At 32.5% G+C, this 57,671-nt stretch carries 47 protein-coding genes (1 of these 47 running past the window's edge); 29 read left to right on the plus strand and 18 right to left on the minus strand.

Going from position 1 to position 57,671, the window contains the following annotated elements:
* Window positions 1-328 precede the first annotated feature (328 nt).
* Complete coding sequence (locus C1X07_RS24005) at window positions 329-1,045, minus strand: DUF4294 domain-containing protein (protein ID WP_103072601.1); 717 nt, start codon at window positions 1,043-1,045, stop codon at window positions 329-331.
* A 109-nt stretch (window positions 1,046-1,154) separates the two neighbouring features.
* Between C1X07_RS24005 and C1X07_RS24010 the strand changes: the two genes are divergently transcribed.
* Entirely contained in the window at window positions 1,155-2,246 is a 1,092-nt protein-coding gene (locus tag C1X07_RS24010; RefSeq protein WP_103072659.1) for a M42 family metallopeptidase, read from the plus strand.
* A 61-nt stretch (window positions 2,247-2,307) separates the two neighbouring features.
* Here the strand turns inward: C1X07_RS24010 and acs are convergent, their stop codons facing one another.
* From acs to C1X07_RS24050, 7 genes are all read right to left on the minus strand, one after another.
* Window positions 2,308-4,260, minus strand: coding sequence for an acetate--CoA ligase (acs, locus tag C1X07_RS24015; protein ID WP_103072602.1), 1,953 nt, complete (start codon window positions 4,258-4,260; stop codon window positions 2,308-2,310).
* Between the two features lie 146 nt (window positions 4,261-4,406).
* The gene (locus C1X07_RS24020; RefSeq protein WP_262494932.1) at window positions 4,407-4,775 is read right to left on the minus strand and encodes a response regulator transcription factor; all 369 of its coding nucleotides are present in this window, start codon (window positions 4,773-4,775) and stop codon (window positions 4,407-4,409) included.
* A 37-nt stretch (window positions 4,776-4,812) separates the two neighbouring features.
* Window positions 4,813-7,500, minus strand: coding sequence for a sensor histidine kinase (locus C1X07_RS24025; protein ID WP_103072603.1), 2,688 nt, complete (start codon window positions 7,498-7,500; stop codon window positions 4,813-4,815).
* A gap of 290 nt (window positions 7,501-7,790) precedes the next feature.
* The gene (locus tag C1X07_RS24035; RefSeq protein WP_103072605.1) at window positions 7,791-9,578 is read right to left on the minus strand and encodes a sodium:solute symporter family protein; all 1,788 of its coding nucleotides are present in this window, start codon (window positions 9,576-9,578) and stop codon (window positions 7,791-7,793) included.
* 90 nt (window positions 9,579-9,668) lie between these two features.
* Window positions 9,669-9,932: a DUF4212 domain-containing protein gene (locus C1X07_RS24040; protein WP_103072606.1), complete on the minus strand. Its 264-nt coding sequence runs from the start codon at window positions 9,930-9,932 to the stop codon at window positions 9,669-9,671.
* 12 nt (window positions 9,933-9,944) lie between these two features.
* Window positions 9,945-11,177 (minus strand): hypothetical protein, encoded by a 1,233-nt coding sequence (locus C1X07_RS24045; RefSeq protein ID WP_103072607.1) that lies wholly within the window; start codon window positions 11,175-11,177, stop codon window positions 9,945-9,947.
* A gap of 123 nt (window positions 11,178-11,300) precedes the next feature.
* On the minus strand, window positions 11,301-11,720 hold the full coding sequence (locus tag C1X07_RS24050) for an IS1/IS1595 family N-terminal zinc-binding domain-containing protein (RefSeq protein WP_103072608.1): 420 nt from the start codon (window positions 11,718-11,720) through the stop codon (window positions 11,301-11,303).
* 149 nt (window positions 11,721-11,869) lie between these two features.
* On the opposite strand from C1X07_RS24050, the gene C1X07_RS24055 reads away from it, so the two are divergent.
* The 4 genes from C1X07_RS24055 to C1X07_RS24070 all read left to right on the plus strand — a co-directional run bounded on the left by C1X07_RS24055 (window position 11,870) and on the right by C1X07_RS24070 (window position 14,682).
* Window positions 11,870-12,421 carry an NUDIX hydrolase gene (locus tag C1X07_RS24055; RefSeq protein WP_103072609.1) on the plus strand — a complete coding sequence of 184 codons (552 nt, stop codon included), beginning with the start codon at window positions 11,870-11,872 and terminating at the stop codon, window positions 12,419-12,421.
* A 96-nt stretch (window positions 12,422-12,517) separates the two neighbouring features.
* A complete protein-coding gene (locus C1X07_RS24060; RefSeq protein WP_103072610.1) occupies window positions 12,518-12,970 on the plus strand; it encodes a Dps family protein in 453 nt (150 codons plus the stop codon).
* Window positions 12,948-13,823, plus strand: coding sequence for an NHL repeat-containing protein (locus C1X07_RS24065; protein WP_103072611.1), 876 nt, complete (start codon window positions 12,948-12,950; stop codon window positions 13,821-13,823). Before C1X07_RS24060 ends, C1X07_RS24065 begins: the two co-directional genes overlap by 23 nt.
* 394 nt (window positions 13,824-14,217) lie before the next feature.
* Window positions 14,218-14,682 carry a hypothetical protein gene (locus tag C1X07_RS24070; protein WP_103072612.1) on the plus strand — a complete coding sequence of 155 codons (465 nt, stop codon included), beginning with the start codon at window positions 14,218-14,220 and terminating at the stop codon, window positions 14,680-14,682.
* Between the two features lie 70 nt (window positions 14,683-14,752).
* On the opposite strand, the gene C1X07_RS24075 is transcribed toward C1X07_RS24070, so the two are convergent.
* The gene (locus tag C1X07_RS24075; RefSeq protein WP_103072613.1) at window positions 14,753-18,463 is read right to left on the minus strand and encodes a metallophosphoesterase; all 3,711 of its coding nucleotides are present in this window, start codon (window positions 18,461-18,463) and stop codon (window positions 14,753-14,755) included.
* 57 nt (window positions 18,464-18,520) lie between these two features.
* Here C1X07_RS24075 and C1X07_RS24080 point away from each other — a divergent pair, with 57 nt between their 5' ends.
* Entirely contained in the window at window positions 18,521-19,702 is a 1,182-nt protein-coding gene (locus C1X07_RS24080) for a Pycsar system effector family protein (protein WP_103072614.1), read from the plus strand.
* Window positions 19,703-19,746: 44 nt separating this feature from the next.
* Here C1X07_RS24080 and C1X07_RS24085 read toward each other — a convergent pair whose 3' ends face one another.
* Window positions 19,747-22,110: a GAF domain-containing protein gene (locus tag C1X07_RS24085; protein WP_103072615.1), complete on the minus strand. Its 2,364-nt coding sequence runs from the start codon at window positions 22,108-22,110 to the stop codon at window positions 19,747-19,749.
* A gap of 358 nt (window positions 22,111-22,468) precedes the next feature.
* Here C1X07_RS24085 and C1X07_RS24090 point away from each other — a divergent pair, with 358 nt between their 5' ends.
* Entirely contained in the window at window positions 22,469-23,605 is a 1,137-nt protein-coding gene (locus C1X07_RS24090; RefSeq protein ID WP_103072616.1) for a redoxin domain-containing protein, read from the plus strand.
* Window positions 23,606-23,658: 53 nt separating this feature from the next.
* Here the strand turns inward: C1X07_RS24090 and C1X07_RS24095 are convergent, their stop codons facing one another.
* Entirely contained in the window at window positions 23,659-24,309 is a 651-nt protein-coding gene (locus C1X07_RS24095; protein WP_103072661.1) for a rhomboid family intramembrane serine protease, read from the minus strand.
* 138 nt (window positions 24,310-24,447) lie between these two features.
* Here C1X07_RS24095 and C1X07_RS24100 point away from each other — a divergent pair, with 138 nt between their 5' ends.
* The 5 genes from C1X07_RS24100 (at window position 24,448) to C1X07_RS24120 (ending at window position 29,126) form a co-directional block, all read left to right on the plus strand.
* Window positions 24,448-25,347 carry a lysophospholipid acyltransferase family protein gene (locus tag C1X07_RS24100; RefSeq protein WP_103072617.1) on the plus strand — a complete coding sequence of 300 codons (900 nt, stop codon included), beginning with the start codon at window positions 24,448-24,450 and terminating at the stop codon, window positions 25,345-25,347.
* Between the two features lie 133 nt (window positions 25,348-25,480).
* Window positions 25,481-26,380 carry a lysophospholipid acyltransferase family protein gene (locus C1X07_RS24105; protein WP_103072618.1) on the plus strand — a complete coding sequence of 300 codons (900 nt, stop codon included), beginning with the start codon at window positions 25,481-25,483 and terminating at the stop codon, window positions 26,378-26,380.
* A 62-nt stretch (window positions 26,381-26,442) separates the two neighbouring features.
* Window positions 26,443-27,342, plus strand: a complete 900-nt coding sequence (locus tag C1X07_RS24110; protein WP_103072619.1) for a lysophospholipid acyltransferase family protein — start codon at window positions 26,443-26,445, stop codon at window positions 27,340-27,342.
* A gap of 175 nt (window positions 27,343-27,517) precedes the next feature.
* On the plus strand, window positions 27,518-28,624 hold the full coding sequence (locus C1X07_RS24115) for a DUF6688 domain-containing protein (protein ID WP_103072620.1): 1,107 nt from the start codon (window positions 27,518-27,520) through the stop codon (window positions 28,622-28,624).
* Between the two features lie 4 nt (window positions 28,625-28,628).
* The gene (locus tag C1X07_RS24120; RefSeq protein WP_103072621.1) at window positions 28,629-29,126 is read left to right on the plus strand and encodes a hypothetical protein; all 498 of its coding nucleotides are present in this window, start codon (window positions 28,629-28,631) and stop codon (window positions 29,124-29,126) included.
* Window positions 29,127-29,191: 65 nt separating this feature from the next.
* Here C1X07_RS24120 and glmM read toward each other — a convergent pair whose 3' ends face one another.
* On the minus strand, window positions 29,192-30,580 hold the full coding sequence (gene glmM, locus C1X07_RS24125) for a phosphoglucosamine mutase (RefSeq protein WP_103072622.1): 1,389 nt from the start codon (window positions 30,578-30,580) through the stop codon (window positions 29,192-29,194).
* Between the two features lie 143 nt (window positions 30,581-30,723).
* Entirely contained in the window at window positions 30,724-31,584 is an 861-nt protein-coding gene (locus C1X07_RS24130) for an SMP-30/gluconolactonase/LRE family protein (RefSeq protein WP_103072623.1), read from the minus strand.
* 140 nt (window positions 31,585-31,724) lie between these two features.
* Between C1X07_RS24130 and C1X07_RS24135 the strand changes: the two genes are divergently transcribed.
* Genes C1X07_RS24135 through C1X07_RS24145 form a run of 3 tightly spaced genes read left to right on the plus strand, consistent with a single transcriptional unit; the run spans window position 31,725 to window position 34,720 of the window.
* The gene (locus tag C1X07_RS24135) at window positions 31,725-32,309 is read left to right on the plus strand and encodes an acyl carrier protein phosphodiesterase (RefSeq protein ID WP_103072624.1); all 585 of its coding nucleotides are present in this window, start codon (window positions 31,725-31,727) and stop codon (window positions 32,307-32,309) included.
* Window positions 32,306-34,033 (plus strand): gamma-glutamyltransferase, encoded by a 1,728-nt coding sequence (ggt, locus tag C1X07_RS24140; RefSeq protein WP_103072625.1) that lies wholly within the window; start codon window positions 32,306-32,308, stop codon window positions 34,031-34,033. Before C1X07_RS24135 ends, ggt begins: the two co-directional genes overlap by 4 nt.
* Window positions 34,034-34,042: 9 nt before the next feature.
* Window positions 34,043-34,720, plus strand: coding sequence for a DNA alkylation repair protein (locus C1X07_RS24145; RefSeq protein ID WP_103072626.1), 678 nt, complete (start codon window positions 34,043-34,045; stop codon window positions 34,718-34,720).
* 78 nt (window positions 34,721-34,798) lie between these two features.
* Here C1X07_RS24145 and dnaK read toward each other — a convergent pair whose 3' ends face one another.
* Complete coding sequence (gene dnaK / locus C1X07_RS24150; RefSeq protein ID WP_103072627.1) at window positions 34,799-36,715, minus strand: molecular chaperone DnaK; 1,917 nt, start codon at window positions 36,713-36,715, stop codon at window positions 34,799-34,801.
* A gap of 227 nt (window positions 36,716-36,942) precedes the next feature.
* On the opposite strand from dnaK, the gene C1X07_RS24155 reads away from it, so the two are divergent.
* Window positions 36,943-38,367 carry an L-serine ammonia-lyase gene (locus C1X07_RS24155; RefSeq protein ID WP_103072628.1) on the plus strand — a complete coding sequence of 475 codons (1,425 nt, stop codon included), beginning with the start codon at window positions 36,943-36,945 and terminating at the stop codon, window positions 38,365-38,367.
* Between the two features lie 18 nt (window positions 38,368-38,385).
* On the opposite strand, the gene C1X07_RS24160 is transcribed toward C1X07_RS24155, so the two are convergent.
* Window positions 38,386-39,021: a nuclear transport factor 2 family protein gene (locus C1X07_RS24160; protein WP_103072629.1), complete on the minus strand. Its 636-nt coding sequence runs from the start codon at window positions 39,019-39,021 to the stop codon at window positions 38,386-38,388.
* Window positions 39,022-39,026: 5 nt separating this feature from the next.
* On the opposite strand from C1X07_RS24160, the gene panB reads away from it, so the two are divergent.
* The 3 genes from panB to C1X07_RS24175 are packed head-to-tail and all read left to right on the plus strand — an operon-like array spanning window position 39,027 to window position 42,762.
* Window positions 39,027-39,845 (plus strand): 3-methyl-2-oxobutanoate hydroxymethyltransferase, encoded by an 819-nt coding sequence (panB, locus tag C1X07_RS24165; RefSeq protein ID WP_103072630.1) that lies wholly within the window; start codon window positions 39,027-39,029, stop codon window positions 39,843-39,845.
* Between the two features lie 3 nt (window positions 39,846-39,848).
* Window positions 39,849-42,092: a hypothetical protein gene (locus tag C1X07_RS24170; RefSeq protein WP_103072631.1), complete on the plus strand. Its 2,244-nt coding sequence runs from the start codon at window positions 39,849-39,851 to the stop codon at window positions 42,090-42,092.
* A complete protein-coding gene (locus tag C1X07_RS24175) occupies window positions 42,067-42,762 on the plus strand; it encodes an RluA family pseudouridine synthase (RefSeq protein ID WP_103072632.1) in 696 nt (231 codons plus the stop codon). The genes C1X07_RS24170 and C1X07_RS24175 overlap by 26 nt, the downstream gene beginning before the upstream one ends.
* 32 nt (window positions 42,763-42,794) lie before the next feature.
* On the opposite strand, the gene C1X07_RS24180 is transcribed toward C1X07_RS24175, so the two are convergent.
* Both C1X07_RS24180 and C1X07_RS24185 read right to left on the minus strand, forming a co-directional pair.
* Entirely contained in the window at window positions 42,795-43,652 is an 858-nt protein-coding gene (locus C1X07_RS24180; protein WP_103072633.1) for a DMT family transporter, read from the minus strand.
* Between the two features lie 51 nt (window positions 43,653-43,703).
* Window positions 43,704-45,248, minus strand: a complete 1,545-nt coding sequence (locus C1X07_RS24185; protein ID WP_103072634.1) for a hypothetical protein — start codon at window positions 45,246-45,248, stop codon at window positions 43,704-43,706.
* Between the two features lie 207 nt (window positions 45,249-45,455).
* Here C1X07_RS24185 and C1X07_RS24190 point away from each other — a divergent pair, with 207 nt between their 5' ends.
* From C1X07_RS24190 to C1X07_RS24235, 10 genes are all read left to right on the plus strand, one after another.
* Complete coding sequence (locus C1X07_RS24190; protein WP_103072635.1) at window positions 45,456-46,628, plus strand: 2-isopropylmalate synthase; 1,173 nt, start codon at window positions 45,456-45,458, stop codon at window positions 46,626-46,628.
* A gap of 81 nt (window positions 46,629-46,709) precedes the next feature.
* Window positions 46,710-48,092, plus strand: a complete 1,383-nt coding sequence (gene leuC / locus C1X07_RS24195) for a 3-isopropylmalate dehydratase large subunit (RefSeq protein WP_103072636.1) — start codon at window positions 46,710-46,712, stop codon at window positions 48,090-48,092.
* Between the two features lie 2 nt (window positions 48,093-48,094).
* Window positions 48,095-48,682 (plus strand): 3-isopropylmalate dehydratase small subunit, encoded by a 588-nt coding sequence (leuD, locus tag C1X07_RS24200; RefSeq protein WP_103072637.1) that lies wholly within the window; start codon window positions 48,095-48,097, stop codon window positions 48,680-48,682.
* 86 nt (window positions 48,683-48,768) lie between these two features.
* Window positions 48,769-49,884 (plus strand): 3-isopropylmalate dehydrogenase, encoded by a 1,116-nt coding sequence (gene leuB, locus C1X07_RS24205; protein ID WP_103072638.1) that lies wholly within the window; start codon window positions 48,769-48,771, stop codon window positions 49,882-49,884.
* Window positions 49,885-50,146: 262 nt separating this feature from the next.
* Window positions 50,147-50,992, plus strand: a complete 846-nt coding sequence (locus C1X07_RS24210; RefSeq protein WP_103072639.1) for an N-acetylmuramoyl-L-alanine amidase-like domain-containing protein — start codon at window positions 50,147-50,149, stop codon at window positions 50,990-50,992.
* Between the two features lie 181 nt (window positions 50,993-51,173).
* Window positions 51,174-52,286 (plus strand): helix-turn-helix domain-containing protein, encoded by a 1,113-nt coding sequence (locus tag C1X07_RS24215; RefSeq protein WP_128755391.1) that lies wholly within the window; start codon window positions 51,174-51,176, stop codon window positions 52,284-52,286.
* A 79-nt stretch (window positions 52,287-52,365) separates the two neighbouring features.
* Window positions 52,366-53,085: a hypothetical protein gene (locus C1X07_RS24220; protein WP_103072641.1), complete on the plus strand. Its 720-nt coding sequence runs from the start codon at window positions 52,366-52,368 to the stop codon at window positions 53,083-53,085.
* 11 nt (window positions 53,086-53,096) lie between these two features.
* Window positions 53,097-53,324 (plus strand): putative signal transducing protein, encoded by a 228-nt coding sequence (locus C1X07_RS24225; RefSeq protein ID WP_103072642.1) that lies wholly within the window; start codon window positions 53,097-53,099, stop codon window positions 53,322-53,324.
* 5 nt (window positions 53,325-53,329) lie between these two features.
* Window positions 53,330-53,530: a hypothetical protein gene (locus C1X07_RS24230; RefSeq protein WP_103072643.1), complete on the plus strand. Its 201-nt coding sequence runs from the start codon at window positions 53,330-53,332 to the stop codon at window positions 53,528-53,530.
* Window positions 53,531-53,782: 252 nt separating this feature from the next.
* Window positions 53,783-54,382: a TetR/AcrR family transcriptional regulator gene (locus tag C1X07_RS24235; RefSeq protein ID WP_103072644.1), complete on the plus strand. Its 600-nt coding sequence runs from the start codon at window positions 53,783-53,785 to the stop codon at window positions 54,380-54,382.
* 121 nt (window positions 54,383-54,503) lie between these two features.
* On the opposite strand, the gene C1X07_RS24240 is transcribed toward C1X07_RS24235, so the two are convergent.
* Window positions 54,504-57,671: the 3' portion of a T9SS type A sorting domain-containing protein gene (locus C1X07_RS24240; protein WP_103072645.1), read on the minus strand. Its footprint extends 369 nt past the window's final position; 3,168 of the gene's 3,537 nt are visible here — the last part of the coding sequence; its start codon lies beyond the right edge, outside the window — the gene reads right to left on this strand; the stop codon is at window positions 54,504-54,506.

The following is a 57,671-nucleotide window of genomic DNA, read 5'->3' on the forward strand; positions in this document are numbered from 1 at the left end:
TATTCTGACAAGAACTTTTTTTTATAAATATTTTAAAAAAATATCAAACTCTTTTAGCAATAAATATCCTCAATGAACAAAGCAAAACAATAGCCCGTTTTGCGGGTGCAAACATACAACTCTTTACCTCATACACAACACCTTTTTTACAGTTTTTTTACATTAAAATAACAATGCGCTGATTTTAAAAAAGATAGAAAGCGAAGATACTAAAATTAATCAAAAAAATAATAGATTTATTCTACTTTTTGTTCCTTCTAAAACCTCAATGTTGATTTTATCTTATTTCAATTATGAGTCCCTCAACATATTTATGCTAAACCTGATCTCAATTCTTTACTGAAGAAGCATCTTTTTCACTTGTCCACTTATCTCTTAAATCATAAAAACTAAAATCCAATGCAGTCTTTTGTTCCTCCAGAATACTAGATTGAAAACTACGCTGTAATATATCTTCAATCCAGTAATCTTCTTCTACATTAATAGGGTCATATTCTTCCTTTAGTGAGATATTAAAAAGTTTAGCAGTGTTATTATACCAAAATGCTCTCCAGCCACTTCTATACTCTTTAACAAGTTTAAACATGGTTCTTCCTGTTTGACGATGAATTAACTTCACTAATATTTGTCCTTCAGTACGAGTAAGCTTCTTTAATTCTGCAGTAAACTCCTCTTCCATATATTTTTGAAGTATTTTGATATACTTTTTTTTTGATCTCTTAGTCCCTATCCCTTCTAATCTTTTATTCAAAGTAATCAATCTATCAGATGCCAATTTTGCATAAGGGTACACTTTTCTAGTCTTACGCCTTAGAATAAGATATTTTCTTCTAGCTAATTTATTTTTAAATTTTAGTTTTCTTAAAATAATCACTTCATCAAGATCTATAGCTTCATGAGGGATAGTATCCCCCTCTATAATATAATACTGCACATACCCAGCAGTATCTACTATGGTTGTATCCACAGGCTTTTCTTTTCCTTTTTGAGCGCTAACCACAGAAGTAAGCATGATCAATATTATATGTAATACGTGTTTTAGCATAATAGATTACGAGACTTTCTAAAATTGTTCCAAAATTAACAATTAACCAATTGTAAACTGTAAAATGAATGTGAATATTGTTATTTTCGCAATAAAACCAGATAATACTATGGCAAAAAAAAGCATTCTAAATAAAAAGTCTTTGACTTTTCTTGAAAAATACCTTAATAACCCTGCTCCAACGGGATATGAATGGGAAGGGCAAAAAATATGGATGAACTACTTAAAACCATATGTAGATGAATTTATCACTGACACATACGGAACCGCAGTTGGTGTTATCAATCCCAAAGCAAAATACAAAGTTGTTATAGAGGGGCATGCAGATGAGATTTCATGGTATGTAAACTATATTACAGACAATGGTCTTATCTATGTAATAAGGAATGGAGGGAGTGATCATCAAATAGCGACTTCTAAACGAGTTAATATCCATACCAAAAAAGGTATTGTGAAAGGTGTTTTTGGCTGGCCCGCCATACACACCAGAAAAGGTTCTAAAGAACAAGCTCCAACTCTTGAAAACATTTGTATTGATGTAGGGTGTAACACTAAAGAAGAAGTTCTAAAACTAGGAGTCCACGTAGGTTGCGTAATTACTTATCCAGACGAGTTCTTTATTTTGAATAAAGATAAATTTGTTTGTAGAGCTCTTGATAATCGTATGGGAGGCTTTATGATTGCTGAAGTAGCTCGTTTACTTAGTGAGAATAAAGATAAGCTTCCTTTTGGATTATATATTACTAATTCTGTACAAGAGGAAATCGGCTTACGAGGGGCAGAAATGATTACACAAACTATCAAACCTAATGTAGCTATTGTTACTGATGTTTGTCATGATACCACCACTCCTATGATAGAAAAGAAAACTCAAGGGGAAACCAAAATCGGAGATGGACCTGTAATCTCATATGCTCCCGCGGTACAAAACAGACTTAGAGAACTTCTTATCGATACTGCAGAAGATAAAAAGATTCCTTTTCAACGTATGGCATCAAGTAGAATGACTGGAACCGATACGGATGCTTTTGCTTATAGCAATGGAGGTGTAGCCTCTGCTCTTATCTCTTTACCTCTACGCTATATGCACACTACTGTAGAAATGGTACACAGAGATGATGTAGAAAATGTAATAAAACTTATTTACGAGAGTTTACTCAATATTAAATCAGGAGAGACTTTTAGTTATTTTAAAAAGTAACTGTTTTTTCGACAAATAAAAAAACCCTCGTATTTAACGAGGGTTTTTAGTTTATTTTCTTCTAAACAACATTATCCATTATTTCTTTTACCACATCGGGGTTAAGCAATGTAGATGTATCTCCTAGATTAGAAGTATCTTTTGAAGCTATTTTACGTAATATTCTTCTCATTATTTTACCGCTTCGTGTTTTTGGTAATCCTGTTACAAACTGAACCTTATCTGGTTTTGCAATAGGACCAATAGTATCTGAAACTTGCTTTCTTATTTCACTAATTAATCCTTCATCTGCAATTTGGTTATCATATAATGTAACATACGCATACAACGCCGTTCCTTTAACATCATGAGGAAAACCAACAATTGCAGATTCTGCAACAGCCAAATGTTCATTAATAGCATTTTCTATTGGTGCAGTTCCTAAATTGTGTCCAGACACGATCACCACATCATCTACTCTACCTGTTATTCTATAATTACCTGTGGCATCTCTATATGCTCCATCTCCAGTAAAATACATATTTTCATATGTAGAGAAATATACATCTTTGTATCGCTGATGGTCTCCATAAATTGTTCTTGCAATAGATGGCCACGGGAACTTTATAGCCAACCTTCCTTCTGAACTTTTGGACTTAAATTCTATTTCATTTCCTTCAGCATCCATCAAAACTGGTTGAATACCTGGCAATGGTAATGTCGCAAATGTTGGTCGTGTTGGTGTAATCCCTGCTAGTGGTGAAATCATCACACCTCCTGTTTCTGTTTGCCACCAAGTATCAACTATTGGTGAGTTTCCTTTACCAATATTATCATTATACCAGTGCCAAGCTTCTTCATTAATTGGTTCTCCTACCGATCCAAGAACCTTAATAGATGAAAGGTTATGTTTTTCTACTAATTCTAAGGGTTGTTTTGCTAGAGCCCTAATTGCTGTTGGTGCTGTATAAAAATGAGTTACATTAAGTTTATCACAAATTTCCCAAAAACGCCCATAATCTGGGTAACTAGGCACCCCTTCAAACATTACTGTTGTTGCTCCTGCTGCTAATGGTCCATAAATTATGTAAGAATGTCCTGTAATCCATCCAATATCTGCAGTACACCAATAAACATCATCTTGTTTTTTGGCATGAATATCTTGTCCTGTAGGAGCAAAATGATCACATTGAAACACATTTGCAAAGGTATAAGTAGTATACACCATATATCCTCCAATAGTATGCACCATTCCTTTTGGTTTACCGGTAGAACCAGAGGTATACAATATAAACAACATATCTTCTGCATCCATTACTTCAGCGGGGCACTCTTTTTCTACCTTTTGAAGCTCATCAAACCAAAATTTATCTCTACCTTCTTGCATTGGAGTTGGCTCCACGGTTCTTCTATACACAATAACTGTTTCTATAGATGGTGTGGTTTTTAAAGCTTCATCACACATCTCTTTTAACTTCACAGGTTTTGCTCCTCTATACACTTCATTAGCTGTGATCAACATTTTACACTCGGAGTCATTAATACGACTGGCAATAGCCGTACTAGAAAACCCTGCAAACACAATAGAGTGTACTGCTCCAATTCTAGCACAAGCCAACATTGCAATTGCTAACTCGGGAATCATAGGCATATACAAGCAGACCCTATCTCCCTTTTTGATACCGTTGTTTTTTAAAACATTGGCAAAATGACAAACTTTTACATGAAGTTGTTTGTATGTAATGTGTCTAGATTCTTCTGTTGGGTCATTAGGTTCCCATATTATAGCGGTTTTATTACCAAATTTCTCCAAATGTCTATCTAAACAGTTTTCTGTAATGTTTAATTTACCACCTTCAAACCATTTTACTTCAGGTTTGGTAAAATCCCATTGCAATGTTTTATCCCATCGTTTATGCCAATAAAATTTTTCTGCAATGGCATCCCAAAATTTTTCGGGATTATTAATACTCTCCTGATATGCTTCTTTATATTCTGCAAAAGAACTAAGTTGAAGCGTGTCTTTTATTTTCATGATCTGCGATTTTGTGATTTTGGTCTATTAAATTCTTTTAAAACATCTCATCGACAAAAATTTATCGACAAGTAACTATTTTTTGGGTGCAAACAACGGTAAAACCGGGCTACACTACTCTAAATAATTAGATTTTTTAACACTATTTAAGTGATTAGTTCATTAATTTCTTTCATAATTTTTTTAATTGAAAATGGTTTAGTTAAATATTTATCAACTCCCATTGCCAGTCCTTTTTCGACATCAGAGGTTTTATTTTTCGCTGTTAAGAATATTACTTTAATATTTTTGGTACTTGCATTTGATCTTATATGCTCTAAGGTCTGATACCCATCTATATTAGGCATCATAATATCCAGCAAAACAACATCTGGAGTTTTCGATTTCAATATTTCAATAGCTTCACTACCATCGCGAGCTATAAAAACTTCAAAATCATTTTTCTTAAATGCATACTCTAAAGACATAACAATATTTGGTTCGTCATCAACTATTAGTATCTTTTTTTTATTCAAAATTTAATCTTTTATATTATAAATTTCTACGTTTTCACTATCCATTAGGAATTTCAATAATAAAACGAGCCCCAGCCTTGCAACTCTCATCTGCCCATATTTTACCATTATGACCTTCGACAATTTGTTTACTTATCGCCAAACCAAAACCACTTCCTGCCGGTTTTTTGACATTTTGATTTTTTGATTGGTAAAATTTATCAAAAATATATTTCATATCCTCGGCAAGAATTCCTTTTCCGTTATCTTCAATACTGATCCGGATAGAACCTTGATTTTTCTCAGAAGATATTTTTACAATTCCATCTTTCTTTTCAATAAATTTAATTGCATTGGATAATATATTTGTAAATACCTGAAGAATTCTATCTTCGTCATATCTTGCAAAAAGAGCTTCAACAGGTTTTGAGGTCATAATCTTAATATTTTTTTTCTCCGCTATGGCATGCACTCCGGATACTGCTTTATCAATAGTAAGATTAAGGTTATTAATTTTTTTATCCAGTATTTCCCTTCCCGATGCTAATTTTTCTAAATCTAATATATTATTAATTAGTTTTCCAAGGCGTTCTGAATCATCCATAATATTTGCCAAAAACTGAGTTCGTAACTTAATTGGCATACTGTTATCATCTAATAACACCTCTGATGCTGCTCTAATAGATGTGATTGGTGTTTTTAGCTCGTGGGCAACGGTATCCAAGAATTCATCTTTCAATTTATCATGAAGAGTAAGTTCCTCATTAGCCTCTTTCAAATCATTAGTAAGCTGAGTTAATTCATCAGATTTTTGTTTCAAAAACTTATTAGAAGAGATTGTCTTTTTATTTTCTTCCAAAATTTCAAGAACTTCTACTAAGGTTACAGGTTGTTCTTCTACCACGCTAGATATTAAAATTCGAGAAGAAGCACTTCCAATGCTTCCTGTTAATAATTTTTCTGAAAAGTTAATTAACCTGGCATCTGCTGATTTAGCATCTTTCGGGAGATTGTATTTAAGGTAGAATAAGTTTAATGCACGTTCTGTACGCTCTTCTCCCAAAAATCGATTTAATACCTTTCTAATATCTGAAACGTAAGCTTCTCCCTTCCATACGAATGCATTTTCTTGCAAAGAATTATAGTTACTATTCACAAACATCTCTCCATAATTACGTTCTCTATAATTTCCTTTAAAAGATATTGAGACCCCCAGATATACAATGCAATTAGAAAAGAAACTCCAAAAAAAGGCATGCGTAACGGGGTTAAGAAAATCTATACCGAACAATGCATAGGGTCTTAAAATTCCAATTTCAAAAGGTCCGTATACTATAAAGTTCATATTGCCAAATATAGTATCTAGCACAAAGGGTAAAACGAGTGTATAACTAGTAACAAGTGTTCCTACAATAATGCCCAATTTTGCAGCGATAGAAGATCCTCTATTCCAGAATAATCCTATAAAAAACGAAGGTGCTAATTGCGCTATAACTACAAATGATAATTGCCCAATTGAGAATAGTGACAATTCAATATTGAAATTGATATAGAAAAAATATGCTCCTAGTATTAAGCAAAAGATAGCTATCCGTCTGATATTCTTAATATAGTTAGCATTACGCTCTGGGTGACTTTTACTAAATTTATCTAAGAAGCCGTATGGAATAACCAAATTATTACTGAGCATTGTAGATAATGCCAACGTAGAAACCACTACCATAGAAATCACTGCTGAAAAGCCACCTAAGAAAACCAATGTTGCCAAAAAGACATCACCATTTTGTAGGGGAAGTAACAATGAGTAGTAGTCGGGATTAGCGCTATCACCAAGGCGTAACTTGCCTCCCCATGCTATAAAAATAACGAACACATTAAAGAGTAATAAATACAAAGGAAACATCCAAATAGCTGTTTTAAGGTGCTTTTTGCTTGTGTTTTCTATTACAGAGAGATGAAATTGTCTAGGTAACAAAAAAATTGCTAAAAAAGACAATGCTATCATAAAGTACCAATTAACCCCTGATTCTAGGCTATCGAATGTAGTTAAAAACTTAAAATCTTCTGTCGTAGATATTTGATCATAGATATCGGTTGTACCATCAAAAAGAAAATAAGTAACATACCCTCCTACTCCCAGGAAAAAAATAAGTTTAATAACAGATTCTACAGCTACCGAAAAAACAATTCCTTGCCTGCTTCGGGTAGCATCTGTAGCTCTTGTACCGAAAAAAGCAGCAAATACTGCCAATAAAACTGCTATATAAAATGTAGAATCATTAAAAATTGTTCCTGATGAATTAACGGGGTCTTCAGAAATAATACCAAAAGTCTCTGAAATTGCTTTAAGTTGCAATGATATATAAGGTAATACCCCTAAAACACAAATAATAGTTACTAGCGCTCCCAAAAAACGGTCGTTACCATATCTTAATGATATAAAATCTGCAATACTGGATAACTTATGTTGTTTCGAAATTTTAATTATTTTTTTTAAAACAACAATCCAAATTGGAAATGCAATTACTGGACCTAAATATGTAGTTAAAAAGCTAACTCCCGAAGTTGCCGCTATTCCAACACTGCCATAATATGTCCAAGCCGAACAATATACCGCGAGTGACAATGTATACACATAAGGATTATTAACCCAAGACCTTTTTGCTTTTTTTTCTGCCCAATATGCTATACCAAATAAAAGCAATAGATATCCTATAATTATGAATATTAAAATATAACTATTCATAAAACTTTTTCAAGATTATAAATGAAACCAAAATTGAAATCGCCCAAATCAAAAACACAAAAAAATAAAGTATCGGAAAACCAAAAATGCTCCCAGAATGATTAAACATAAATATCAATGGAACATTAAATAGAAAAAGTAATGTAATAGAAAGTATAACCATTTTTTGTTGATGACGTTTCTTCATACTTTTTACACTTTTATAACTATCCTAAATTTAATCATTTTTAATTTCACCTTATAAATAACCCAGATAGACTGTAAAGCCTATCTGGGGTTAAATCATTTGTTTAATGTGTTGCTTCTCCAGCTCCACTCGGAATTCTGATATTCTCTACGATTTCCTGTACATCTTTTGGAGGTGCAGATGTAAATCCAGAAACCACTAATGAAATTACAAAATTGATTACCATTGCTACAGCTCCAAATCCTTCTGGAGAGATCCCGAACCACCATTCACTTGATGGAGGAAGAGTTTCATCAAACCATCCTAGTTTATACTTAATCATATATAATAGCATACATAAGATACCTACTACCATACCTGCAATAGCACCTTCTTTATTCATTCTTTTGTAGAATATCCCAAGTACAATTGCCGGAAAAAATGAGGCCGCAGCCAAACCAAATGCCAGAGCTACAACTGCTGCCACAAAACCTGGTGGGTTAATTCCAAAATATCCAGCTACACACACTGCAGCTACAGCAGAAAGACGTGCTGCTATTAACTCTCCTTTTTCAGAAATATCTGGCTTAATCATTTTTTTGATAAGGTCATGTGATACCGATGATGAAATCACTAACAATAATCCGGCTGCTGTAGATAACGCTGCTGCTAGTCCTCCTGCAGCCACTAGAGCGATCACCCAATTAGGAAGATTTGCTATTTCTGGATTTGCCAGAACCATAATATCTCTATCAACAAAAAGTTCATTCTTGGTTGCAGCATTTACATTAGTAATCATACGCTCCCCGTGTTCTCCACGGTTTTTACCATCGAATTCTGGTTTATTCTTATTTCCAATTACAGCATGCCCATTAGCATACTGCACTTGCCCATCGCCATTTTTATCTGTCCATCCCAGCAGACCTGTATCTTCCCAGTTTTTAAACCATAATGGAAGTTCTTCATATTGTTTATTTTGTACAGACTCAATCAAATTTGTTTTTGCAAAAACAGCTACAGCAGGTGCAGTTGTATACAAGATTGCTATTAGTAATAATGCATATCCAGCGGATTTACGAGCATCTCTAACTCTTTTTACTGTAAAAAACCTAACAATCACATGCGGTAATCCTGCAGTACCAACCATTAATGCCAAGGTTATTGCAAAAACATCTAATACCGATTTAGAACCATTGGTATATTCTGAAAACCCTAACTCTGTACTTAATCCATCTAATTTATCCAACAAGTATGTCCCCGACCCATCTGCAATTGTATCTCCGAATCCAAGTTGTGGCACTGGATTTCCAGTCATCTGAATTGAGATGAATATAGCAGGTACCATAAATGCAAAAATAAGCACACAATATTGGGCTACCTGGGTATATGTAATTCCTTTCATACCTCCCAATACTGCATAAAAAAGTACAATAATCATTCCTATGATTACTCCAGTGTTTATATCTACCTCTAGAAATCTGGAAAATACAATTCCCACACCACGCATCTGACCAGCAACATATGTAAAAGACACCAGTAATGCACAGAAGACTGCTACCGATCTGGCTGTTTTTGAGTAATATCTATCACCTATAAAATCTGGAACAGTAAATTTTCCAAATTTTCTTAAATAAGGAGCTAACAGTAATGCTAACAGTACATATCCTCCTGTCCATCCCATTAAATATACAGCACCATCGTAACCCGAAAATGCTATAATACCAGCCATAGAAATAAACGAAGCTGCACTCATCCAATCCGCTGCAGTTGCCATTCCGTTAGCTAAGGGCGATACTCCTCCTCCTGCAACATAAAAATCTTTTGTCGAACTTGCCCTCGACCAGATCGCAATTCCTATATACAAGGCAAAGGTTAATCCTACCAGAATATAAGTCCAAATTTGAACACTCATAATATATTTTTTTAGTTGTTTATAATCCTAGATATTGTTTGAAAACAATAGAATACTCTACTTTTTCTGTTCATACAATTATCTAACTACTTAATCTTTATCATAACCGTATTTCTTATCCAATTTGTTCATCAATCGTACGTAAACGAAGATCAAAATCACGAATACATAGATGGACCCCTGTTGCGCAAACCAAAAACCAACAGGAAAACCTCCCATACGAAATTGATTTAACGCATCTTTAAAAAGTATACCGGCGCCATATGATACAGCAAACCATATTGCAAGTAGAATGAATAAGTATCTTACATTTTCTTTCCAGTAGGCACTAGCCTTTTGTTGTTTTTCAGACATAATTATTTTGTTTTAGAGATAGATCATTGCTTGTAAGGTAACAAAACTTTGAGCATCATTATCACCATATTTTGTATTGAGATATTCTAAAGTTAGTTTTGAATTGTGACCACTGAAATATGCATTGGCTCCAACACCAAATGTTGTTGCATTGTCATCAATAGCATCTATGGATCTTAGGTTGAAAGATGAATAAGGTTGAAATTTAATTTTCTTATTATCATTTGGAATCAGATAACCTACGTGCCCGTAGAGCATAGATCCGGTTTCATAAGTTTGTCCCAGAGTATAATTTTTTCCATAATCATTGTTTTGATATGTGGCATACGCTGTTATTGCCGAACCGTTCTCTCCCAAAGGTGCATCATAGAATGCATCAACGGCAAAGATGGCAACATCTTCTCCTTCCAAAGTTCCGTCTGCATTCGCAAAGACGCTTCCTTCTGGATGATAGAAAAAACCTGCTCCAACATTAAAAACTTTTTTCCCTCCTAAATAAGATCCAACTTTATAAGGTAAAAAATTGGATTCCTGATCCATAAAATTATAGTCAAAATAGCCGGCAAAGTTTTTTCCGGCGTCCTTGGATCCTAATAGCCTTCTTCCGGCATAGACTGATTGTCCACCCGCTACTGGGTCTGTAGATTCCTGAAGGTTATTTGTTATTGACTCGTTTATAGCAACTCTATATTGTAGTTTCCCAAAAGATCCCTTTGCATAAATACCAATATGACGTGCAAACTGATCTGACAATCCTATGTTTGCCCACGATTGCCTATTATTATCTAATGTCATAATGTTAAGGGTACTTTGATTATTGAGACGAGAAATACCGTTCCAATAATGTAAACCTCCTCCAAGGGCATGGTTTGCTCCTAAGCTATATTGAGCCCATACGCCATGAAAGAAAAGCTGCGAACTATCACCTTTACCAACTGGGTGTAAATTGTCTGCATTTAGACTGTTTAGACCAAAGTGAGTTAAAATTAAAAAGTCTTTACTTATTTGAGAATACATTAGAATTCGTGCTCTGCGAATGCTGAGATCAGTACTACTTTGATCATCAGGAACATCATCTGTGTATCTTGCCCAAAATTGAGCCCACGAAATTATCCTGAAGTATTTTGAGCCGTCTTCATTAAGTTTAACCTTTAGACCACCTGTATAATCCGGAGATCCTTGGGAAAAAGCTGAGTGCGAAACCAAAAAACCACTTAGTAAAAGTAGTAATATGAGATTTTTCATAATTAAAGAATTTGATTTGTAGAAATGATTAATACTACATTATGTAGCCTTGTGCACTTGTTAAAATTCTAAAAATTATATCTGGCAATAAAAAATGATATAGTTATTTGCTAAATACTATAGTTATTCTCTAAACCGTTCCCATTTAATTAGCATAAACTTATCTCCCAACTCTGTTACAATTACTCCAGCTCCTTGTATATTATCAGGAGATTGGAAATAATTAGCCAACTCCAAAGCGTTCAAAATCTTATATGTAGGATGATATTGGGAGTTATACGGTCTTTTTATATTGTATTTTTTTACCCAGTTAATCACACTTACATGAGAAATGCCAAGTATACGTTCGATCTCTCGATAGGTTAGCCCTTCTAGATATAGCTGTAATGCTTTATTAACGTAATAATCATCAATCTTTTTCCCTAATTTGTTTACGGTAAAATAATAATTGCAGTTCTTACAACGATAGCGTTGTCTTTGGTTTATAATACCACTTTTTATATACTCAGACGAACCACAGTTGGGACAAGTTTTTGGGTGCATATATATTTATTTTGCATAAATATATCATTTTAGCAATAAAAATATAACAACTATTTAATGTTTATTATAGATATTTTTAACTTTTATTAGGTATTTATTGAAATAAATCCTTTAATTACTCATTTTTAACATTTAATTACAACCTTCAAATGGCAGATGAATTAATAGACATTCTCTCTACCTCAGGAAATTTAACCGGAGAAATAAAACTGAAGTCAGAGGCTCATCGATTAGGGTTATATCATGCTAGTGTGCATATTTGGTTTTTCACAAAACAAGGAAAAGTATTAGTCCAAAAAAGAGCAGATAATAAAGATACATATCCAAGTTTATGGGATGTTTCTGTGGCTGGTCATATTGGATCGGGAGAAACTCCTGAAAATTCTGCAATTAGAGAAATTAACGAAGAAATAGGAATATCGATATCAAGAGAAGAATTACATTTCATAGGAATACATCTAGCAGAAAAAACACCTAAGCCTGGAATTTATGATAACGAGTTTCATCATATTTATATATCTCTTCTCAACTTCCCTATAAGCGCTTTAACTCTTCAAAAAGAAGAAGTAGCTGATACTGCTTTAATACCCATAGACAAATTAGCTAACATTCTCATGGATCCATATAAAAACCAAGTATACGTACCACATGGTGACGTTTACTATAGTTTTATTCTTAATAAAATCATAAATCAATTATAGCAATACACCTATTACAACTAACTATCGTAACTTCATATATTCTTATTTTATTATAATAATTTTGTATTGAAAACAAAAAAACAATAGATAAAAACTATGAATAATTTGAACACTGACACTATAAAAGCTTTAAACATATTGTTATCAGATTACCATATGCACTATCAAAAGCTTAGAAATTTTCATTGGAATATTACGGGACCACATTTTTTTGAGCTTCATGTAAAATTTGAAGAATTTTATGAAGATGCTAAATTAAAAATAGATGAAATTGCCGAAAGGATTCTTACACTTAGAGGAAAACCTGTTAGCAATTTTAGTTCGTATTTAGATCTTTCAAATATAAGCGAAGCAGATTCATCCCTTGTAGATCATGAAATGGTAACCGCTATTCTTGATGACCACAATATCCTTTTAAAACAACTAAAAATAGTTACTTTGGCTGCAGAAAGTGCCAATGATGATGGCACATTAGATATCACCGGTACATACATTGGAGAACTGGAAAAAACAAGTTGGATGCTCAATGCCTGGAATCAACGAAATTAAAATATTAAAACTCTCGTACCTTATCCTTTTGATGACTATAACCGTTAGTTGTCAAAAGGGTAAAAAAACAGATATAATTAAGATTAATACTTTACCCAAAGATCTTAATGAGATATCAGGTATAACGATGTTGTCTGATAATAGAGTATATGCCATTAATGATTCTGGAAATGATAATACTCTATTTAGTTTAAATCAAAAAGGTGAAATTTTACAACAAATCAAAATCCCAAAAACCAAAAATATTGACTGGGAAGATTTGGCTTATGATCAAGAAAATAACATATATATTGGCGATTTCGGAAATAACAGTAATAGTAGAAAAGATCTAAAAATTTATAGAGTTTCTGGGGTTATATCAAATAGTATTACTGTCTCAACTATCGAGTTTATTTTTGAAGATCAAAAGAAATTCCCTCCTAAGAAAAAAAATCTAAACTTTGATGTTGAAGCTTTCATTTATCTAAATGGAAATTTTTATCTATTTACAAAAAATAGAAGTAAAAAGTCTAAAGGAATTACTAAGCTATATAAAGTTTCTGCGCAACCAGGAAAATATATGGCTAAATTGATTGGATCTTATAAAACTTGTACTTCCTCTTCTGAATGTCTAATTACGGGTGCCGCGATTAATCGATCTGGAAACAAAATTGCCCTTCTTACACATAACAAAGTATACTTGCTTACCAATTTTAAAAACGACCAATTATTTGAAGGGAACGTTCAAGAAATAAAACTGAACCACAGTACTCAAAAAGAAGGGATCTGTTTTAAAAATGATTCTACTCTCTTTATAACAGATGAAAAAATGGGACATAGAAAAGCAAAAATGTATAAGTATAAACTTAAGTAAGTTTCAATTCTATAACCTTAGCTTCATAAGCCCTATTAACGCAAACTAAAATCAACATTACACATTTACTTCTTGTTTTTCCTTTTATGCTATATTCAACATAATGAAAATCAAATATTTACACCAAAGAAATAACTTATTAACAATTTGTAAATTAACTTTTCTTAACAACACCTTGATAGTCTACCTCAGTAGACATAGGAGATACGCTGCTTAAAGTAAGAGTTAAACAATGACACAAAACCACTTATCAACTCGTTTATAAACAATTATACCAGACAAACAGCATAAAATGTTAATAATATTCATTATATTAGAAGGTAAAACCTTACTTTTGAAACGGTAATGTGTTACATTTTATAAATTTAATATAACCCCAAAATATTATACTACTATGAAAAAAAATTATTTTTCAAAATTCATTATTATTGTTTTACTGTCTAATTTGGCAGTTTCTCAAAATGATACACAAGTTTTACCAAGCACTTTGTCTGAAAATACTACTTTATTAAAAAACACAACTTACACTATTTCTGATGATATTAAAATATCTAATGGATCTACTCTTACTATAGAAGAAGGTGTTATTTTAAAAAGTGATAACAAGGAAAAAATAGTTTTCATAATTGAAAATGGCGCCAAAATTATAGCTGCCGGATCTTATGATTATCCAATTACCGCAATAACTAAATCAAAAAGAAGTAAAGAGCCAACTATTGTAGTGAAGTCTTCTATTCTTGAAAATGGGTATGAAACCAATAGTAATTATCGTTATCTAAAAATTGAAAACCCGACCGTACTAATGAGCCACAAACCTACATTAGACACTAAAGTTGCAAGTAGTACTAGCAATTTTTAAAATCTCTAAAACTAATCCAATAAGAAATTAAGTGCACCATAATCTTTGCACTTAATTTCTTATTGTTTTTTTAAAGACTCATACCAAAACCAAAAGTAAATCGTAATCCCTCGTCACTAGAAAACACACCAAACTGCCCTCCTATTGTATCAATTGCATTAAGCCATATTCCTCCTCCAACAGAATCATGCCATAGATCAGAATCTTCTCCATCTAACCATACTCTACCAATATCATAACCTCCAAAGACACCTAATTGTATTGGTAGTAAACCTGTTTTAAACTTATTAAAACTATATCTTAAATCTCCATTAAATGCCAATGCACTTTCTCCTGTAAAACGCTCTTCTCTATACCCTCTTAATCCTTTTGTTCCTCCCAAGCTAGTTCCCTGATAAAACTCAAAATCATCACCAATATTAAGCTCGCCAATCATATCTGTTTTTAACACTAGTTTTCTATCTCTAGTTATCGCATTATATAAAGTGAATCTTGGATAAACATACCCATAGGTTCTATCTGTATTCTCTAGATTAGTTCTAACTCCAGTTTGCAACTTAAATAACATTCCTCTAGTTGGGCTTATAATGTTGTCATAACTTTCAAACTTATACATAACATCCAAGTTGGTAAAATACTTCCTTTCGAAAAAATCAGAATCAATACTTACAAAATCCAATCCTGATGTAATAAACCTGTTTTCTGTATTTTGAACTTCAATACCTTCAAAAGCAGACTTAATAGAAAATTCATTTCCGTAGCGGTCTTTTTTAGCAATACCAATACCCAATGCCCATATCCCCGTTTTTACTCTATTGTAATCTAAATCCAACTCTTCATCAGGGTTAAAAGTATCATTACCAAAACCAAAGAAATTTTGTGCAAAATTCTCACTGGTATATACGGCATCTAATAAAAAATTCCAGTTACCTAATGCTTTTACAAATTCTCCAGAGTATGATAAATCATACCCTTCTGTTTGAAAATAATAAGCGGCTCTAAATCTATGTCTACTATGATAAGGATCGTTTTTAAAGCCTTTTATGGTATACATATCGGTAACATTTACATTTACTCCATCATCTGGATTAAAACCAATAAAGGGAGTAATCGTATTCGTTCTATCTACGTACTTGCCATAATCGTATACATTATAATCATAGATATTGCTAAAAATAAATTTGGCGTTATTTTTTTTCTCTATAGTATTCGGTTTTGACTTATGATCATATACTTTTATCTTTTTTCCGTTTTCTATAGCATATGTATCATTATTCTGCCCCCCAACTATTCGGATTTTTATTGGGTTCTTTCCTTTGCCATTAACCACAAATCGATCATCATCATCTAATCCATAAATCCATATTTCTTTAGTTTCTTTAGAAGTAAAAACTCTACTACTATATGGTTCCTGCCTCTTATCGCCTTTAATTCTTGAAACTTTTACTATCGTTTTGTTATCTTCTCTAAGTATTTCAAAAAGATCGTCCTTGTCTGTTCCTAAAATAATAACATGCCTTGAAAGATATTTGTAATATCGGTTTGCTATATCTTCAATTTGGTCTCTTCTTTTTTTAAGATCATTTTTAATTTTTTCGATATTGGTATCCTGAAGCTCTTCGGGAAGATAAGTAAATGCTTTTTCAATATCCTGATCAGAAAGATTCTCTTTAATATATTTGGCTTGTTTTATCCAAATATCTTTTCCTGAATTCTGTGTTAGAGTTCTATCTAATGGCAATCCCGATTGATTAATCCATCTTACTTTTTTAAGTTCGCCATTATACACTTGGAATTTTCGTGCTAATGGGACAACAAATTTTATAACATCTAAAAGAGCTCCATCATAATTAGAAAAGACTTGATCCCTATCTCTAGGTATTGGTCTATAGGTTACTTCTTCATCTTCATCTTTATCAAATCTTGCCCATCTCCATTGATCAGAATGACGATCCCAATCTCCTAATATCATATCAAAAAGCCTTGTCCGTATATAATGCTCTTCATCCATTTGATATTTTTCATCCTTCCTAAGTTTGCTTAATAAATCATCTGTGCTTTCTATGTCATCTGGTTTACCAAAAGTAATTTCATCCCCATATTCTTTCCCAGGTCTTTCTTCTAAAAAATATATTTCATCTCCAAAGGTCTCATTATACTTACCTAGCGCAGGATGTTTTGGGATATAATACAACCTAGGATTAGCATGGTATACCCCGATAGCATCGGCTAGGATACCTACTGTCAAAAATGCATAAGGATAACTGGAGGTATAGAAATCAGAAAGCAAATCTTCTGTAAGAGTATCATCAAATCCATTGTCTAGATGTGTGTATTTGAATACTCCTTTTTGAAGAAACTGGGTAACACTTTTTCGCATAGCTCTAAGACTGTATCTTTTTCCTTCTTTATCAATAAGTCGTAGAGACCTTGTTACTTGACCTCCTCCTTGCCTGTCAATTGTAAAACCACCCATAAGAGTATCTAAAGTTGCAACAGGAACCTTAATATCAGTTCCATATACATATCGATAATGATCACCCCACATTGATTGATACAATTTTGATTTTTTCACTTCATCTTTTGTATAAATAGATGCAGAAACTTCTGGTCGAAAAGAGTTTTTTACATTGCTAAAGTCAAAATCTTTTTCCTTTTCATGTACCTTGGTTTGATATACCAATTTTGGATTACCATTATTATTTCCAAAAAAACGAACATTAGACGATCCATCTTTATACAAATCTAAAATTGCAAAACCTTGCCCTGGATATGCAAACAATCCATCTTTTCCTAAAGAAACAGATGAAACTTTTGATCCAGAACCTGATACAATCTGTTTAATCCCATCACTATCTATATATTGGAGAGAATGCTCATGACCAGAAATCAAAACAACTTTATCCAATGTTCTTGTCATCGTAGACAGTCTTCTCATCAATTTATTATAATGTGTATTTGATAAATCTTGCGAGGAGATCCCTCCCTGTGATCTAATCTGAGCTGCTATCGTTCCTAACACAGGTAGCGGTATTTTCTTTTTTGAAGGAAAAATATGCTTATCAAAACTAAACTTCCCTCCATGTATCCCATTGGTAAACATTGGATGATGCATTGCTACAAGAATAGTCTTTTTACTATGTTTTTTTAACTCACCCTCTACCTCCAAGAAGAATTTTTCTCGCGTCTTGATATCACAATTATCATTTATAGTAGGGTTCTTATCCCAGTTGGCTAAATACCATTGTGTATCCAGAATCAGTAAATGTACTTTATCACTAACCTCTACACTTTCAATAGGACATCCTTTTGCTGGTAAAAAAGATTTTTTCTTTCCTGTTTTCTTTAGTACATATTTTTCTTGTCGTTGTAAGCCTTCTATTCCATTATTATACCAGTCATGATTCCCTGGAATAAAAACAACATCTCCGTCAAAGTTATCAACAGCATTAATCTGCGCATCAATTCTATGTTCTGCCAGAGCTCTTTCTGGAGATTCTTTTTTGGGCATTCCTTTTTGATAAATATTATCTCCCAAAAAAATCAAATAATCACCTTTTGTTTTAGCCGTATCCAAGACTTTTTCTAAAATTGACAACCCATCTGTACTTTGATTCATTTTAGCATTTCCAGCATCTCCTACAAGGTAAAATGTTCTTTCTATATCTCCTTGAGGTAATGTTTTATTAAAGTTTTCGACTTTATATTGAGGAGAGTATGTTGCACAAGAACTAAGTAGTAACGCAACACAAATAATCAGAATCTTATTATATTTATTCATTGTTTGAAGTACAATCTCTTTTTTTTAATTATTTTGGTTATCGAAAAATAAAAAAGTATGTCTTCTCTATTAGAAAAAACACAACATTTTGTTTCGGAGCTTTTTGAAAAAGAACTCCCTAACTCTTGTTTATACCATAATTACGATCACACCAAAAGAGTATTTAAAAGTACGAAAGAAATTATTGATAACACCAATTTGTCTAGCGAAGATAAAGAAGTTTTACTACTTACTGCCCTATTACATGATACTGGATATTCTAAAAGTTCAGAAAATCATGAAGAACATAGTGTAGAAATAGCCAAAGATTATCTAAACAAACAAAATGTTTCTGAAGAAATTATAAATAAGGTTTCTTCTCAAATTATGGCTACAAAGATGGATCATGTGCCAACAAATCTCATGGAAGAGATAATAAGAGATGCAGATGCTTCTCATTTTGCCAAAGATTATTACGGAGAAACAAGTGAACTATTAAGGTGCGAATTTAAGCTTAATAACATAAAAGATCTTAATGCTTCGGATTGGCTTAAATCTAATATTGACTTGTTCAAAAACAAGCATCATTATTATACCGAATATGCTCTTACCCACTGGAAACCCAAAAAAGAAGAAAATCTTTCAAAAATGCTGAAAGAACAGGCTATCTTAAAAAAAGAAAAGAAAAAAGAAAAGGATAAGCTAAAAAAACTAATAAAAGAAGAAAGTCCAGAGAAGGGAATTCAAACCTTGTTTAGAGTTACATTAAGGAATCATCTAAAATTAAGTGATATTGCTGATACAAAAGCCAACATACTTTTATCTGTAAATGCCATCATTATATCGCTAGCGTTATCCAATCTAATACCTAAACTTGATAATCCTTCTAACCAATATTTGATATACCCTACTTTAATATTTATCATATTCTGTATTGCCTCAATTGTATTATCTGTATTAGCCACACGACCTAATGTGACAAGTGGTGAGTTTACACGCAAAGAAATTGAAGAAAAAAAAGTGAATCTATTATTCTTTGGTAATTTTCACAAAATGCCATTAGAGGAATATAAGTGGGCCATGGGGGAACTTATGGAAGACAAAGAGTATATTTATGATACCATGATAAAAGATCTCTATTTTTTGGGTAAAGTGCTTCATAAAAAGTATAAAATTCTTAGAATAACTTATACCGTTTTTATGATCGGAATTATTACTTCTGTGGTTTCCTTTATTATTGCTTTCAATACGCTACAATAAACGTATATATCAATAATTGTAGTAAACACAGAGATTAATCTAATTTAATTAAGCTCTTTCATTAAATCTTCATATGTATAATATTCTTTATCTTGATTACTCTTATGATAAAGAATATTAACTCTTAATGCTTTTAAACCTGTTACCCCTTGGAGATCATCTAATTCTACAATCTCAATTTCTTCTTCAAGATAGTTTTTGGATTGTAAAAAGTTGATGTACTTTATATATTCTCTTTCATCAGATCGCTGAGAGTATACAATGACCAATTTTCCTTTTTCAGTAATCCGTTGATCTGTACCCTTTATCTTCGACTTATCAACCCGTTTTTTCACTACTTCATATCTTGCATTATAAGTCCCGTCTACATCAAAACGTTTCTCATCCATTCTAAATCTAACAGATAAAGAAGAGTTGAATACTAAAACCATTGAGGCTACATCCAACGCTAATGGCAAGTCCTTTTTCATTTGGTAATATGCGTTTTCCATTTCACACATTACTTGAAGCTGCCACAATCTTAGGTTATACAAATATATTTTATTAAAACTATCTTGTTTTGTAATTGATTCTCCGATGTATAAATTATGTTCAACTCCATCAGATTTAAAGCGTTCAAAATAATGTGGATACATTCCTTGAGCTTCATCTTGTTTTTGATCTAGTAAGGCCGCCATCTTTTTGTTAATAAGCATTACAGATTCGTCATATGCTTTTCTGTACTTATAAACCGTTTTGATACGTTTATCCTGCATATCATTGTATGTATTGATGAGAGCTTCTAACTCGCTGTTCTTATCAATAAGATGTACAAAAAGAGGGGTTATCTCTTTTTGTATAAAACTGAGAATCTTCTGTTCACTATCAACCTGTAATTGCTCTGTTACAGTATTGATATATTGATCTGTTCGGTACTGCAATTGTTCATAGATAGGTAACGGATCAGATTCTATAACCTTATAAATAATTTCAGAAATTTTATTTAGTTGTAATACCAGATCTTTTTGTATTGCATGATTTCGAGCATCTGAAGATCCTTTGATATCTATTTGCCCATACAATGGATATACATTCTCGAATACTACTTCTCCAAATGAAACTGGATTTTCGTCTACCATAGCTCTCATAAAACGCTTGGCTTCTTTTTTAAATTTCCAGTGCACACTAGGGTGAATAGAAGTACATTCTTGCTGAATAATTAACTCCAACTCGTTTTCTGCTTTGGCTTTAGATCGTAATACGGAGTCTACCAAATATGGCATTACATCCTGTAATTTATTCGCATTAATACTGTTTAATTCATAAACATTGGGCGAAACTATTTCTAGGACTCCTAATAATTTTCCTTCGCTTACTATTGGAGCAATAATTGCGCTATTAATCCCCTGTGCATCCAAATTTTTATACAATAATGTATCTGGAGACATTTTTTGATACTTCTTTACATCAGAAATTGCAAAATATTTAGACTCTTCAAACAAATAGTGATATGTACCTACACAAAGAGCAGATTTACAACTATTAGAATATTTTTTATATAGAATATAACTATCTATATTTTTAAAAGGAACTCGTTCAAAAGCCTGATCTTCTGGATTATAATTGGCAAAACCAACTTTAATTTCATAAAGATTGAATATTGCTCTAAAAATTTGTTGAAAACTACCTACAAAATCTCCTTGTGTTTTATCATATTTGATAAGGCTTGTTTTAAAATCAGACAAAGAAACATCGGTTGTAACATCAAACATATTTGCGATAACCACTCCTTTAAAAATCCAACTATTTGGTGGGAATTTTTCTTTCCAGATCTCAACATTATCAAAATTATCCAATAACTCTGCTACATCATCATCTGTAATATCTTTGGCTTTATCTGTTTTTATGATATCAATAAAATCTCCATTATACATTATTCTATAATGACGTATTATCCCATTGACATCAGGGATGTCATAAAAAAATGGTCTTCTAAAATCAATATTATAATCGTAGTAACTTCCTAAAATCATACTACAGCCCATAATATAGTAATGGCTTTCATTTAAGTTTTTAATTTGCGGTTCAAAATCCTTACCTGCAGCCTTAATAATATTCTGATATCGCTGAGATGACTTTAATACTGTATTATGAAAAGGAATTGTAGCAATTTTTATTTCATTTTGCTGTAAGACTTCAGAGAAAGAATCTTCGAGCACCAAATTAATCTGTGGCAATAATTCTTTAATTCTTTCCTCATCTTTTACTCCTTCTGTTAGTTCTGGATAGCTCTCAGCAATCTCTAAAACTTTTGATGCTCTATCCCTAACAAGTTCATTATCACTTTTTACTAACTCGCTATATCGTTCAAACAACTTTGAAAAACTAATCGATATATCTAATGGAAAATCCTGCTCTAAACCCCTCATTTTTTCTCATTTCTTATTGTTTACAAAAATAATACAAACCATATTGTATCTCTATATATTAACAATTTATTAAGCGATAATTAGTGTCGCCAAATAACTATTACTAATAAGAAGACGAATTAATATGAAAAAAAAGGACATACTATTACATCTAATTTCTTTTCATTTCTTATAAAGATACATAATACCCTCTTGGTTAGACTCAAAAACGCTAGGTTTTGTTACATCAAAAACGCCATTTTAACTTAATTTTGCTATCAAACACAACATTTATTAACAAATATTTTTTTCTACAACGTTAATTTTTGGGGTTTATACCTTGGATTCTTTACTTTTACGATCAATAAAACCAAACACAATGAAAAGAATTGCACTGCTGCTTACGACTCTCCTACTCGTAGCTTGTCAAAAAGATCAAAAAGGATACTTTATTACTGCCGATACTACTGGTTTTGAAGATGGAACCGTAGTATATGTAAATGCTATCAGCCAATCCAGTAGACCAATAATTATTGACTCTACTACTATACAACAAGAAAAGTTTGAAATAGCACTACCATCGCCAGAAAACAATGATTTTAATTATTTGACTTTTAAAGACATTAGAGGAAATGTATTATTTTTGGCAGAAAACAATCCTATTCAAATGACTATCTATAAAGATAGTATGAGGTCTTCTATTATAAAAGGGGGATCAGAAAATGAACTATTCTATTCTTATCTTAACACCCTTAAAAAATACAATGAAGAAAAAATAGATCTAAATACACAATATCAGATTGCTTCAAAATTAGGAGAATCAGACAAAGCTCTTACTATAACAACAAAAAGAAATGAGCTGTTAGAAAAAGAAAAGCAGTTTAGAAAAAATATTGCAGAAAACAATGCTTCTTCTCTTGTATCAGTAATGGCTATAACGGATCTTTTAAACCTTAAGGTTCTTACTCCGCAAGAAGCTAAGGTAAAGTTTGCTGCCGTAAATGATTCATTGAAATCTACTAGATTAGGTAAAAACCTAGATCAACTTATTACTAGTGCGATTACTGTTTCTCAACAAAAGAAAATTGATATAGGTGTTGTTGCAGAAAATTTCTCTGCTCCTACTCCAGATGGAAAAACATTATCTCTTAAGGAGTCAATGGGTAAGATTACTATTATAGATTTTTGGGCTTCTTGGTGTAAACCTTGCAGAATAGAAAACCCTAATGTAGTAAAAGTATATAATAAATACCACGATAAAGGGCTGAATATAATTGGAGTTTCTCTTGATAAAAAACAAGAAGCGTGGACCAAAGCTATTGCTGATGATAATCTAGACTGGAATCATGTTTCTAACCTACAATTTTGGCAAGAACCAATTGCTAGGGCTTATGGTGTAAGATCTATACCTGCTACGTTTATACTTGATGAAAAAGGAAATGTTATTGCCAAAAACCTTAGAGGTCCTGCTCTTGAAAAGAAAATATCAGAATTACTAGAACAGAAACCTTTATAATACTTAAACAATACACTTTACAAAAAACGGGTCTAAAAGACCCGTTTTTTGTATTATAACTTCCCCAACTTTTGCAGAATAAAGAGAATAATGATTGGTATTGCAAGTAATCCAATCATAAACAGGTTTTCATTAAACAACCATGGTGCTAAAATCAAAGTTATTACATACCCACCAACTGCGCCTCCAAAATGGGCATCATGACCAATATTACCTATCTTGTTTTTCATTCCAAAAATGGAATATAACAAATATCCAATTCCAAAAACATATGCAGGAATAGGGATAGGAATAAACATCAAATACAAACTCATATCCGGTCTAAACAAAATACCAGCGTATATGATTCCAGAAACTGCTCCACTAGCACCCACAGCACTATAGTGGTATTCATCCTTATGAAAAAACAAGGAGAATAAATTACCAACTAACAAACTTCCGAAATAAACAATTAAAAACTTAACATTACCCAAAAAACCAATAACTACCGGAGCAAAAAAATAAAGAGTAAACATATTAAAAAAGAGATGCATCATATCAACATGTAAGAATCCAGATGTTAGCATCCTTATTTGTTCTCCCCTTCTAATTCCCCCAATATTAAACTTATACTTTTCAAAAAATGAAAAATCATTAAACCCTTTTAATGACATCAATATATTAGCTGCAATAATTAGTATTAAAACAAGATCAAGGTTCCCCATATAGTTATATTTTTTTTCAAAGATACTATATATTTTTACCTCAAAAAACCTAATCAAATTATCCTCTCTTATTAGCAAAAATTTATGATATAAAAGCACGAATAGTTTTTATATTTGCATGTTTTAATTTAGTGATTAATGCAACTGTTAGTATACTATTTTGTCTATCCTATATTATGGATAATTTCAAAATTACCTTGGCGATTATTATACCTTTTATCTACCTTTATTTATATTGTAGTCTATCATATTATTGGGTATAGAAAAAAAGTAGTTACCAAAAATTTGTCTCTAGCCTTTCCGAAAAAATCAAATAACGAAATCAACAAAATTCGTAAACAATTCTATAAACATATGTGCGATATGTTTTTAGAAATGATCAAAAGCTTATCTATTTCTAAAGAAGAAATGACAAAGCGATTTGAAATAATTGATCCGCATACGTTTAAAGAAGTGCAATCCAAAAACAAAAGTATTATTGTACTTATGGGGCATTATGCCAGTTACGAATGGGCTATTGCCGCTCAATTTGTAATGGATTTTCCTATTGTTGGAGTCTACAAACAGATTAAAAATAAATACTTTGATCGGTTAGCACATCGTATTAGAGGTAGATTTGATACTAGGCTTATAAAACACCGCAATGTTATCAAAGAAGTTACCAGAGATAAAGTAAATGGTAAAGTATGTGCCTATGGATTATTATCAGATCAATCACCTAAGCTAAAGAATGCCTTATACTGGACAGATTTTATGGATATAAAAGTACCTGTCATTACAGGAGGCGAAGTCCTGGCAAAAAGATTAGATATGCCAGTTATGTATTTGAAAGTAGAAAAAGTAAAGCGAGGCTACTATCAAGCAAAGTTTATAAAGATAACAGATAATGCAAAAAGCTGTGGCGAGCACTATATCACAAAAACATACCTTAGTTTATTAGAAGAGCAAATTCGAAAAGCTCCTCATTATTATCTCTGGACGCATAGACGGTGGAAACATCGTAATGCCTTGAAGCCTAAAGGAGCTATCATAAACTAAATTTTGCAGATTATTTTCTTATACCTTGATTTTATTTCTTAACTTCTATTTATTGAATATTTAGATTTTTTTAACATATTGCAGTTGATTTTAACAAAATACTTCTATTTTAGTACATCTAACTCCAATATATATGCAACTAATTACATATAGATTAGTTTATCCTATTTTATGGTTTATTTCAAAACTTCCTTGGAAACTTTTTTACGCCTTTTCTACCTTTATATACTTTATCATATATTATATCATTAGATATAGAAGGAAAACTGTAACTACAAATCTAAATATGGTTTTCCCCCATAAAACTCTTCTCGAAATAAATACAATAAGAAAGGGGTTTTATAAGCATATGTGTGATATGTTTCTCGAAATGATTAAGTCCATCTCTATTTCAAATAAGGAAATGAAATCACGCTTTGAGGTTACAAATATGGAAAAACTTCGGGAGTTGGAAGCCAAAGGAGAAAATGTAATTATATTTATGGCGCACTACGCCAGCTATGAATGGGCAAATGTAATTGATTTACAGACAGATTTTCAAGCTGTTGGTGTTTACAAACAAATCAGAAACAAGTATTTTGATAAACTAGTACATCAAATACGTGCCCGCTTTGGATCAAGAGTAATTCCAACCAAAGATGCTATGCGGATTATTACAGAAGATCAAGCACATAAAGGGCTCTATATGTACGCCTTAGCCTCTGATCAATCTCCAAAACTCAATAAAGCAACCTATTGGACTGATTTTATGGGAGTAAAGATTCCTACTTTTATAGGAGCCGAAGTCTTATCAAAAAGGCTAGCTTTAAATGCCTATTATTTACAAGTAGAAAAAATAAAAAGAGGGTATTATCGAGCTACATTTGTTACTATAACCGAAGACCCTAAAAACTGTGAAGATTACTCTATAATCAAAAATTACTTGCGATTATTAGAAAAACAGATTTATAAATCCCCAGAACATTATTTATGGTCTCACAAGCGATGGAAACACCGCTATGCTTCAATTCCATATGGGGCAACAATAGATTAAGGCTTCAAAATGCTCAAGCCCCCTAAATAAACTTATCTTTGTACGTTTTTAACTACCCAACCATGCAACTAATAATATACTGTTTAGTTTACCCAATAATTTTAGCAATCTCCAAACTACCTTGGCGATTGTTTTATATGTTCTCTACCATTATCTATATCTTGATCTATTATATTATTAGATATAGAAGAAAAACAGTGATAGAAAACCTATCTTTAGTTTTTCCTGAAAAATCTAAAAAAGAGATTGATCGTATTAGCAAATCATTTTATAAACATATGTGTGATATGTTTTTAGAAATGACAAAATCGCTATCCATCTCAAGAGAAGAATTGATAAAACGCTATAAAGTAGTAAACCTTGATGAATTTCATGAATTCGAAAAAAAGAACAAAAGTATTATAACACTGATGGGGCATTATGGCAGCTTTGAATGGTCAAATGCGGTTGACCTAGTATCCTTAAATCCATGCGTTGGGATTTACAAACAAATAGAGAACAAATACTTTGATCGATTAGCACATCGTATTAGGGGGCGATTTAATTCCAGGCTTATCCCTAGCCATAAAGTAGCCAGACAAATCATTAAAGATAAGCAAGAAGGAATCGTATGTGGGTATGGTATGATTTCTGACCAATCACCTAAAATTAGTAATGCAAAATATTGGACTGATTTTATGGGAGTAAAAGTTCCTATATTTTTAGGAGGTGAATTTTTAGCACAGCGACTTGATGTCATCGTATTGTACTTACATGTAGAAAAAGTAAAAAGAGGCCATTATGAAGTGAAATTTATTCCTATCTCAGAAAATAGCAAAGAAGAAGAAAAATACTACATCATTAAAAAATATCTAGAATTACTTGAAAACCAAATACGTCAAAAACCTGAATACTATCTATGGACTCACAAACGATGGAAACATAGAAATGCCCAAATACCTGAAGGAGCTACCGTTGATTAACTGTTAAATATTTAAAATTACAGTAAGCAATCAAAATCCAACAAACTTATAAGTTTTGTCTGCCGAAATAAAGTTTTTTCACGGAATCCAGTATATTATAAAATTATCAAATGCAGTACCTTGCTATAGATTTAAATAAAAAGATTAGCTTATAGCTTACTGATAAAATATACAAATGGAAGGGTTTTTATTTTTAGGATTTTTTGGGCTTCCTGCCCTTATTGTTTCTATTGATTTTATAAAATTTATTGGCACAGGAAAAAGACTACCATACAAAGGACTTATACGTGTTATAGATATTATTGTTATTATTGGATTGCCCTTCTTATACCTAAGCCTTATTGATACAAATACAAACGATTGTTGCACTGATAGCGCAACATTTTCTCCAGATCATAAACTTACAGTATACTCATTAATCATATTATGTGCTTTAGCTTATCTATATTCTACTTACAAAAAAACTATCGTAAGTCCGATAATAGAAATATTGATAAACTCATTTCTATTAGCAGGAATTGTTCTTAACATTTTTATAGCAATACAAATAAACGATCCCACTTGGCTATTAGGGAATTTGCCTATAATACTATTGTTCTTACTAGAGCTTATCAAGAATCATAAACAGTTTTTAGCATATTCGGAGCACATAGACAAGCAACAAAATACAGTTATCAAAAAATGGTCTTGGAAAATCCTAAGTATGAAAAGTTTTTTTAAGATTCCTATTCTATTAATACTCTGTATCCCAATCTTGACTATTATCACGGCATTTTTATTGCTTTTTGGGCAAAAACCAGATTCTATCGTCAGCGCTTTTACAGATACCTATAAACATGGATTCTCTCAGCTAGACCATATGTGTTATAATGTAGAATGTGGTGGTCACTTTTTATGTTCAGTAGCTGCCAAAGGTCATGAAAACATAGTAAAGCCAACTCGTTTGGGAGAAAGAAGAGGAAAGCCTATTTTATGCAATAGACAATTGCTTATTTCTAATGCCTTTGAAGAACTCGTAGAACAAAGACTTCCTAAGGTACATAAAGTAATCAGACATAACTACAACAAAGTTGGCAATCTCATACATAAGCATTACCATATTTTTAATAATAAAACAATATCAGATCTGACCTATGTAATCATGAAACCCTTAGAATGGTGTTTTTTGATAACCTTGTATACTTTTGATAAAAACCCTGAAAATAGAATTGCTAAACAATATTTGAATCCGGAACACCGAAAACACATCAATGCTGTTTTTACTCAAAAATCACAGGAGTAATACTATGTCTAAAAAATTGATTATCATTTTAGTTACAACAACAAGTATACTTGGACTTTTTTGGTTTCTAATTGCTAAACCATTTATCCATGGATTAAAAAATAATACCGATCATAGTAAATTACTTTTCTACTTTGAAAACATTGAACACCCTTCCGAAACAAAACAAGTATACTATACTGATTTTTTCGGAAACTCTTCTGGCTCAAGTAATCATTGTGGACATGTTTTTTTGGAAATAAGAAGATATCCTCAAGGAAGCGAAACTATTATAAAAAATTATTACGACAAAGAGTATCCGGATATTAAACTAGGTTTTGTTACTTCAATAAAACAATGTTGTCCGATAGAAGATAAATATTATGTCTTTTGTGATTATGTAGGCACTGTAACAAGTGAACAACCATTTTTCACTATAAAAAACTGGTCTAATAGGCTTCCTGTCTACACTTTATCATATAGTGATACTGGCAAACACCAAGCTGATAAACGATGCCATTGAATTTTAGTTTTTACTATAAAAGGAAAGATCTTTCCTTTTATAGTAATTAAACTAAATACATGGGGTTAAATCCCAGCTATTTCTTTTAAAGAAGCAATCGTATCTTCTGCTAGTTGATTTGCTTTATCCTGCCCCAATGCTTCGGTATAGATACGTATGATTGGTTCTGTATTACTTTTACGTAAGTGTACCCAACAATCTGCAAAATCTACTTTTACCCCATCTACAGTTGACACCTCTTCAGAGGCATGTTTTTTATGAAATCCATTCAAAATAGCATCAACATCCAAACCAGGAGTTAACTGTATTTTATTTTTACTCATATAATAAGAGGGATAGCTTCTACGAAGTTCACTAACACTACATTTTTTCTCTGCCAAATGGGTAAGAAACAAAGCTACTCCCACCAAAGAATCTCTTCCATAATGTGATTCTGGGTATATTATACCTCCATTTCCTTCTCCTCCTATTACCGCTTTGTTTTTTTTCATTAACTCTACTACATTAACTTCGCCTACGGCACTTGCCTGGTATGCGCCATTATGCTTTTCTGTTACGTCTCTTAATGCTCTACTAGAAGACAAATTAGAAACAGTATTTCCAGGGGTTTTACCTAGCACAAAATCTGCGCAAGCCACCAATGTATATTCTTCTCCAAACATCTCTCCATCTTCACTCATAAAAGCCAAACGATCAACATCAGGATCTACAACTATCCCTAGGTCTGCTTTTTCTTTTACCACCAATTCAGAAAGATCAGCTAAATGTTCCTTTAAAGGTTCTGGGTTATGAGGAAAGTGCCCATTAGGTTCACAATACAATTCGACAACCTCAACTCCCATCTTTTTAAGTAAACCAGGGATAGCAATTCCTCCTGTAGAATTAACCGCATCCACTACAACCTTAAAGTTTGATTTTTTCACAAGTTCAGCATCTACCAAAGAAAGATTCAAAACCTCCTCTATATGTATATCTATATATGTATTATTTACGGTTATACTTCCCAAATCATCGACCTCTGCAAAAGTATATTTATCATTTTCTGCAATGTCTAAAATTTTTTTACCATTCTCTGAGTTCAAAAATTCTCCTTTATGATTAAGAAGTTTTAAGGCATTCCATTGTTTAGGATTATGACTTGCCGTTAGGATTATCCCTCCATCTGCCTTTTCTATAGGTACCGCCACCTCTACAGTTGGTGTTGTAGAAAGCCCTAAATCAATCACATGTATTCCTAACCCTACTAAACTATTCATTACTAATTGTTGAATCATTGCACCAGAAATACGAGCATCACGACCTACTACAACAGTAGGGTGCTCTATATTCGTTTCATTCTTTAACCAGCTTCCGTATGCAGATGCAAATTTTACTGCATCTACTGGCGTAAGATTATCGCCAACAGTTCCTCCAATTGTACCTCTAATTCCCGAAATTGATTTTATTAATGTCATATATATTGATTGATTTTGTATTTCAAACAAATGTACAAGTTTATGACAAACGGCAACAATTTAATAGGTTACAAATTTGTAAATACATTTTTTTAAAATTCCCAGAAAATTAGAAACAACACACAAATTTATCCAGAATTGAATTACAAAATCGGATTTTTAACCGTTTCAATACACCCTCTATCAGCCATCGTTACATAAAAAACTGAAAAATCGTTACTGAAGGTAATATTAGTAGGCTTTTTACCTTGAAGTTTTACTTCTTCAAGAAGCTCTCCTCTTGGTGACAATACCACAACTGTACCTTTATCATACCTACACACGTACAGATTTCCTTGGCGATCACATCGCATTCCATCAAGTCCAAAATCTTTAAAAGAATATAATAATTTCTTATTTACTATCGAGTCATCATTTTGTATGTCATATACCCATATTTTTTGTTGAACAGATTCATTTACATACAACTTTTTACCATCAGGACTTACCTCTATCCCATTTGTGGTACCCATATTAGCTTCTAATCTTTCAAATCTTTTATCTATATCTATTTTCCATATATTACCTGTCCCCTTTTTCCAATTTGGATCACTTGCATAAATAACACCTGAAGGGGATATTGTAATATCATTAGGTTGATTTGCCTCTGGAAGATGCGCAAAAACTGAAATGTTTTGAGTGTTCATATCGACTGCCAAAACATTATGGTTTGTGTAATCTGCTATATACATCTTATTTTGTTTACCAAACCTAATACCATTACCTATACTACCATCAGGAAGCTCTATAAACAATGAGGATTGACCTTCAGGAGTCACTTTACCAATGGTACCTTCTTTTTGATAATTAACCGCATAAATATTCCCTACACTATCTGTAGCAGGTCCTTCGACACCACTAGTAAATGAATTTGGAGTCGTAAAATCCTCACTTTTAACTCCTCTATTACATGATACTAACAAAACAATAGCGATAAAATAACAAAAACCCAAAGTATATTTCATAATTCAATTTTTCAATTAGTATCTCTAAAAATAATTTATTACCGCAGATAATCTTTCTTTTTTTTACGAGCGGTATAATTTATCATACAAACGACACTAAATTATAGATATTAGTTTTTAAAAAGTCGTATTTTAACCCAATGAATTTTCTAGCTCATATATACCTTTCTGGAGAAGATCCAGAACTTAAAATAGGTAATTTCATTGCCGATTCTGTTAAAGGAAAAAAGTATTTACAATATCCACAACGCATACAACAAGGTATAACCTTGCACCGCAAAATCGACTCTTACACAGATACTCATGATACTGTAAAAAAAAGTGTGTCACGATTATTTCCAAAATACAGGCATTATAGTACTGTAATTGTAGATATATTATATGACCACTTTTTGGCTGCAAACTGGTCAGAGTATTCTGAAATACCATTAGAAAAATATGTAGCAGAATTTTATGAATTATTACAGGAATATCATGAGATTTTACCAAAGCAAATTCAAAATTTTGCACCATATATGATTAAGGATAACTGGTTACTTAGTTATGCGTCTATTCAGGGAATAGGTACAGTCTTACATCAAATGAATCAAAGGACAAAGAACAGGTCTAAGATGAATTTTGCCGTCATCGAACTTGAGCAATATTACTCTGAGTTTGATAAAGAATTTCGCTCATTTTTTGAAGAACTAGAACTATATACTAAAAATGAAATAAGATCACTATGAAAAAAAACTCCATCAAACACTTATTTTACATCACGTTACTTGTATTAAGTTTTTCTTGTAAAACAAATACCGAACCTAGAGTTGAAATAAAACAAAAAGCAGAACCTGTTTTTGGTCTAATATCTGAAAAAGCCATGGTAGTATCTGCCAGAGAAGAAGCTTCTAAGATTGGTGTGGATATTATGAAAAAAGGGGGTAATGCATTTGATGCTATGGTAGGTACAGAAATGGCTCTTGCTGTAGCCTATCCTTTTGCCGGGAGCATGGGTGGCGGTGGTTTTATGGTATACCGTAAAGCTAATGGAGAAACGGGAGCACTTGACTACAGGGAGAAAGCACCTTTGGCAGCTACCAAAGATATGTATCTAGATAAAAATGGTGATGCTATACCAGAAAAAAGCCAACTTGGAGCCTTGGCTATAGGCGTACCAGGTACTGTCGCCGGTATTTTTGCAGTACATGAAAAATTTGGATCACTACCAATAGAAGAAATCCTAAGACCTGTAGTAGCTTTAGCTAATCGAGGATTTATAGTTACTGAAAAGCAAAAAAAACGTTTTGATAATTACAATGAGCTTTTTTATAAAGTAAATCAAGACACTATCCTTTTTGCAAAACAGCATAAAGCCGGAGACACTATTAAAAACACCAAACTAGCACAAACATTAGAACGTATAATTAAAAATGGTGCTGCCGAGTTCTATAAAGGAGAAACTGGAAAAAAACTTGTAGATCGAATCCAATCCAAAGGAGGTATTATTACCATGGAGGACCTATCAAAATACGAAGTAAAATGGCGTAAACCTGTTCGTTTCGAATATAAAGGGTTATCTATCATCTCTATGTCACCACCTTCTAGTGGAGGTGTATGTTTAGCACAGATCATGAAAATGATCGAACCCTATGAATTAGACAAGTATGGACATAATTCAGTAAAGACTATTCAGGTTATTACTGAAGCAGAAAGAAGAGCATATGCCGATCGAGGTTTTTATCTAGGCGATCCTGATTTTGTAAAGATTCCTATCGACACACTTATTGGAAAAGAATACCTATCCTCTAGAATGGAAGATTTTAGTTTTGATAAAGCTACTCGATCCTCTGATATTAATTGTGGGATCGTTCCTGGTTATGAAAGTGATGAAACTACCCACTACTCTATTGTGGATTCTTTTGGAAATGCAATTTCTGTAACTATTACTCTTAATGGTGCATATGGGTCAAAGCTATACGTACCAGAAATAGGGACTTTTCTTAACAATGAAATGGACGATTTTAGTGCTAAACCAGGCGTTCCCAATATGTTTGGTCTAATCGGGGCTGAAGCAAATGCTATTGCACCAGAAAAAAGAATGCTCAGTTCTATGACCCCTACTATTGTAGAAAAAGATGGAAAACTGTGGATGTCTGTTGGTACTCCTGGAGGGTCAACGATCATAACCTCTGTATTACAGACTATCTTAAATGTAAAAGAATTTGGAATGACAATGCAAGATGCAGTAAATGCCCCCCGTTTTCATCATCAATGGTTACCTGATGTAGTCGTTTTTGAGCCAGAATCTTTTGATGTAGATGTATTAGATAGTTTAAAACAAAAGGGATATCATATCAATCAGGAAAAATCCAAAATCATAGGAAAAGTTGATGGTATTCTTGTGCTTCCGGATGGTACATTAGAAGGAGGAGCTGATAAAAGAGGTGATGATACTGCAGTTGGTTTTTAATTTTAAAATATGAGTTTTGTATTTTCTTTAATTTCTAAATTAGAAAGTAATTCTAATTCAATAGAAGCTGCCAGGATGCAGACATATATGAAAAATAAATTTATTTTTTTAGGCATTAAAGCTCCCACGAGAAAAACTCTTCTAAAAGAAGTTATCAATGAACATAAGTCTGAGCTTTCTCGAGATCAAATATTAAATATAACAAATAGCCTATATAAAAAGCCGCAAAGAGAGCTTCATTATTGTGCAATAGAATTAGTTAATCGTTTTCTTAAAAACAAATATGAAGTCTCCGATATTGGTTTTATAGAACACTTGATAACGACCAATTCCTGGTGGGATTCAGTTGACTTTATTGCAAAGCACATTTTAGGAAATTTTTTATTGCAATTTCCTGATCAAATACATTCTGTTATAGATACATTCTCTTCATCAGATAATATGTGGCTTAATCGTAGTTCAATTCTTTTTCAACTAGGATATAAAGAAAATACTGATTCTCAATTGCTATATAAGCTTTGTGATACGCATAAGGCTTCTGATGAGTTTTTTATTAAAAAAGCTATTGGTTGGGCGCTACGAGAGTATTCAAAAACAAACCCAGAGTCAGTAGTAAATTTTATAACTATGGTAAAACTAAAACCTTTATCCGAAAAAGAAGGACTAAAAAGAATTCGTTTATTTTAAAATACAGCTAATAATAAGACAAAAAAAATGCGCAGTTTTCACTGCGCATCATTTTTAGTATATAAACTGTTTATTTGTTTATTTTACTTCTTCAAAATCAACATCTTCTACATCACTTCCTTCAGAACCACCGTCTGAAGAAGGCTGATCAGCACCTGCATCAGGTCCAGGCTGTCCATTTTGTTGCGCTTCTGCCTGAGCTTTGTACATTTCTTCACTAGCAACTTTCCAAGCTTCATTGATTTTATCAAGAGCTGGTGTAATTACAGCAAGATCTTTAGACTCATAAGCTTTTTTCAACTCTTCAAGAGCTTCTTCAATTGGTTTTTTCTTATCATCAGATAATTTATCACCAAATTCTGCTAGCTGTTTTTCTGTTTGAAAAATCATTCCATCAGCCTCATTAAGCTTTTCTGCAGTTTCTTTCGCTGCTTTATCCGCTTCAGCATTTGCTTCTGCTTCTTGCTTCATTTTCTCAATTTCTTCTTCTGTTAGTCCTGAAGAAGCTTCGATACGAATATCCTGAGATTTGTTAGTCGCTTTATCTGTAGCAGAAACTTTAATAATACCATTAGCATCAATATCAAAAGTAACTTCGATCTGAGGTGTTCCTCTTTGTGCTGGAGGGATTCCATCTAAGTGGAAACGACCAATCGTTTTATTATCAGCAGCCATAGGGCGCTCTCCTTGCAATACATGGATTTCTACCGATGGTTGATTATCTGCTGCAGTAGAAAATACTTGAGATTTCTTGGTAGGAATTGTAGTATTTGCATCAATAAGTTTAGTCATTACATTACCCATTGTTTCGATACCAAGTGATAATGGCGTTACATCTAATAACAATACATCTTTAACATCACCTGTCAATACTCCTCCTTGAATAGCAGCTCCAACAGCTACAACCTCATCAGGGTTCACTCCTTTACTTGGTGCTTTACCAAAGAATTTCTCTACAGCTTCTTGTACTGCAGGAATACGAGTTGATCCTCCTACTAATATAATTTCATCAATATCACTTGTAGATAATCCAGCAGCTTTAAGTGCTGTACGACAAGGCTCAATAGTTCTTTTTACTAAGTCATCGATCAATTGATCAAATTTAGACTTGGTTAATGATCTTACCAAGTGTTTAGGTCCACTTGCTGTAGCCGTAACATATGGTAAGTTAATTTCTGTCTGCGAAGATGATGATAATTCAATTTTAGCTTTTTCTGCAGCTTCTTTAAGACGTTGCAACGCCATAGGATCTTGTCTAAGATCCATATTTTCATCAGCTTTAAACTCTTCTGCTAACCAATCAATAATTTTTTGATCAACATCATCACCACCTAAATGTGTATCACCATCTGTCGATAATACTTCAAATACACCATCTCCAAGTTCTAAGATAGATACATCATGTGTACCTCCTCCAAAATCAAATACAACGATCTTTTGATCTGTACCTTTTTTATCAAGACCATATGCCAATGCAGCTGCAGTAGGCTCATTGATAATTCTTTCAACTTTAAGACCTGCAATCTCTCCTGCTTCTTTTGTAGCTTGACGCTGCGCATCATTAAAGTAAGCTGGCACAGTAATTACAGCACTAGTTACATCCTGACCAAGATAATCTTCTGCAGTTTTCTTCATTTTTTGAAGAGTCATTGCAGATAACTCTTGTGGTGTATATAAACGTCCATCAATATCTACTCTAGGAGTGTCATTATCTCCTTTTACAACTTTATATGCTGCTCTTTCAGCCTCTTTAGAAGATTCAGAGAATTTATTTCCCATAAATCTCTTAATCGAAGAGATAGTCTTAGTTGGATTTGTAACTGCCTGACGTTTTGCAGGGTCACCAACCTTAATTTCTCCTCCTTCTACAAAAGCAATCACAGAAGGAGTAGTTCTTTTACCTTCAGCATTAGGGATTACTACAGGCTCATTACCTTCCATTACAGAAACACAAGAGTTGGTTGTCCCTAAGTCTATTCCTATTATTTTACTCATCTTTATACTAAATTGTTACACTATTATTCTTAATAATTTATTGCTATTAAGTCAATGATTATGCCATTACGATCTATCTGACAGGTTGTCATTATGTTTTTATTAACTCATTATGAGCTATTCAATAAAAGAAATTAAACACCAAATTAACTATACCACAAAAAACCAGTTTATTTATTATCAAAAAACTATATTTACCCCCTAAATTTTATTGATAATTATAATATATGGAATGCATCAGTGTTTTTGATATGCTGAAAATTGGCGTAGGTCCTTCTAGCTCACATACTTTAGGTCCTTGGCGTGCAGGAAGAAGGTGGATAGCAGAACTAAAAGAAAAAGAACTCTTTGAATCTGTTTCGACTATTTCGATTGATCTTTTTGGATCGTTATCACTTACAGGAAAAGGTCATGCTACAGATATTGCTGTAATTTTGGGCTTATGCGGCTATGATCCTCAAACCATAGATGTCTCTAAAATTGGGTCTATTATTGAAAACATAAATTCTTCAAAAAAACTGTTGTTTAATAGCATCAGACAAATACCTTTTGATCCACAATCTCAAATTGTTTTCCATAAAGAATTTAAGGATTTTCATCCTAACGGCATGACATATCATGCTACTTTAGAAAATGGACATAAAATTTCTTCATCTTTTTATTCTATAGGTGGTGGTTTTGTTGTAAAAGAAGAACGAAAAAGAAAAGAAAAAAAACTAACAGCATTTAAGGAGTTTCCTATGCCGATTCAAAAAGCTACAGATCTTTTAGAGTACTGTGCTTTAAAAAATAAAAAGGTATCTGAAATTGTTCTAGATAATGAGCGAGCACTAAGGAGTGATGCAGAAATTGATGAAAGAATTGCGAAAGTATGGAACGTAATGCTTGAGTCGATGTATACAGGTTGCCATACTGAAGGCACATTGCCAGGTGGTTTAAATGTTAGACGAAGAGCATATGATACTCATAAAAAATTGATAGGAGACACTTCATACAACACCCCTACAGAGTGGATTGAAGCCATCCGAGATACTGAAGTAAAGTTTCGTCAAATACTAAAATGGGTCTCCTGTTTTGCTTTGGCTGTTAATGAAGTAAATGCCTCTCTTGGTAGAGTGGTAACTGCTCCTACAAATGGAAGTGCTGGTGTTATCCCTGCAGTAATGATGTACTACATGGTAATTGAAAACCATGATGCTAATTTTGAAGATGTAAGGCAATTTATGCTAGTTGCAGGAGAAATTGGTAGTCTTTTTAAAAAGGGAGCTACTATTTCTGCAGCAATGGGTGGTTGTCAGGCCGAAATTGGAGTCTCTTCTGCAATGGCAGCAGGTGCACTGACAGAACTTATGGGAGGTACTCCCGAACAAGTATTGATAGCAAGTGAAATCGCAATGGAACATCATTTAGGACTAACCTGTGACCCCATAGCAGGCTTGGTACAAATCCCATGTATAGAACGAAATGCAATGGGAGCAATAAAAGCTATTAATGCATGCGAAATGGCTTTAGACACTGATGCTGCTAATGCCAAAGTGCCATTAGATAAAGTAATAGCTACGATGTGGGAGACTGCAAAAGACATGAATACAAAATATAAAGAAACTAGCGAAGGTGGTTTGGCTGTAAAAGTAAGCCTAAGTGATTGCTAATTTATTTATATAGGAATCTCATTTCTTTTTACATCCAACTTTATTCCTTGTATCTGCAATGGCGATAATTTTCCATCTATTGCCATCATTAAATAGTTGGAAAATGTTTACTCCACAATGACTAAAATTCTCATTGACATAAAACTCATATGGAGTCCAGGCATTTGCTATAGAAGAATCTGCATCTATTTTAAATGAAAGCAATCGTTCGTCCCACTTTTGTTCTACGGGTCTATTTTTAATCGCAATTAAAATCTTCTCAACATCAGTTTTAACCGTTCTTACCTCTCCTTCTTTTGTTTTAACGATGGTTTGCATTACTATATTTTTGTCCAATGTGGTTTTAATTTTAGTGGTATCTCCACTATGGAAACCTTCGAAAAACTCTAAAATAGTTTGTTTCACTTCCTTCTTATAAGTAGCTTCCTGGTTGTTCGAAATATCATTTTGTGAATACCCCGTGAATGAGACAAATAGAATGACTGCTATTGACAATTTATACATAACGTTCTTTTTTTGATGAGCATAAAAATAAGGTTTTAATTCTTTTTGTAATACATAATTCTCTTTCTCATCCTTTACATGTATAATCAAAAGCATAATCCTCTTGCCTCCATATTGGTAATTGACTACATTTACAATTCTAAAACACATTCAAAATGTCTACAGCAAAAAAAGATTACAAACGAGTAACGGTAAAATCTCTTGTAGAGATGAAAGCTAATGGTGAAAAAATATCCATGCTAACCGCCTATGATTATACTATGGCCAAAATTGTTGATGGTGCTGGAGTAGATGTTATTCTTGTGGGTGATTCTGCATCTAATGTCATGGCTGGTCATGAAACTACACTACCTATCACTTTAGATCAAATGATTTATCATGCTTCTTCAGTAATCAGAGCTATAGATCGTGCACTAATTGTTGTAGATTTACCTTTTGGAAGCTATCAAAGTGATCCTAAAGAAGCACTACGTTCCTCTATACGTATTATGAAAGAATCAGGAGGTCATGCTGTAAAATTAGAAGGAGGAAAAGAAGTAAAGGAATCCATAAAAAGAATTCTTAATGCTGGCATTCCGGTTATGGGACATCTTGGGCTTACACCTCAATCAATATATAAATTCGGAACGTATACAGTACGGGCAAAAGAAGAAGAAGAAGCCCAAAAATTAAAACAAGATGCCCTTATGCTTGAAAAAGCAGGTTGTTTTGCCATTGTTTTAGAAAAAGTACCTGCCAAATTGGCCAGAGAAGTTGCAGAAAGTCTTACAATCCCTATCATTGGTATTGGTGCAGGAAATGGTGTAGATGGGCAAGTTTTAGTAACTCATGACATGTTAGGAATGACACATGAGTTTAATCCTAGATTTTTAAGACGATACTTAGATTTGTATTCTGAAATGACAAATGCTTTTAAACAATATGTTACTGATGTTAAGGCTGTAGATTTCCCTAATGAAAATGAGCAGTATTAATTTATGAGAATTCTTAAAAAAATTTCCCTCTTTATCATAGGAGGAAGTTCTATACTGGTAGGAGCACAAACAAAAGAAAGAATTAAACTTAACCCTAAAACAAATTCACCTTACTATTACAATTGGGAATTTTTAATTACCAATAAGAATCATAGAAGTTCTAGCTCAAAAGATTTTACCGCTAACTTTTTGGGAACAGAATCTCTTACTTTTGAAAAGAATCCTAACAAAACATTCAAGGTTACTGAACAAATTCTAGACTTGAGTTTAAAATTTAATGAAAAGGTACAATTTTCATTATCTCGAAATTATTTCAAAGATTACCCCAACATAGTAGATGAAATAACAAAAAACATAAAATCTTTTAAACATTCTTTTTATATAGATAATAAGGGAAAAATCTATAATAATTCATTTCTTTTTCCAAAGAATGATTCAAAAAAACCTATAAAAGAACTAGAAAAAATCAAAGCGATTTTAAAAAGTACTAATACCAATCTAGACCTTTCTTATGTAGATAAAGAAATAAAGTTAGGGTCCTCGTGGATAGTAGATAAAAAATTAAAGCTACTTACCAATGATAGTATTATTTTTAAAACCACATACTTCGTTAAGAATATTACAAACGAAGAAGCCCTTTTTTATCACATAGGCACGGCAATTGTTCCAAAAACAAATGACACTATTAAAACTCAGGGAACCACTACAATTGACCTCGCTACAGGAATACCCCTACGTATAAGAACACATACTACACTAAAAGACAATACAACTATCTCATCTAATATAGAAAAGGTTAGTACTAGTAACAGCAATAACAGTAATTATGTCAAAAACGCTTATGACAATGGAGTATTTAGCTACTCACCAGAAAGATTAAAAAATCGTCAATATCAAGAAATACCTTTTTCGCAAGAATTTCTTACCTCTCCCTTTTCATGGTATAAATGTAAAAAACCTTTGTTTTTAAATAAAAATGACCTTGTCCAATTAAACAAAGGGCTAAAAAAAACATATGTTCGAGGTGATTACATGGTAGATGATTTTATAATAGAAAAAGATTTAACTTCAATATCATACAGTTCTTTACCTTTTAAAGAATATATAATAATCCTATCGTCTGACAGTCTAATCAATCTTAATACCCAACATAAAATCCCTTTACTAAATAAGGCATACAAATCCAATTACCATGACGGTAATACATATTTTTCTAATGGTCGTTTTACTTATTTACATGATGAAACATTAAGTTACAACGATAGTATAAAACTGTTTTACAGTATACACTTTCCAGTGAGTACAAATAAAATGACGATTACCAAAAAGAATTATTTTAAAAAAAATCTCTCTAATACATTACCTTTTAAAATTCTTAAGTTTAGCGATACTATTATTTCTATTAGGGGAAAGCACCGTTCCTTAAGCTTTTATAATAGCCTAGATATAGAAATTCAACCCTCAGTATTAGGACGAAAAAGTAGTACTTTTCATAATACAGAATATTTATCTGGCAAATCAATAGATAACATCTCCAATATTGATCTTTTTCTCTATCAACAAACCGATAAAAATGAAGGAGATTATATTTATCATTACTATTTTCATGATAAAGTCAAAACATTAACTGTAGAATACATAGATCAATATCAAAAGGTTTCTGATGAAAAGATTATATTTAGAAACCAAAAAGAAATTACCAAGTATTCCAGAAATAATAATTTAGAATTTAAAAAAATTAAAACTGATACTGAAATAGTAATCGACACTACTATTGGTTTTAATTCATTCGGAAGCAAATTGCCTCTTTTTAGAAATAGTCTATTTGCTAAACTAAGTATAGATAATAAGGTTTATGATGATGCCAATTTTGATATTTATCCTGAGCATATTACCATAAATCAATATACCGACTGTATCAACAAATCAAAGAATGAGATAAAAATCATTTATCCAACAGAAGTAAACGAAATAGAAATACAAAACAATTCAGACTATTTACAGAAAGTTGATGCATCAACGTTTAAAATTCTATCATCATTATCCTCTAAAAAGCATTTACAAAAAAAGGGCTTTTTTTGTGGTAAAGATGAATTTGATTTAGAGTTAGAATATGACATCAAAAAAGAAAATGAAGGTTTTTTACTAAAATTTAAAGGTATTGTTACTAAAATTTCAATTCCGATATTCAAAAAATGGAAAGAAGTAAAGGTTTCAACTAATGAGAAAGGTGACAACAAACTATAATAACCTTCAGGTGCTTTATGAAGATAACCACATCATTATTGTCAACAAACGCCCAGGAGATATCGTACAAGGAGATAAGACAGGTGATACACCACTTAGTGATATTGTAAAAGAATACATTGCCAAAAAATACAATAAACCTGGAGCTGTTTACCTGGGCGTAGTCCATAGACTGGATCGACCTACTAGTGGAATTGTAGTATTTGCAAGAACGAGTAAAGCTCTGCCTAGGCTTAATGCCTTATTTGCAAATAAAGAAGCAAAAAAAACGTATTGGGCGATTGTAAAAAATTCTCCACCAAAAAAGCATGACATTTTAACACATTGGTTAAAGCGAAACACAAAACAAAACAAATCTTATGCGCATAAAAATGAAGTTCCAGATAGCAAAAAAGCTATTTTAGAATATAAAGTGATTAAAAAATTGGATAATTATTATGTACTAGAAATTGATCTTCATACTGGACGTCATCATCAGATAAGATCGCAACTTTCGAGTATCGGTTGTATAATTAAAGGAGATCTTAAGTACGGAGCTAATCGAAGTAATAAGAATGGTAGTATTCACTTACATGCTCAAAAACTAACCTTCACTCATCCCGTCAAAAAAGAACCATTATCAATTATTGCCCCTCCTCCTGTTGATCCTATATGGAATGACTGTCATTAGCAGCACTTTTTTATAAACAAGTATGTGATTAATTATCGATAAGTCCTTATACTTTCTACAACAACAGAGGTTAAAATCAAAACCCCTCCAATAATTGTTGAAAGAATAGGAATTTCACCTAAAAAAAGTATTCCTATTATGATTCCATAAACTGGTTGCACACTACTAATAATACTTGCGGTAGTAATCGAAAATCTCTTAAAACTTGCAAGAAACAATGTGTGTCCGATTGCAGTGGTCAGTAAAGCCAACACGAGAGTAGGAATCCATTGATCTTTTATACCCGAGCTTTCCATAATAAATAAAAATGGAAACAGAAAAATACTGATCACCACCAATTGATACCACATTAATACAGATCCATTATATTCTCCTACTTTAGTTTTCATAATGATATTGCGTATTGAATAACATAAAGCAGAGATTATTCCCAAGATTACAGCCTTTGTATATGAGTTACTAAAATCCAGGTCAGGAACAAGAAAATAAATACCAATTAATACTAATATCCCTAATAACAGGTGTATTTTTTGAAATTTTGTTTTTAGTAATATAGGTTCTAATAAAGCAGTAATCACAGGATATGTGAAGATAGAAAGCATTCCAATAGCTACATTAGATAACTTTAAAGCATAAAAATAGGTAATCCAATGTAACCCCATCAAAATACCTCCCAAAATAATAGTAAGTCTATCTTTACTTCCTGTTCTAAAAGAGATTCCCTTCCATCTACAAAAGACAAATAGTAAAATTGCCGCTATTATTGCCCTAAAACAAATAATTACTGGTACTGGCATTTCTATATATCTACCCAAAGCACCAGAAGTACTAATTAGAAGCATCGCAAAATTAAGCTCCAGGATATTTCTAAAATGTGAATTTTTCTGCATACAATATATTCCAAATACTAAATTCTCAAATTTCAAACAAATAGCAAGAATCTACCTAACTTGTTTTTTAGATTTTTCTTTAATAATATCTGCTACAGGTCTTCCTTCTATATTACTTTCTAACCATGAGAGAATATCTAGATACAAAAATGCTCTTTTTTCATAAGGATGATCTTCATATTGCTTTAAGGTTTTATGAAGCTTTCTAAACTCATCCTTAATTTGATGCGGAAAAATATCTCCAAGATTTTTCAAAAATTTGATCATTTCCTTTTGTACTTCATGCAAATCATCCATTTTGATTAAGAACCTATACGTTTCTTTTAATTGACTCTCTAAATGATAATCCATTCCAGCTTCATAATGTGCTACCAAACTTAAAACACGAGAGAAACACATAAGATCTTCTCTCATTTTTAAAGATTTGTTGTTTATGATTTTTGTAAGGTATTCTATACACTTTCTATGATTTGCCATTCCAAAATACAAGCAACCAATTTTATAATATAATACCATAATATGATGATCATCTAAACGGTTTTTATAATTAGAAATACCCTCAAGAATCTCTTCAACTAGATACTCTCCTTCATCAAAGGTTCCCTCTAAAAAATGAACATTCAACTTATTATTATAAATAAATTGAAAAGATAGCACATCAATATTATCATCTTTGGGAAATGATTCTTCAGCTACTGTTTTTTCAAATTCAGACAATGTTAGTTTTAGCTGTGCCTTATCTTTTATTAAGTATAAAGACTCAAGCAAATAGTGATTTCCTCTCAAAAAGAACACAGGGTTTTGGATTCTCATTTTCGGGTGTTCATAAAAAAGATCTACCCATTTCTTTGAATACTTATAACAGGATAAAAAATCCTGAACAATAAATCCATACCATAAATGAGCTTTATATAACCACAATTTTTCTCTAAACCCAAGCATACCCCATTCATATTTTGGAAGTTTACTCTGAAAATAATTTGTTATAACATGATGCTCTTTGTCATTTCTTACATATCCACTTTTTAGCATCAACCCATATAACTGCAATGACAAGTTAGACAACCTACTAGTCAACACATTTTTCATGCTAAGCATTTTGGCTTCTACAGTTAACTCATCTGCTCTACTATTAATACTTCTTGTTATATATTGTGTCTCGATAACCTTTTCAAACTCTACAATCTCATAAGCAATATTGTGCTCTTCATTTTCTTTTGCTAGTACTTTTGCTTTTTCTAATATTTTTAGACTTTGCTTATATAATCCTTTATGATACAAAATCGATGCAAAATCAAATTGCTCTCGTATCTGTGATCTTATATTTTGGTGTAATGGACTTAATCTGAGACTAATTAAAATTTGCTTATACAAATGAGCTTTCAAATTGGAAAGCTGCTGTTTTGTCACAATCCCTTTAGACACAACAAGGTCTTCGTCCAGAGTATCACTTTTATCCAAATGATTAAAAAGGGCAAGAAATTTAGAATCTGTGTTTACTCCTAATCGCCCAACATAAACCTTAAACTGTCGCTTTTCTGATTTAGAAAGCGATTTAATCAAAATAAACAAAGGATCTTTTTGATCATTAGTCATTGTAAGAAAATATAATATAATTAACTGATTTAAAGATTGTTAAGTTTTTATTAAAAGATTTTAGCATTGTAAAATCAATAACAAAATACTTCTCTTTTGAATTCCCAAAATATAAATTCGTAAGAGATTAAAGAAACATCTTTAAAAGAATATTTAAAAAAAATGATGTTTTAAAAAAAGCAGTAAAGCAAAATTCACAGTATTCCTATGAGTAATAACAAAGTTCAAATATTCGATACAACTTTAAGAGACGGAGAACAGGTCCCTGGATGTAAATTAAATACACAACAAAAATTAGTCATTGCGGAGCAACTGGATTTTTTGGGTGTAGATGTTATAGAAGCTGGGTTTCCAGTTTCAAGTCCTGGAGATTTTGCTTCAGTTAATGAAATAGCTAAGATCGTTAAAAACGCAACGGTTTGTGGACTTACTAGAGCTGTAGAAAATGATATAAAAGTTGCTGCAGAGGCTTTAAAAAATGCGAAAAGACCAAGGATTCATACTGGTATAGGTACTTCTGAGTCTCATATCAAGTATAAATTTAATTCTACACAGGATAAAGTAATTGAAAGAGGAGTTGCAGCGGTTAAATATGCTAAATCGTTTGTTGAAGATGTAGAGTTTTATGCTGAAGATGCAGGTCGAACTGACAATGAGTTTCTAGCCCGTGTATGTGAAGCAATGATTAAAGCCGGAGCCACGGTACTTAATATTCCTGATACTACCGGATATTGCCTGCCAGAAGAATATGGTGCAAAAATAAAGTATCTTAAAGAAAATGTTACTGGAATAGACAATGTTATCATTTCTTGTCATTGTCATAATGATTTAGGGTTAGCCACGGCAAATTCGATTGCTGGTGCAATTAACGGTGCTAGACAAATTGAGTGTACCATCAATGGTATAGGTGAGCGTGCTGGTAACACTTCTTTAGAAGAGGTAGTAATGATTATGAAACAACACCCCTACCTTGATCTAAATACTAATATTAATTCAAAACTATTGTATCAGACTAGCCAAATGGTCTCTGATCATATGGGGATGATGGTACAACCAAATAAAGCAATTGTTGGTGCCAATGCTTTTGCACATAGTTCGGGAATACATCAGGATGGAGTGATTAAAAATAGGGAAACCTATGAGATTATTGACCCTGCAGAAGTTGGCGTTACAGAATCTGCTATTGTACTTACTGCCAGAAGTGGTAGAGCCGCATTAGCGTATAGAGCCAAAAAAGTTGGTTATGAATTAACAAAACTTCAATTAGACGATGTTTATACAGAGTTTTTGAAATTTGCAGATCGCAAAAAAGAAATAATCGATGATGATATTCATCTTATCATGAAAAACACTAGTGTAGCTCCAGCAGTTGTTGCATAAAAAATATATGAATACCTTACAGGTTGATCAAGATTAAAACATCATATTTTTAAATCTTGATCAAATCCAAAAAGTTAATTAATGAAGAAAACCCTATTTGATAAAGTTTGGGACGCACATGTAGTCAAAGAGATACAAGATGGTCCTCAGATATTATATATTGACAAGCACCTAATTCATGAAGTTACCAGTCCACAAGCATTTGGAGAGTTGGAGCAACGTAATATTCCTGTTTTTAGACCCAATCAAATTGTAGCCACAGCCGATCACAATACTCCTACAGAAAATCAACATCTTCCTGTAAAAGATGAATTGTCTAGAAACCAGTTGGAGCAATTAACAAAAAATTGCAAGAAAAACGACATTACCCTATATGGTCTCGGTCATAAATACAATGGTATTGTTCACGTTATGGCGCCCGAATTAGGCGTTACTCAACCTGGAATGACTATGGTATGTGGTGATAGCCATACTTCGACACATGGTGCATTTGGGACTATTGCATTTGGTATAGGTACTAGCCAGGTGGCTCAGGTATTTGCTAGTCAGTGCTTGTTATTACAAAAACCCAAAAGCCTTCGTGTAAACGTTAATGGACAATTAAAACCAGGTGTTTTACCAAAAGATGTAATTTTATATGTCATCGCAAAACTAGGAACCAATGCCGGTACCGGATATTTTTGTGAATATGCTGGTAATGTCTTTGAAGATATGTCTATGGAAGGACGTATGACAGTCTGCAATATGAGTATCGAAATGGGTGCTCGTGGTGGTATGATTGCTCCTGACGAAACTACTTTTGAGTATGTAAAAGGAAGGGAATTTGCTCCAAAAGGTGACGAATTTGATAAAAAAGTAGCCTACTGGAAAACGTTACCAACTGATGAAGGGGCTGTATTCGACAAAGAATATAACTTTGATGCTGCGGATATAGAGCCTATGATAACCTACGGTACAAATCCTGGAATGGGAATTAAAATATCAGAAAGTATACCAACAGAAGATAATGCTTCATTCGAAAAATCATTAGCATACATGAACTTTGAAAAAGGTCAGTCTCTAGTGGATCAAAAAGTCAATTACGTATTTATTGGTAGTTGTACTAATAGTAGAATTGAAGATTTTAGAATCGCTGCCAATTATATTAAGGGAAAGAAAAAGGCTAACAATGTAACGGCTTGGTTTGTTCCTGGATCACAACTTGTAGCTCAACAAATTGTAGAAGAAGGATTAAATGAAGTCTTTGAAGATGCTGGATTTAAGCTGCGACAGCCAGGATGCTCTGCTTGTCTAGCAATGAATGATGATAAAATTCCTGAAGGAGAATACTGTGTATCCACTTCTAACCGAAATTTTGAAGGTAGACAAGGACAAGGAGCCAGAACTATTTTAGCAAGTCCTCTTGTTGCCGCAGCAACAGCAATCGAGGGAAAAATTATTGATATTACCAAACAACTAAACTAATTATGGATAAGTTTACCAAACTAACATCCTCTGCAATACCGTTATCTATAGAAAATGTAGATACAGATCAAATCATCCCAGCACGATTTTTAAAAGCTACTAATCGCGATGGATTCGGAGAGAATCTATTTAGAGACTGGAGATTTCATAAAGACGGAACTGAAAATCAAGATTTTATATTGAATAATACTACATATAAAGGTAGTATATTAGTAGCAGGAGATAATTTTGGATGTGGATCTAGTAGAGAGCATGCCGCATGGGCTATTAATGACTATGGTTTTAAGGTAGTCGTTTCTAGTTTTTTTGCCGATATTTTTAAAGGAAATGCTCTTAATAACGGAGTATTACCAATTCAAGTAACACCAGAATACCTTCAGGAGATATTTGCTGAAACCGAAAAAGACCCAGGTACTCAGTTTGAAGTAGATCTAGAGGCTCAAAAAATAACGATATTAGCAACAGGCTCCTCTTCGGTTTTTGAAATTAATCCTTACAAAAAGACTTGTCTAATGAATGGTTATGATGATATTGATTTTTTAATTAGCAACAAGGCAGAGATAGAAGAATTTGAAAACCAAAGAATATAAATACACATAAACTATCAGACTGAATCTGCCCAATATTACAATAATATTTGCCCGGCTCAGTATAACCAAACGATAAAAAAGAATAGATGAAACTAGATATCGCAGTATTATCAGGAGACGGTATTGGACCAGAGGTAACCGCTCAAGCAATTAAAGCATTAGAAGCCATTGCACACAACTTTGATCACTCTTTTATTTTTAAAGAAGGGTTGGTTGGTGCCATCGCTATTGACAAAACCGGAAACCCGCTACCAGACGAGACATTAAAACTTTGTGTAGATACCGATGCTGTATTATTTGGAGCTATCGGTGCCCCAAAATATGACAATGATCCTAGTGCGCCTGTACGTCCTGAGCAAGGGTTATTAAAACTTAGAAAAGAGCTTGGTCTTTATGCAAATATTCGGCCTGTAAAAGCATATCCTACTTTAATAGATAAATCACCTCTTAAACGCGAAATTATAGAAGGAACAGATATTTCTATCTATAGAGAACTTACTGGTGGTATCTATTTTGGAAAAAAAGAGCTAAGTGATAATGGCAATGTTGCTTCTGATCTTTGTGAATACTCTAGAGAAGAAATTGAACGTATTGCACACCTAGCTTTTAAGGCTGCCCAAAATCGAAGAAAGAAAGTTACTTTGGTTGACAAAGCCAATGTATTAGAATCATCTCGTCTTTGGAGAAAAGTAGTAACTGAGATAGCCAGTGAATATAGCGATGTAACATTAGACTTTCTATTTGTTGATAATGCTGCAATGCAAATGATCTTAAACCCAAGCCAGTTTGATGTTATCCTTACCGAAAATATGTTTGGTGATATTATCTCTGATGAAGCCAGTGTTATTGGTGGATCTATCGGTCTTTTAGCCTCTGCCTCTGTTGGTGACACTTGTTGTATGTTTGAGCCAATCCACGGTTCTTTCCCACAAGCCACAGGAAAAGGAATAGCTAATCCAATTGCTGCTATATTATCTGCAGCGATGTTATTAGAACATTTTAATCTAATAGGAGAAGCAAATGCTATAAAAGATGCTGTAGAAAAAGCGCTAGAACTAAACATCACAACTCCTGATCTAAATGCAAACAATCCCCTTACTACAGAAAAAGTAGGAGATTTTATTGCTGATTATATACTAAACCCTGAAGATTCTAACATAAATTTTGAAAATATACACGTAGGGCAATCTACGATTATATAAGTCCTAAAATAATTCTGTTTTTAAAAGCAATCAAAAATGATCTTTGGTTGCTTTTTTGTTTGTACTCAATATTACTAACAACCAAAACAGGGATTTTACTCCAAACACATTCCAAAAAGGTAGTTTTTATATGTAAAATCTGAAAAGCAATTTTATTTTACGTATTAAAAAAGTTGATTATACCATACACTCCATGATCTAATCTCTTTTTTGTATTTTACAACACATAAATCTAATATGAGATCCCTACACTTATCATAAAATGAAAGCTATACACCTTATTCTCTTTTTCTTTGTAATTGCAAACTCTACGATCGCACAAGAAATCACATGTTCTGCCAAGGACAAAGAAATATTTACTACCAGAATAACAAAACTTCAAAAAACATATACTCCGCAAGTTGACTTTGGAAAGACTATAGTCTCTGTAGGAAAAACTTTTTTAGGTACGCCATATGTCGCCAAAACCCTCGAAATAGGAGCAAAAGAATCATTAGTGATTAATCTTCAAGGGTTAGACTGCACCACTTTTGTAGAAAATGTCCTAGTCTTAAGTTTAATGCTTAAAAATAACAAAAGTGATTTTGAGACCTATACAACGTATCTTGAAAAAATACGGTATAAAGATGGAAAATTAGATGGGTATGCTTCCCGATTACATTATTTCTCCGAATGGATTATTAATAATGAACAAAAAGGGATTACAAAAAATATCACTGGAGACATTGGTGGTATAGAAATTGAAAAAGAGATCAACTTTATGAGTACTCATAGAGAACTGTACCCTTTTCTTAAAGATGATAAAAATTATAAAGGGATACAACAATCAGAACTTAACATAAGTCAATCTGTTATATGCTTTCTTCCAAAAGATCAAATCAAAGAAAACGAAGAATCGATCACATCGGGTGATATTATCGCTTTAACTACTTCTATCAAAGGACTCGATATTACTCATACGGGTATCGCTACAAGAGAAAAAGATGGGCGAATCCATTTATTACATGCTTCATCAAAAGGTCAGGTAGAAGTATCCTCTCTCCCTCTAGTTGACTATCTAAAAAGTATTAAAAACAATACTGGTATAATTATAAGTAGAGCTTTATAAATTAATTGTGAGACAAATAACCATATTTGACACAATAGCAATACTATTTCTTTATAATAATAATAATAATGCATTTATGATACCTTAAAATTAGATTCTCTTTTGTTGTGTTTCTAAAAAAAGTAAATAAATCAGGTAACATTTTACTCATTTATGACATATATAAGTAAAAACACACCTTTTGGAAACTATAAGCTTTAATCTAATTCAACTTTTGATTCTATTTGGTTCTATCCAAGGAATAATTTTTAGTTGTATTGTAATTTTTGTAAAAAAATACCAATCTAAAAGTTCTACTTTTTTAGGTCTTACTGTTTTTCTTCTATCTATTAGTAACATTCAGCATATGCTTATCGATGTCAATTATTTGGAGAGTACTTCGATTATTAGAAGGGCATATATTCCTTGGCAATGGTTGGTATCTCCCATGTTTTATCTTTTTATTCATTATTTCCTGAAGAAAAAGGTAATAAACAAAAAATTACTTTTACTATTTATTGGACCTTTCTTCATAATTACCATAGTGCATTTTACACAATTGGTTTATCATCTTTATTTTGATATCAATTATGAAATAACCGATTATTACCAAAGAGGATTATTTTTATATACTAATGCACTATCCTTTATATATGTTCCTATAGTCATCTATTTAATATACAAAATGATCCTTAATTATGAGAATGATCATAAGGATGTAATAGAAAAGATTAGAGAAGAAACCAACTGGTTAAAAAGTATTATTCATATTGGGATAGTTATTATGTCTATTGGAATAATATCTGTAAGTATTGCCATTCTAGTAGACGCAAATGAATCCTACTTTGCTTACCCTTTCTTTGTATCATTATCTGTATGGATATACTGGGTAGGGTATGTAGGTATCAACAGATCTTTTTCTTACAAAGATTCAGAACAATTAGATGAGAATCAATTTATCAAAAAAACAGGTCTTACCACTTTTAATAAAATCAATACTTATATCATAGAAGAAAAAAAATATTTGCAAGTAAGTCTTACTCTTAATAGTATAGCAAAGAAATTCGAAATCAGCAGTGGATATCTTTCTCAGCTAATCAATACGCATACTAAAAAAAGTTTTAATGATTACATTAACGAATTGCGAGTAACCACATCAAAAAACATGTTACTAGACAACAATTATAAAAATTATACCATAGAATCTATTGGATTGGAGTGCGGGTTTAAATCAAAATCCAATTTTTATACTACTTTCAAAAAGTTCTCTGGGTATACCCCAAATCAATTTAAAAACATAAAAGAAACAAAATAACAATAATACTTATCTCATTGCCTTGCAACGCTATATCTAATTTCCTAATTTAGTAAAGCTAAAGAAAAAGAAAACTCTTATGTTATTTCCTAAAACGAATATAGAGCAAAAGCTTTACACACTTCGTGAGAAAAATTTCGATCCTTTTACTTGGAAAGATCAAGTAAATCAAGTTTTTAAAAAAGAAGAAAATGATCAAAACAGAATTCTACAAAACCTAGAAAACTCTCTTCCCTCCCTGCAAAACATCTTTGATTTTGATCAATTAGAAACGTCTAGAATATATCATATTGATCACGTAAAAAAAATATGTATTGATTATAGGTTACGCTTCTTGGATTCTAAGTATTTTAAAGGAAAACTACCTCAATCTGCTATTTCTGCTATTAAAAATCTGGAGATACAGCATCAAACTGATCTGAAGGGTTTTAAAATTATTGCCCCCTCCAAGTTGTTTAAATTAGAAGATAAAAATGACCCTCTTCTCTTTGCTCCTATGGGAAATAATTATTTTTATCTTATTCATAAGTGGGGAAATGATCTACACCCGTTTCGCAAATTTACAATGTGGTTTTTTAAAAGTTTAGAAAATCTACTCTTACTTATCTTTTTGGTAAGTCTTTTGATTACTTTTATGATTCCAAATGGTATGTTTACCAAGAATAATGATGTATCAAAGTCTATTCTTGTTTTGTTTTTTATGTTTAAATCTGTTGCTGGCATAGCATTATTCTATGGGGTCGCACTTGGAAAAAACTTTAACACCGCTATCTGGAATAGTAAATATTTTAATGCTTAACAAACAACTATATGTTTCCCAAAAGTGAATATCAAAGAATATATACCGGTAGTTTAATTAATGTACAATTTTTACAAACAGTATTACAAGATCAAGGGATTAACTCTATTACGAGAGATGATATGAAATCAGGAGTTATAGCTGGTTTTGGAGGTGGACTACCTGATCATATTCAACTTTTTGTAAAAAAAATTGATCAAGAAAAGGCTCTTACTATTGTTAAAAAAAATTTAGCTTAAAAATTATGGAAAACAATAATAAGCCTTCTCGAAAAACCTGGGATTTAATGATAGGAATTGCCCTAATTCTATTTGGAAGTTTACGTCTCTACAATAGGTTGCAAACTGAATCTGAATGGGGTATTAGATCCATTTTAACTATACTATTTATTGGGTATGGAGGATATTTGGTTTATAGATACATTCAAAACTCCCCAAAGGATTAATATAGAATCTGATAGTATAGTTTTTTCTAACGGTATAAACCAAGTAAAAATACCATATCCCCTATCTCTCTCGATGTTATTAGAAAATAAAAGATTTAAAAAACGACAAACAATATGCTTAAACTATACTAAGTTACTTTACTTTTTTTATTAGAGATTGAATATTCAAATTGTAAATGATTAAGTTTGAAGAATAAGAATACAAAAATACTATTTGATCACGTCTAAATTGATTTTGATAAACCTTCAATTATGGGTAGGAAGTCTATACTAAAAAACAGGAAAGAAAAAAATAAAAAAGTAGAACAATGGACCCAAGCTATACTCCCCAAATTAAAAAAGACGGATTTAGGAGAACTTACTATGGATGACCTTGCTTCATTAATGAAGAAAAGTAAGTCTACTATTTATCAATACTTTACTACAAAAGAAGAAATTTTTGAGTATATAACACAAGTAAGGATTGATAAGTTATATATGTACAAAAATGAGCTTACAGAAGAAATTCTAAGATTAGATTATCGTTGTGAAGCTTTAGGTCGTATTTTAATAGAAGGAGCAAAAGATGTATCTTCTTTTTTCCTAAGGCAATTAAAAGAACACTACCCATCCTCTTGGAGAATTATTGAAGAATTTCTTTTTGGGCTACTCGAAGATCTAAAACAGTTTTATATTTTAGGTATAGAGAGTAATCTTTTCAAACCTGTATCTTCAGAGCTTCTTATTAAACTCGATGAGTATTTTATTATGCAATTAATCACAGATGACAATTTCTTTAGTCAAACAGAAGAAACTTTAGAATCTATCATTAAAAACTATATGTTTTTAAAGTTTGAAGGGTTAATGAAGTAATCTATAAAAGAAACTTAGTACTACAGTTGTAGTAGTATTACACATTCAAGCAAAAACATAAAACAAGCCTGTAAAAAAGTTTACAGGCTTGTTATAAAAAAGTTTATTACTATCTAAATAGCTATCTAATTACTATCCTTGATATATCTGTTTTCACTCCATCACCAGAAACCTTAACTAGATACATTCCTGAATTAAGATTATCCAATGATAGGATCTGATGAGACTCGTTTAAAGTACCCATTTTTTTAGAGTACACAAGGTTGCCATTTAACCCATATACTTCTATCATACTATTACGGATCGTTTTTCCTGATGAAATCTGCACATTACCATCAGAAATTGTTGGATATACAAGAGCACCAGAATAACTTCTTAAAGGTCTTCCCAGCACCAATTCTGCTTCTTCTACCTCTTCCTCTTCTTCCTCTTCTTCCTCTTCTGCAACAGTTGTACTTTCATCTTCAACATTAATAGAGCGTATTGCCCAACCAAAAGAGTTTACAAAAGGATCAGAAATTAATCTAAAACGTATTGCTATGGTATCTCCTTCTTCAAAAAAGTTTAATAAATTGATTGTTTGTTCTTTAAACAAATCATCATTTATAGAAGGCGAAGGACCCGAATTATATACATCTGTCCATTCTGGGAACCTTTCTGCATCATATGTATCTAATCTTACCCAATTACTTAAATCACTAGAAGCTTCTACAGCTACTACATCATAAAATTGCCCTGGTGTTGGATCAAATTCCATAATTGCCACATCTTCATAAGTAAAATCTCCATTATCACCAGAAAGTACAATTGGGTGCTTTAAAACTGTACGATAATTAGCATCGTTTGCATACGGATGATCTGAGTTATTAAGAACTGATTGACTTACAGTTCCACCAACATTATCAATTACAAATTCACCTCCATAAGTATACACATCTGACTCTTCAAAAGTTGAAATAGAAACAACAGACTGAGGTTCATTAAAGTCAATTACATCAAATGATTCTGAAGAAATCACAGATCTATTTCCTTGGCTATCTACTGCCTGTAATCCCGCTATATGAGATCCTTCCTGAAGGTTTTCAAAAGTATATGAAAATTGAGTACCCTGTTCAATATTATCTGTTATCTGAGCTACTTCTTCTCCATCAAGATAAACCACAATTGCTTCGATATCTTCATTTACTTGCACATAGTTTACAACTCCATTTTGATTCTCTACTGATTCTTGAGAAAGAGAAACGATCACTGGTGGAGCATAGTATGCTGGTGGCTCATATCCTTCTAACTCTTCTAATGTTGCTGTCCATACACCTCTACCATGAGTAGCCATAACAACTTCGTTGTTTACAATTTTCATTTGCCATACAGAAAATGCTGGCAATCCCGCAAGTAAAGCCCAGTGCTCACCTCCATCTAATGTTTGAAAAACACCAATATCTGTACCTACCCATATTCTATTTTCATCGAAAGGCATTTCTACCAAACTATGAATAGCAACATCAGGAAATCCTCTATCTTCTCCTGCAGAGAAACCTGAAATATCTTCCCAAGTTTGCCCTAAATCATCTGTTTTTAATATTTTGGCAGCTCCTTGTCCAGAAAACAATGCATATGCTCTATCCTTATTATTTGGAGACGTTTCTAGTCCTGCTATAAAATAGTTATGACCTGAACCTCTAGGATCAACAAATGGTGCTGTAGCGCTATAAGTAACTCCGTTATCTTGAGATACATGCATAACATAAGATCCAGATTCTGTCATGGCATTACCTGCCCATACAACATCAGGATTAGCAATAGAGACTGATACATCTAAAGCACTTGAAGCTCCAACAGAAAAATTACTTGGAATTGGTGTTAGAGTCCAGGACTCAGCAAAATTTGTCGATCTCCATACTCCACTAATAGAAGGGCTAAAAAGAGCATCAGGATTATTATTTGCATTTACAATCTTAGAATAAAAAGGTGATGTTCCTCCTCCTGATTCGCCATGTCTTGCATTAAACCCTTGACCATTTACATAACGTACAAATCCATTGTATTGAGAACCCCCAATAAACTTATTTGGATCATTATAGTTCCATAGTACTTCAAATCCATCTCCTCCAATAATAAACTGATATTGGGTCTCATCATTTGCAGAATCACCTGTAAATGAAATCCAAGTACCATTATCTTGCGCTCCTGCAATGTAGTCCTCTACTCCATTACGCTTATCTGCTCCATAAAACTGAGTACAATTTAATCCCACAGCTGCAGTTGACCAATCATTAAGTGTAGTTCCTGGATCTACTAAATAATCTGTATGATATATCCCCCCGTCATTAGCTAGAATTAACTTAAATTTCTTTTCTGGATACGCCGTAGTATAGGTTAATCCATGCTGATCTACATGCACATAGTCATTTAATTCTCCATTATATCCCGCTGCTATCGGTTGAGAAGTATACTTTAAAGGAGCATCTTTGGCATTTCCTGTTTTCTCTATTTCAACTCTATAAACGACTACTCCTCCTACATAAAATATGTTTTCATTAAAAGGATGTGCCATTAGCATATTATCATACCATCCCTGACCTGTAACCAAATTACCGGCAGCCGGAGCTCCATCAAATCCAAGAAGCTTAAAAGATACCCCATGATCATCAGAAACATAGAAATCTGTATTAACTGCAGTCGTAGCATTACCACCTCCGGTATATACAGAAACAATTATTCTACATGGGTTTGCAGGTGAAACATCCAATTCAAAACGGGAATGATTGGTGTTGTAATCTTCTTTATCCAATATCAACTCCCAAGTTAATCCTCCGTCTTTACTTTTAATTACTCCTACTCCATTAACTCCACCATACAATGTTTGAAAACTTCTTGGTGAAGCATTCAAATCCTGAACATTACCTCCATTATAAGTGTGCTGCCATGTGTTACCTCCATCTGTTGTAACATAAATACCATTCTGACTTGCCACTACAAGGTTATTCTCATCTTTAGGATTTATAGCCAAACGACCTATCCCTCCAAAATCTCTGGTAGCATTAAGGTATTCCCAACTGTGTCCATCATTTGTAGATTTTACAAGTCCAATTCCTCCAATACCGTCAAGGTTTCTAAAAGGTTCTCCAGTTCCTACATAAATTGTATTTGGCGCATTTTTACTAATCGCCACTGTAGATGTAGAGAGACTTGGTATTTTATAATCTGTTCTATTGCTCCAAGTAGTACCTGCATCTTCTGTTACCCAAAGTCCTCCTCCTACGGTACCAGCATACCATTTATCTGGATT

The organism is Aquimarina sediminis, assembly GCF_002895435.1.
In the GTDB taxonomy this organism is placed as follows: domain Bacteria; phylum Bacteroidota; class Bacteroidia; order Flavobacteriales; family Flavobacteriaceae; genus Aquimarina; species Aquimarina sediminis.

Coding starts and splice junctions, on each gene's coding strand:
- C1X07_RS24005 (WP_103072601.1), bottom strand. CDS start 1,045: ATGCTAAAACACGTATTACATATAATATTGATCATGCTTACTTCTGTG.
- C1X07_RS24010 (WP_103072659.1), top strand. CDS start 1,155: ATGGCAAAAAAAAGCATTCTAAATAAAAAGTCTTTGACTTTTCTTGAA.
- acs (WP_103072602.1), bottom strand. CDS start 4,260: ATGAAAATAAAAGACACGCTTCAACTTAGTTCTTTTGCAGAATATAAA.
- C1X07_RS24025 (WP_103072603.1), bottom strand. CDS start 7,500: ATGAATAGTTATATTTTAATATTCATAATTATAGGATATCTATTGCTT.
- C1X07_RS24035 (WP_103072605.1), bottom strand. CDS start 9,578: ATGAGTGTTCAAATTTGGACTTATATTCTGGTAGGATTAACCTTTGCC.
- C1X07_RS24040 (WP_103072606.1), bottom strand. CDS start 9,932: ATGTCTGAAAAACAACAAAAGGCTAGTGCCTACTGGAAAGAAAATGTA.
- C1X07_RS24045 (WP_103072607.1), bottom strand. CDS start 11,177: ATGAAAAATCTCATATTACTACTTTTACTAAGTGGTTTTTTGGTTTCG.
- C1X07_RS24050 (WP_103072608.1), bottom strand. CDS start 11,720: ATGCACCCAAAAACTTGTCCCAACTGTGGTTCGTCTGAGTATATAAAA.
- C1X07_RS24055 (WP_103072609.1), top strand. CDS start 11,870: ATGGCAGATGAATTAATAGACATTCTCTCTACCTCAGGAAATTTAACC.
- C1X07_RS24060 (WP_103072610.1), top strand. CDS start 12,518: ATGAATAATTTGAACACTGACACTATAAAAGCTTTAAACATATTGTTA.
- C1X07_RS24065 (WP_103072611.1), top strand. CDS start 12,948: ATGCCTGGAATCAACGAAATTAAAATATTAAAACTCTCGTACCTTATC.
- C1X07_RS24070 (WP_103072612.1), top strand. CDS start 14,218: ATGAAAAAAAATTATTTTTCAAAATTCATTATTATTGTTTTACTGTCT.
- C1X07_RS24075 (WP_103072613.1), bottom strand. CDS start 18,463: ATGAATAAATATAATAAGATTCTGATTATTTGTGTTGCGTTACTACTT.
- C1X07_RS24080 (WP_103072614.1), top strand. CDS start 18,521: ATGTCTTCTCTATTAGAAAAAACACAACATTTTGTTTCGGAGCTTTTT.
- C1X07_RS24085 (WP_103072615.1), bottom strand. CDS start 22,110: ATGAGGGGTTTAGAGCAGGATTTTCCATTAGATATATCGATTAGTTTT.
- C1X07_RS24090 (WP_103072616.1), top strand. CDS start 22,469: ATGAAAAGAATTGCACTGCTGCTTACGACTCTCCTACTCGTAGCTTGT.
- C1X07_RS24095 (WP_103072661.1), bottom strand. CDS start 24,309: ATGGGGAACCTTGATCTTGTTTTAATACTAATTATTGCAGCTAATATA.
- C1X07_RS24100 (WP_103072617.1), top strand. CDS start 24,448: ATGCAACTGTTAGTATACTATTTTGTCTATCCTATATTATGGATAATT.
- C1X07_RS24105 (WP_103072618.1), top strand. CDS start 25,481: ATGCAACTAATTACATATAGATTAGTTTATCCTATTTTATGGTTTATT.
- C1X07_RS24110 (WP_103072619.1), top strand. CDS start 26,443: ATGCAACTAATAATATACTGTTTAGTTTACCCAATAATTTTAGCAATC.
- C1X07_RS24115 (WP_103072620.1), top strand. CDS start 27,518: ATGGAAGGGTTTTTATTTTTAGGATTTTTTGGGCTTCCTGCCCTTATT.
- C1X07_RS24120 (WP_103072621.1), top strand. CDS start 28,629: ATGTCTAAAAAATTGATTATCATTTTAGTTACAACAACAAGTATACTT.
- glmM (WP_103072622.1), bottom strand. CDS start 30,580: ATGACATTAATAAAATCAATTTCGGGAATTAGAGGTACAATTGGAGGA.
- C1X07_RS24130 (WP_103072623.1), bottom strand. CDS start 31,584: ATGAAATATACTTTGGGTTTTTGTTATTTTATCGCTATTGTTTTGTTA.
- C1X07_RS24135 (WP_103072624.1), top strand. CDS start 31,725: ATGAATTTTCTAGCTCATATATACCTTTCTGGAGAAGATCCAGAACTT.
- ggt (WP_103072625.1), top strand. CDS start 32,306: ATGAAAAAAAACTCCATCAAACACTTATTTTACATCACGTTACTTGTA.
- C1X07_RS24145 (WP_103072626.1), top strand. CDS start 34,043: ATGAGTTTTGTATTTTCTTTAATTTCTAAATTAGAAAGTAATTCTAAT.
- dnaK (WP_103072627.1), bottom strand. CDS start 36,715: ATGAGTAAAATAATAGGAATAGACTTAGGGACAACCAACTCTTGTGTT.
- C1X07_RS24155 (WP_103072628.1), top strand. CDS start 36,943: ATGGAATGCATCAGTGTTTTTGATATGCTGAAAATTGGCGTAGGTCCT.
- C1X07_RS24160 (WP_103072629.1), bottom strand. CDS start 39,021: ATGTGTTTTAGAATTGTAAATGTAGTCAATTACCAATATGGAGGCAAG.
- panB (WP_103072630.1), top strand. CDS start 39,027: ATGTCTACAGCAAAAAAAGATTACAAACGAGTAACGGTAAAATCTCTT.
- C1X07_RS24170 (WP_103072631.1), top strand. CDS start 39,849: ATGAGAATTCTTAAAAAAATTTCCCTCTTTATCATAGGAGGAAGTTCT.
- C1X07_RS24175 (WP_103072632.1), top strand. CDS start 42,067: ATGAGAAAGGTGACAACAAACTATAATAACCTTCAGGTGCTTTATGAA.
- C1X07_RS24180 (WP_103072633.1), bottom strand. CDS start 43,652: ATGCAGAAAAATTCACATTTTAGAAATATCCTGGAGCTTAATTTTGCG.
- C1X07_RS24185 (WP_103072634.1), bottom strand. CDS start 45,248: ATGACTAATGATCAAAAAGATCCTTTGTTTATTTTGATTAAATCGCTT.
- C1X07_RS24190 (WP_103072635.1), top strand. CDS start 45,456: ATGAGTAATAACAAAGTTCAAATATTCGATACAACTTTAAGAGACGGA.
- leuC (WP_103072636.1), top strand. CDS start 46,710: ATGAAGAAAACCCTATTTGATAAAGTTTGGGACGCACATGTAGTCAAA.
- leuD (WP_103072637.1), top strand. CDS start 48,095: ATGGATAAGTTTACCAAACTAACATCCTCTGCAATACCGTTATCTATA.
- leuB (WP_103072638.1), top strand. CDS start 48,769: ATGAAACTAGATATCGCAGTATTATCAGGAGACGGTATTGGACCAGAG.
- C1X07_RS24210 (WP_103072639.1), top strand. CDS start 50,147: ATGAAAGCTATACACCTTATTCTCTTTTTCTTTGTAATTGCAAACTCT.
- C1X07_RS24220 (WP_103072641.1), top strand. CDS start 52,366: ATGTTATTTCCTAAAACGAATATAGAGCAAAAGCTTTACACACTTCGT.
- C1X07_RS24225 (WP_103072642.1), top strand. CDS start 53,097: ATGTTTCCCAAAAGTGAATATCAAAGAATATATACCGGTAGTTTAATT.
- C1X07_RS24230 (WP_103072643.1), top strand. CDS start 53,330: ATGGAAAACAATAATAAGCCTTCTCGAAAAACCTGGGATTTAATGATA.
- C1X07_RS24235 (WP_103072644.1), top strand. CDS start 53,783: ATGGGTAGGAAGTCTATACTAAAAAACAGGAAAGAAAAAAATAAAAAA.